The 57,671-nt window shown below is 41.7% G+C and carries 51 protein-coding genes (1 of these 51 running past the window's edge); 27 read left to right on the top strand and 24 right to left on the bottom strand.

Features of this window, described 5'->3' with window-relative positions:
* A protein-coding gene (bchD, locus tag ACM5QX_RS20250; RefSeq protein WP_414755150.1) for a magnesium chelatase ATPase subunit D crosses the window boundary here: on the top strand, positions 1 to 1,419 show its 3' portion. 615 nt of this gene lie to the left of the window's left edge; only the last 1,419 of its 2,034 coding nucleotides appear in the window; its start codon lies off the left edge, out of view; it ends in the stop codon at positions 1,417 to 1,419.
* Positions 1,420 to 1,490: 71 nt separating this feature from the next.
* Here bchD and ACM5QX_RS20245 read toward each other — a convergent pair whose 3' ends face one another.
* The gene (locus ACM5QX_RS20245; protein ID WP_011319824.1) at positions 1,491 to 2,276 is read right to left on the bottom strand and encodes an RNA polymerase sigma factor SigF; all 786 of its coding nucleotides are present in this window, start codon (positions 2,274 to 2,276) and stop codon (positions 1,491 to 1,493) included.
* A 1,096-nt stretch (positions 2,277 to 3,372) separates the two neighbouring features.
* Between ACM5QX_RS20245 and ACM5QX_RS20240 the strand changes: the two genes are divergently transcribed.
* Complete coding sequence (locus ACM5QX_RS20240; RefSeq protein ID WP_414755149.1) at positions 3,373 to 5,694, top strand: cation:proton antiporter; 2,322 nt, start codon at positions 3,373 to 3,375, stop codon at positions 5,692 to 5,694.
* Between the two features lie 84 nt (positions 5,695 to 5,778).
* On the opposite strand, the gene ACM5QX_RS20235 is transcribed toward ACM5QX_RS20240, so the two are convergent.
* Positions 5,779 to 5,997 (bottom strand): Hfq-related RNA-binding protein, encoded by a 219-nt coding sequence (locus tag ACM5QX_RS20235; protein ID WP_414755148.1) that lies wholly within the window; start codon positions 5,995 to 5,997, stop codon positions 5,779 to 5,781.
* Between the two features lie 103 nt (positions 5,998 to 6,100).
* On the opposite strand from ACM5QX_RS20235, the gene dapF reads away from it, so the two are divergent.
* Together dapF and ACM5QX_RS20225 are read left to right on the top strand one after the other, a co-directional pair.
* On the top strand, positions 6,101 to 6,940 hold the full coding sequence (gene dapF, locus ACM5QX_RS20230; RefSeq protein WP_414755147.1) for a diaminopimelate epimerase: 840 nt from the start codon (positions 6,101 to 6,103) through the stop codon (positions 6,938 to 6,940).
* 202 nt (positions 6,941 to 7,142) lie between these two features.
* A complete protein-coding gene (locus ACM5QX_RS20225) occupies positions 7,143 to 7,607 on the top strand; it encodes a response regulator (RefSeq protein ID WP_414755146.1) in 465 nt (154 codons plus the stop codon).
* Between the two features lie 63 nt (positions 7,608 to 7,670).
* Here ACM5QX_RS20225 and ACM5QX_RS20220 read toward each other — a convergent pair whose 3' ends face one another.
* A complete protein-coding gene (locus ACM5QX_RS20220) occupies positions 7,671 to 9,308 on the bottom strand; it encodes an alpha/beta hydrolase (protein WP_414755145.1) in 1,638 nt (545 codons plus the stop codon).
* Between the two features lie 612 nt (positions 9,309 to 9,920).
* Here ACM5QX_RS20220 and ACM5QX_RS20215 point away from each other — a divergent pair.
* The 5 genes from ACM5QX_RS20215 to ggt all read left to right on the top strand — a co-directional run bounded on the left by ACM5QX_RS20215 (position 9,921) and on the right by ggt (position 16,684).
* On the top strand, positions 9,921 to 10,433 hold the full coding sequence (locus ACM5QX_RS20215) for a hypothetical protein (RefSeq protein WP_414755144.1): 513 nt from the start codon (positions 9,921 to 9,923) through the stop codon (positions 10,431 to 10,433).
* Between the two features lie 40 nt (positions 10,434 to 10,473).
* Positions 10,474 to 11,013, top strand: coding sequence for a hypothetical protein (locus tag ACM5QX_RS20210; protein ID WP_414755143.1), 540 nt, complete (start codon positions 10,474 to 10,476; stop codon positions 11,011 to 11,013).
* A gap of 179 nt (positions 11,014 to 11,192) precedes the next feature.
* A complete protein-coding gene (locus ACM5QX_RS20205; protein ID WP_414755142.1) occupies positions 11,193 to 12,068 on the top strand; it encodes a P pilus assembly protein, chaperone PapD in 876 nt (291 codons plus the stop codon).
* Positions 12,069 to 12,190: 122 nt separating this feature from the next.
* A complete protein-coding gene (locus ACM5QX_RS20200; protein WP_414755141.1) occupies positions 12,191 to 14,824 on the top strand; it encodes an MSCRAMM family protein in 2,634 nt (877 codons plus the stop codon).
* A 63-nt stretch (positions 14,825 to 14,887) separates the two neighbouring features.
* The gene (ggt, locus tag ACM5QX_RS20195; RefSeq protein WP_414755139.1) at positions 14,888 to 16,684 is read left to right on the top strand and encodes a gamma-glutamyltransferase; all 1,797 of its coding nucleotides are present in this window, start codon (positions 14,888 to 14,890) and stop codon (positions 16,682 to 16,684) included.
* Positions 16,685 to 16,691: 7 nt separating this feature from the next.
* On the opposite strand, the gene ACM5QX_RS20190 is transcribed toward ggt, so the two are convergent.
* Complete coding sequence (locus ACM5QX_RS20190; RefSeq protein WP_011319837.1) at positions 16,692 to 16,955, bottom strand: hypothetical protein; 264 nt, start codon at positions 16,953 to 16,955, stop codon at positions 16,692 to 16,694.
* Between the two features lie 342 nt (positions 16,956 to 17,297).
* Entirely contained in the window at positions 17,298 to 17,873 is a 576-nt protein-coding gene (locus ACM5QX_RS20185) for a DUF1802 family protein (RefSeq protein ID WP_414755178.1), read from the bottom strand.
* An 85-nt stretch (positions 17,874 to 17,958) separates the two neighbouring features.
* Between ACM5QX_RS20185 and ACM5QX_RS20180 the strand changes: the two genes are divergently transcribed.
* On the top strand, positions 17,959 to 18,918 hold the full coding sequence (locus tag ACM5QX_RS20180; RefSeq protein WP_414755137.1) for an aldo/keto reductase: 960 nt from the start codon (positions 17,959 to 17,961) through the stop codon (positions 18,916 to 18,918).
* 897 nt (positions 18,919 to 19,815) lie between these two features.
* Positions 19,816 to 20,535, top strand: a complete 720-nt coding sequence (locus ACM5QX_RS20175) for a hypothetical protein (RefSeq protein ID WP_414755136.1) — start codon at positions 19,816 to 19,818, stop codon at positions 20,533 to 20,535.
* 162 nt (positions 20,536 to 20,697) lie between these two features.
* Here ACM5QX_RS20175 and ACM5QX_RS20170 read toward each other — a convergent pair whose 3' ends face one another.
* The gene (locus ACM5QX_RS20170) at positions 20,698 to 21,636 is read right to left on the bottom strand and encodes an alpha/beta fold hydrolase (RefSeq protein WP_414755135.1); all 939 of its coding nucleotides are present in this window, start codon (positions 21,634 to 21,636) and stop codon (positions 20,698 to 20,700) included.
* A gap of 208 nt (positions 21,637 to 21,844) precedes the next feature.
* Here ACM5QX_RS20170 and ACM5QX_RS20165 point away from each other — a divergent pair, with 208 nt between their 5' ends.
* The 3 genes from ACM5QX_RS20165 to ACM5QX_RS20155 all read left to right on the top strand — a co-directional run bounded on the left by ACM5QX_RS20165 (position 21,845) and on the right by ACM5QX_RS20155 (position 27,198).
* The gene (locus ACM5QX_RS20165; protein WP_414755134.1) at positions 21,845 to 23,431 is read left to right on the top strand and encodes an ankyrin repeat domain-containing protein; all 1,587 of its coding nucleotides are present in this window, start codon (positions 21,845 to 21,847) and stop codon (positions 23,429 to 23,431) included.
* Positions 23,432 to 23,697: 266 nt separating this feature from the next.
* The gene (locus ACM5QX_RS20160; RefSeq protein ID WP_414755132.1) at positions 23,698 to 25,749 is read left to right on the top strand and encodes a potassium channel family protein; all 2,052 of its coding nucleotides are present in this window, start codon (positions 23,698 to 23,700) and stop codon (positions 25,747 to 25,749) included.
* A 555-nt stretch (positions 25,750 to 26,304) separates the two neighbouring features.
* Complete coding sequence (locus ACM5QX_RS20155; protein WP_414755131.1) at positions 26,305 to 27,198, top strand: shikimate dehydrogenase; 894 nt, start codon at positions 26,305 to 26,307, stop codon at positions 27,196 to 27,198.
* Between the two features lie 54 nt (positions 27,199 to 27,252).
* On the opposite strand, the gene ACM5QX_RS20150 is transcribed toward ACM5QX_RS20155, so the two are convergent.
* Complete coding sequence (locus tag ACM5QX_RS20150) at positions 27,253 to 27,855, bottom strand: hypothetical protein (protein WP_414755130.1); 603 nt, start codon at positions 27,853 to 27,855, stop codon at positions 27,253 to 27,255.
* A gap of 167 nt (positions 27,856 to 28,022) precedes the next feature.
* Here ACM5QX_RS20150 and ACM5QX_RS20145 point away from each other — a divergent pair, with 167 nt between their 5' ends.
* Entirely contained in the window at positions 28,023 to 28,496 is a 474-nt protein-coding gene (locus ACM5QX_RS20145; RefSeq protein ID WP_104010038.1) for a biotin carboxylase, read from the top strand.
* A gap of 68 nt (positions 28,497 to 28,564) precedes the next feature.
* Here the strand turns inward: ACM5QX_RS20145 and ACM5QX_RS20140 are convergent, their stop codons facing one another.
* From ACM5QX_RS20140 to upp, 3 genes are all read right to left on the bottom strand, one after another.
* Entirely contained in the window at positions 28,565 to 28,843 is a 279-nt protein-coding gene (locus ACM5QX_RS20140) for a YggT family protein (protein WP_010996222.1), read from the bottom strand.
* Between the two features lie 190 nt (positions 28,844 to 29,033).
* Positions 29,034 to 29,384 (bottom strand): hypothetical protein, encoded by a 351-nt coding sequence (locus ACM5QX_RS20135; RefSeq protein WP_414755128.1) that lies wholly within the window; start codon positions 29,382 to 29,384, stop codon positions 29,034 to 29,036.
* 64 nt (positions 29,385 to 29,448) lie between these two features.
* A complete protein-coding gene (gene upp / locus ACM5QX_RS20130) occupies positions 29,449 to 30,099 on the bottom strand; it encodes a uracil phosphoribosyltransferase (RefSeq protein ID WP_011319848.1) in 651 nt (216 codons plus the stop codon).
* 489 nt (positions 30,100 to 30,588) lie between these two features.
* On the opposite strand from upp, the gene crtH reads away from it, so the two are divergent.
* Positions 30,589 to 32,109, top strand: a complete 1,521-nt coding sequence (gene crtH / locus ACM5QX_RS20125) for a carotenoid isomerase (protein WP_414755126.1) — start codon at positions 30,589 to 30,591, stop codon at positions 32,107 to 32,109.
* Between the two features lie 281 nt (positions 32,110 to 32,390).
* Here crtH and ACM5QX_RS20120 read toward each other — a convergent pair whose 3' ends face one another.
* The 4 genes from ACM5QX_RS20120 to ACM5QX_RS20105 all read right to left on the bottom strand — a co-directional run bounded on the left by ACM5QX_RS20120 (position 32,391) and on the right by ACM5QX_RS20105 (position 34,952).
* A complete protein-coding gene (locus ACM5QX_RS20120; protein ID WP_414755177.1) occupies positions 32,391 to 33,326 on the bottom strand; it encodes an alpha/beta fold hydrolase in 936 nt (311 codons plus the stop codon).
* A gap of 103 nt (positions 33,327 to 33,429) precedes the next feature.
* Positions 33,430 to 33,807, bottom strand: a complete 378-nt coding sequence (locus ACM5QX_RS20115) for a DUF4112 domain-containing protein (protein WP_414755124.1) — start codon at positions 33,805 to 33,807, stop codon at positions 33,430 to 33,432.
* Between the two features lie 85 nt (positions 33,808 to 33,892).
* On the bottom strand, positions 33,893 to 34,795 hold the full coding sequence (locus ACM5QX_RS20110; RefSeq protein ID WP_414755123.1) for a YihY/virulence factor BrkB family protein: 903 nt from the start codon (positions 34,793 to 34,795) through the stop codon (positions 33,893 to 33,895).
* A gap of 28 nt (positions 34,796 to 34,823) precedes the next feature.
* A complete protein-coding gene (locus ACM5QX_RS20105; protein WP_414755122.1) occupies positions 34,824 to 34,952 on the bottom strand; it encodes a hypothetical protein in 129 nt (42 codons plus the stop codon).
* A 131-nt stretch (positions 34,953 to 35,083) separates the two neighbouring features.
* On the opposite strand from ACM5QX_RS20105, the gene ACM5QX_RS20100 reads away from it, so the two are divergent.
* Complete coding sequence (locus ACM5QX_RS20100) at positions 35,084 to 35,557, top strand: hypothetical protein (RefSeq protein WP_414755121.1); 474 nt, start codon at positions 35,084 to 35,086, stop codon at positions 35,555 to 35,557.
* Positions 35,558 to 35,664: 107 nt separating this feature from the next.
* On the opposite strand, the gene thrC is transcribed toward ACM5QX_RS20100, so the two are convergent.
* Positions 35,665 to 36,756, bottom strand: coding sequence for a threonine synthase (gene thrC / locus ACM5QX_RS20095; RefSeq protein WP_414755120.1), 1,092 nt, complete (start codon positions 36,754 to 36,756; stop codon positions 35,665 to 35,667).
* A gap of 694 nt (positions 36,757 to 37,450) precedes the next feature.
* On the opposite strand from thrC, the gene argJ reads away from it, so the two are divergent.
* The 4 genes from argJ to ACM5QX_RS20075 all read left to right on the top strand — a co-directional run bounded on the left by argJ (position 37,451) and on the right by ACM5QX_RS20075 (position 42,463).
* Positions 37,451 to 38,692, top strand: a complete 1,242-nt coding sequence (argJ, locus tag ACM5QX_RS20090; RefSeq protein WP_414755119.1) for a bifunctional ornithine acetyltransferase/N-acetylglutamate synthase — start codon at positions 37,451 to 37,453, stop codon at positions 38,690 to 38,692.
* 173 nt (positions 38,693 to 38,865) lie between these two features.
* Positions 38,866 to 39,225 carry a VOC family protein gene (locus ACM5QX_RS20085; protein ID WP_414755176.1) on the top strand — a complete coding sequence of 120 codons (360 nt, stop codon included), beginning with the start codon at positions 38,866 to 38,868 and terminating at the stop codon, positions 39,223 to 39,225.
* A gap of 42 nt (positions 39,226 to 39,267) precedes the next feature.
* Positions 39,268 to 40,560 (top strand): recombinase family protein, encoded by a 1,293-nt coding sequence (locus ACM5QX_RS20080; RefSeq protein ID WP_414755118.1) that lies wholly within the window; start codon positions 39,268 to 39,270, stop codon positions 40,558 to 40,560.
* Positions 40,561 to 40,843: 283 nt separating this feature from the next.
* Entirely contained in the window at positions 40,844 to 42,463 is a 1,620-nt protein-coding gene (locus ACM5QX_RS20075) for an ArnT family glycosyltransferase (RefSeq protein ID WP_414755117.1), read from the top strand.
* Positions 42,464 to 42,639: 176 nt separating this feature from the next.
* Here the strand turns inward: ACM5QX_RS20075 and ACM5QX_RS20070 are convergent, their stop codons facing one another.
* Complete coding sequence (locus ACM5QX_RS20070; RefSeq protein ID WP_414755116.1) at positions 42,640 to 43,005, bottom strand: hypothetical protein; 366 nt, start codon at positions 43,003 to 43,005, stop codon at positions 42,640 to 42,642.
* A gap of 373 nt (positions 43,006 to 43,378) precedes the next feature.
* Positions 43,379 to 43,627: a hypothetical protein gene (locus ACM5QX_RS20065; protein WP_414755115.1), complete on the bottom strand. Its 249-nt coding sequence runs from the start codon at positions 43,625 to 43,627 to the stop codon at positions 43,379 to 43,381.
* Here ACM5QX_RS20065 and ACM5QX_RS20060 point away from each other — a divergent pair.
* On the top strand, positions 43,542 to 45,449 hold the full coding sequence (locus tag ACM5QX_RS20060) for a chloride channel protein (RefSeq protein ID WP_414755114.1): 1,908 nt from the start codon (positions 43,542 to 43,544) through the stop codon (positions 45,447 to 45,449). The genes ACM5QX_RS20065 and ACM5QX_RS20060 overlap by 86 nt on opposite strands.
* Positions 45,450 to 45,470: 21 nt before the next feature.
* Here ACM5QX_RS20060 and ACM5QX_RS20055 read toward each other — a convergent pair whose 3' ends face one another.
* Positions 45,471 to 45,884, bottom strand: coding sequence for an AbrB family transcriptional regulator (locus ACM5QX_RS20055; protein ID WP_010996238.1), 414 nt, complete (start codon positions 45,882 to 45,884; stop codon positions 45,471 to 45,473).
* Between the two features lie 375 nt (positions 45,885 to 46,259).
* Between ACM5QX_RS20055 and ACM5QX_RS20050 the strand changes: the two genes are divergently transcribed.
* From ACM5QX_RS20050 to pyrR, 3 genes are all read left to right on the top strand, one after another.
* On the top strand, positions 46,260 to 46,703 hold the full coding sequence (locus tag ACM5QX_RS20050) for an Rrf2 family transcriptional regulator (protein ID WP_011319862.1): 444 nt from the start codon (positions 46,260 to 46,262) through the stop codon (positions 46,701 to 46,703).
* 36 nt (positions 46,704 to 46,739) lie between these two features.
* Positions 46,740 to 47,702 carry an adenosylcobinamide-phosphate synthase CbiB gene (cbiB, locus tag ACM5QX_RS20045; RefSeq protein WP_414755113.1) on the top strand — a complete coding sequence of 321 codons (963 nt, stop codon included), beginning with the start codon at positions 46,740 to 46,742 and terminating at the stop codon, positions 47,700 to 47,702.
* A 127-nt stretch (positions 47,703 to 47,829) separates the two neighbouring features.
* Positions 47,830 to 48,372, top strand: a complete 543-nt coding sequence (pyrR, locus tag ACM5QX_RS20040) for a bifunctional pyr operon transcriptional regulator/uracil phosphoribosyltransferase PyrR (protein WP_011319864.1) — start codon at positions 47,830 to 47,832, stop codon at positions 48,370 to 48,372.
* Between the two features lie 144 nt (positions 48,373 to 48,516).
* Here the strand turns inward: pyrR and ACM5QX_RS20035 are convergent, their stop codons facing one another.
* The 3 genes from ACM5QX_RS20035 to ACM5QX_RS20025 all read right to left on the bottom strand — a co-directional run bounded on the left by ACM5QX_RS20035 (position 48,517) and on the right by ACM5QX_RS20025 (position 52,207).
* Positions 48,517 to 49,464: a PrsW family intramembrane metalloprotease gene (locus ACM5QX_RS20035; protein WP_414755112.1), complete on the bottom strand. Its 948-nt coding sequence runs from the start codon at positions 49,462 to 49,464 to the stop codon at positions 48,517 to 48,519.
* The gene (locus ACM5QX_RS20030; protein WP_414755111.1) at positions 49,457 to 50,374 is read right to left on the bottom strand and encodes a class I SAM-dependent methyltransferase; all 918 of its coding nucleotides are present in this window, start codon (positions 50,372 to 50,374) and stop codon (positions 49,457 to 49,459) included. The genes ACM5QX_RS20035 and ACM5QX_RS20030 overlap by 8 nt, the downstream gene beginning before the upstream one ends.
* 138 nt (positions 50,375 to 50,512) lie before the next feature.
* Entirely contained in the window at positions 50,513 to 52,207 is a 1,695-nt protein-coding gene (locus ACM5QX_RS20025) for a DUF3352 domain-containing protein (protein ID WP_414755109.1), read from the bottom strand.
* A 514-nt stretch (positions 52,208 to 52,721) separates the two neighbouring features.
* On the opposite strand from ACM5QX_RS20025, the gene ACM5QX_RS20020 reads away from it, so the two are divergent.
* Positions 52,722 to 53,030 (top strand): RNA recognition motif domain-containing protein, encoded by a 309-nt coding sequence (locus tag ACM5QX_RS20020; protein WP_414755108.1) that lies wholly within the window; start codon positions 52,722 to 52,724, stop codon positions 53,028 to 53,030.
* Positions 53,031 to 53,143: 113 nt separating this feature from the next.
* Here ACM5QX_RS20020 and ACM5QX_RS20015 read toward each other — a convergent pair whose 3' ends face one another.
* Both ACM5QX_RS20015 and ACM5QX_RS20010 read right to left on the bottom strand, forming a co-directional pair.
* On the bottom strand, positions 53,144 to 54,013 hold the full coding sequence (locus ACM5QX_RS20015; RefSeq protein WP_414755175.1) for a polyphosphate kinase 2 family protein: 870 nt from the start codon (positions 54,011 to 54,013) through the stop codon (positions 53,144 to 53,146).
* 72 nt (positions 54,014 to 54,085) lie between these two features.
* On the bottom strand, positions 54,086 to 54,568 hold the full coding sequence (locus tag ACM5QX_RS20010; protein ID WP_414755107.1) for a hypothetical protein: 483 nt from the start codon (positions 54,566 to 54,568) through the stop codon (positions 54,086 to 54,088).
* Between the two features lie 236 nt (positions 54,569 to 54,804).
* On the opposite strand from ACM5QX_RS20010, the gene ACM5QX_RS20005 reads away from it, so the two are divergent.
* Positions 54,805 to 56,523: a DUF1565 domain-containing protein gene (locus ACM5QX_RS20005; protein WP_414755106.1), complete on the top strand. Its 1,719-nt coding sequence runs from the start codon at positions 54,805 to 54,807 to the stop codon at positions 56,521 to 56,523.
* Positions 56,524 to 56,626: 103 nt separating this feature from the next.
* On the opposite strand, the gene nadC is transcribed toward ACM5QX_RS20005, so the two are convergent.
* Positions 56,627 to 57,490: a carboxylating nicotinate-nucleotide diphosphorylase gene (gene nadC / locus ACM5QX_RS20000; protein ID WP_414755104.1), complete on the bottom strand. Its 864-nt coding sequence runs from the start codon at positions 57,488 to 57,490 to the stop codon at positions 56,627 to 56,629.
* Positions 57,491 to 57,671: the final 181 nt, after the last annotated feature.

Below are 57,671 nucleotides of genomic sequence, written 5' to 3'. Positions count from 1 at the left end.
TTATTAGATAGAATTGCGATCGCTCTTTCGGCTGACGGTGTTCTCGGTCTAGATCAAAGAGTAACAGCCGTAGAGCAGGCGATCGCCTATTCCAAATCCCCCCAAGATTTTCTCCAGCAATACAACGAAGATTTAGACTCACTCAAAACCCAAATTATCTTGGCGCGGGAATGGTTGAAGGAAGTCACCATCACTCAAGAACAAATAACCTACTTAGTAGACGAAGCCATTCGCGGTGCTGTCCAAGGTCATCGCGCTGAGTTATTTGCTGTGCGAGTTGCCAAAGCGGCGGCGGCTTTAGATGGGCGGACAACCGTCAATGCTGAAGATTTGCGGCGAGCTGTGGAGCTGGTAATTGTACCACGGGCAACGGTAATCCAGACACCACCACCAGACCAGCCACCGCCACCACCCCCACCACCACCACAAAGCCAGGACGAGTCAGAGGAAGAACAAGACCAAGAACAGGAAAACAACGAAGATAAACCCGAAGAACAAGAACAGCCAGAACCTCCTGATATTCCCGAAGAATTTATCTTTGACCCAGAAGGGGTAATTTTAGATAACAGTGTCCTGTATTTTGCTCAGATGGCACAACGCCAAGGTAAATCCGGTAGTCGGAGTATCATCTTTTCCGACGACCGGGGGCGCTACATTAAGCCTATGTTGCCTAAGGGGAAAGTGCGACGCATTGCGGTAGATGCCACCCTTAGGGCAGCTGCACCCTATCAAAAAGCACGACGAGAAAGACAGCCTGATAAAAAAGTTATTGTTGAGCAAGGTGACATTCGCTCAAAACGCTTGGTACGCAAAGCTGGGGCGTTGGTTGTTTTTGTGGTAGATGCTTCTGGCTCAATGGCCTTAAATCGGATGCAGTCAGCTAAAGGTGCGGTGATGCAACTACTCACCGAAGCTTATCAAAACCGTGACCAAGTAGCTTTGATTCCCTTCCGGGGAGAACAAGCAGAGGTATTACTACCACCAACTCGTTCTATTGCCCTAGCACGGAACCGACTGGAAAGATTACCCTGTGGTGGTGGTTCGCCCCTAGCTCATGGTTTAACCCAAGCTGTACGCGTCGGTGTTAATGCCCAAATGGGTGGAGATGTTGGGCAAGTTGTCATTGTAGCTATCACCGATGGCCGGGGTAATATTCCCCTATCACGTTCTTTGGGTGAACCACAAGAATCAGCAGAAAAACCAGATATCAAGGCTGAACTATTAGACATCGCCGCGAGAATTCGGGCTTTGGGGATGCAGTTACTGGTTATCGATACCGAAAGTAAATTTGTCTCTACCGGCTTTGCTAAGGAATTAGCGAAAACTTCAGGAGGTAAATATTATCATTTACCTAAAGCCACCGATAAAGCCATTGCTGCTATGACTAAAGGAGCGATCGCTGATTTAAAATCTCGGTAGATAGTCACTGGTCAATGGTGGTCATTAGTCATTGGTAAATACACTATGGACTATGGACTTTTGACTATTGACTACGAACCAGTAGGCATTACTTGTGGTTGTAAATAACAAATTAAATCTTGAATACCTTTTTGCAAATATCGCGTTACTGTCATGGGACTAGTACCGATGTTTTTAGCAGCATCTTTGCGAGAAAGTTCTTTCAAGAAGACCATTTCCACTGCTTGGCGGGGCTTTTCTTCTAGCATACTAATTGCCCCTTGGAGTTGTTGCCGTTCTTCATCTTGTTGTTGTTGGGCAATTGTTCGGGGACAGGGTAGGGCTTCACCTAAAGTGATTTGGCAATCTACATAGTGTACTGCCGTAGCATCTAAACTTAAAGGCATCCGATTTTGGGCAGCCAACTTAGTTTCTTGCCATTCTTGCACAGATACCTTGAGGTGCTTGGCAATTTCCGCATCCTTTGGTGGACGACCTAGAGATATTGATAATTCTTTACGGATTTTTTGTCCTTCGTTATATAATTCTTGCCAACGACGAGGAATTTTTAATAGCGTACTGCGATCGCGGAGAAAATGCAGCATTTCACCTCTGATATATGGCACAGCAAAGGAACTAAAAGCATATCCTTGGCTAGGATCAAAGCGTTCTATAGCTCTAATTAAACCAAAATAACCAATTTGTTCCAAATCTTCGTAAGGTTCATTACATTGATGGCTAAATTTATGCGCCATTTTTCTTACTAAGCCAGTGTGTAATTGAACCAGTTTGTTACGAAGTTTAATAGAAGGATTATGGTGGTATGAGCGCAATAACTCCATACCGTCAGTTTGCATAGAGGACTCACTTGCTGCCATATAAAAATTCCCTTGTGGTAACTCCTTTTTTCACCAAATTGGAGTTGCGTAATATGTTCTTCAAAGCTGTCATTATTTTCCTTAGTAGAGCCTGAATAAACCATCGTCGTTTCACTGAACTTACTGGGGCGCTGACTCTGCCGTTCAGTGTTTGTACGCATGATTTATAAGTTATCTCTGTTATAAGTATTTTTATTTATTCAATGAAAAATATTCTCTGTATAATGTTTATTTCATACAACAAACTCAGTTATTTCTGCTGGGAAATACATACACAAGGGACTTCCAAGTAGGAAAATATTCAAAATGTAGAGTGCGCTACTTGCGATAGAACCTAACTATAGGACTCATACTTGATTTTTGAAATATACGTAGGGGATCCACTGCGTTGGTGAGGCAGTCCTATTTTGGGGAAACCCCCAGAAGGAAGTGCCGAAAGGGTTTCCCGACTTGGAGCAAGTGGCGTTGGGCATTGCCCACCGGCTTATGGTTTTGATGGGCAATGCCCACCCTACAGATACTGAGAATTTTATGCACAAGTGCAGGCTACGCGAACAGAAATCAAATCGGATTCCTATATACTCAATAATTATTCATACTGACGCACCCTACTAACCGTCAATTTGGAATAAATTAACGTGAGTTAGACGGATAGGAAGGGGCAAAAAGCTTGCTGTGTAAGAATTTTCTCAAGTGGCATTCATGGCAGCGAGACCTGCGGCACACCTGACGGCGATCGCACACAGTGGCGGAGACATCACTACGATTAATTGAGAAGGGCTGAAGGGGTGACAAAAAAATGCCGAAACTAACAAAAACTATTTGAGGAGTTATATCAACGAGAGTTGCAGTTAGTCACTAAATCTAAAAAGAAAATGAAAAATCGTTTGGTCAAAATGATTGTTGAAGAAGAATCCAGAAGTCAGAATTCAGGAATCAGAATCAATTCGCGGGGGATGGGTGCAACTTCATAGAGAATGGGTATAACTTAAGAAAAATACATAAATTTTGTTGTTTTGGTACAGTTCCCTTCCCCCAGATAGTTAAAAATTTGTATTCTAAAGTTAATAGGTCTTAATGGTTCTTAGAAAAACTGGTGCAAGAAGATTTTAGATTAATTGTTGATTTAGTGTCAGTTCTCGCCGTTGCTGCCTGTGGTGGATTGTTTGCGGCGCTGCTCAAACAACCTGTGCTGCTGGGCTATCTCATCGGCGGGATGGTGGTGGGGCCGGCTGGGCTGGGGCTGATTAAAGAAGTTATTCAAGTAGAGACTCTGGCACAGTTTGGCGTTGCTTTCTTGTTGTTTGCCTTGGGTGTGGAATTTTCCTTTGCTGAATTGAAAAAAGTAAAGGCGATCGCCCTTGGTGGTGGTGGGCTGCAAATTGCCCTGACAATCTTAACTACAGTGCTGGTTTGTGGGTTAACGGGAGCCTGGGGAGCCTTACCTGCTAAGGGCGTGTTTCTAGGGTCGATTCTCTCCCTATCATCTACAGCCGTTGTCCTCAAATGCTTGATGGAGCGTAACGAAACGGAAACGCCCCACGGTCAAGTGATGCTGGGGATTTTAGTTGTTCAGGACTTGGCGTTGGGATTAATGCTGGCGGTGTTACCTGCTTTGCATGAACCAGGGGAAGTCATTGGTATGGCCGTCCTCACAGCTTTGGTCAGGATTGGTTTATTTGCGGCTGGGGCGGTGGCGGCTGGAATTTGGGTCATACCGCCTTTATTGCGACTGTTAGCCCGCACAGAAAGCCGAGAACTATTTTTATTAGGTGTGGTGGCGCTGTGTTTGGGTATTGCCCTACTGACAGAATCTTTAGGCCTGTCAATTGAAATGGGGGCTTTCGTCGCTGGGTTAATGATATCTGAGGTGGAGTACGCCGACCAAACCCTGACCTATGTAGAACCTCTACGAGATATATTTGCTAGTTTATTCTTTGCAGCGATTGGGATGCTCATTGACCCAGTGTTTTTGTTGCAAAATATAGAACTAATTCTGGGGTTGGTAGCTTTAGTTTTCCTCGGCAAGTTCTTGATTATCACTCCCTTAGTCAAACTATTCCGCTACCCATTAAAAACAGCCTTAATTGCTGGCTTGGGATTGGCGCAGATTGGGGAGTTCTCCTTTGTGTTAGCCAGTGAAGGACAGGCGCTGGGTTTGGTGTCCCGACGTATATATTTACTGATTCTGGGAACTACAGCCGTTACACTTATGCTCACCCCATTTGTGTTACGTTTACTACCATCTTTATTTAACTTTGCCGAATCTATACCCTGGCTCAAACCCTACATAACTGGAGAAGGTCAAGCATTAGATATTTCAGAAGACCTACCATTTCAAGATCATATAGTGGTGTGCGGTTATGGGCGAGTAGGTAAGAATTTGGTGAAGTTGTTGCAGCAACACAATGTGCCTGTAGTCGTTATCGACCAATCAGAAAGCCGGATTCAACAGCTACGAGATGGGGAAATACCTTATGTATACGGTAATTGCGTCAGCCTCCATGTTCTAGAAACAGCAGGAGTTAGTCATGCCAAAGGTATGGCGATCGCTCTACCTGACCCCATGAGTACCCGTTTGTGTGTGAAACGCGCCCTGGAACTCTGTCCTGAATTAGATTTGGTGGTTCGCGCTACCCAGGACAAAAACATTGAGTTGCTGTATCAATTGGGGGCGCGGGAAGTAGTGCAACCAGAGTTTGAAGCCAGTATCGAAATGGCGACTCACTTATTAACCGATGTAGGCTGGACATCAGGTTTATTACAACAAGAAATGCAGCAAATCCGCAGCGATCATTACTTAGATTTTCGCCCAGAACGGAACGCTGATGAAGTTTCCCGCCACTTACAGCAAGCTACTCAAGATTTAAATCGCCGTTGGTATGACCTACCAGTCGATTCTCCCCTAATTGGGATGAATTTAGAAGAAGCGGATATGCGCTACTTAACGGGGGTAAGCTTAATGGCAATCCGCCGCGCCAACGGTGAAGAAATCGATTATCCCAACAATCAAACCAAATTAGCAGCAGGCGATCGCTTATTGATTGTCGGCGCTAATGAAGAACTAGCAGCATTAGAGGAATTTGCCCAAGGTAAAGTAGCTGTTCCCGGACAAAACAGCGCTTGTCAGTGGGTCGCCGTCGATGCTAACTCCGCCGTTTTGGGTAAAACCCTCAAGGATTTGCCACTGGATTTACAAAGCGGTATCAAAGTACAAGCGATGCGACGAGACGGTAAATTTATTCGCTCTCCCCATGACAACATTGACCTACGGACTGGCGACCAAGTTCTACTATGCGGTAGCCTCTCAAGTCTGAATCAAATACAGCCTCTATTTGCCGTAGTTAGCGAAATACCTCTAGCGATTCCCCTAGTAAAAGCCAAGGAAACAGAAGTAGTGAAAGAAATGCGGGGATGAAGAGGTACGAGGAAAAACTTAGAGAAAGATTTCTTTTGTTTCCTAATCCCCAATCCCCAGTCCCCAGTCCCCAATCCCCAATCCCTAGCCTTTGGGTTGTAAATAAGCGATCGCTTGTTTCCAAATCGTCGTTTGGCGGCTGTTTTCGTCGGCGATACACACACAGGTAGGATCTTGCCATAAAACTCTACCTATAATTGCGTCTCCTGTCACCAGTTTGATTTCTACTGGTGCTGCTTGTTTAATCAGGTTTTGTAGTTGACGAATACTAGGTAGTGAAGTGTCAAATTCAGTTATAGCCATTTTTGATAATGATGGAATAATTGAGGGATTAGGTAATAGGTAATGAGTAATGGGTAATTACCAATCCTCAATACCTAATCATTGATAATTCATCATGGGAAAAATGGCAATCGAATTTACTAAGTATCACGGTCTAGGCAACGATTTTATTCTCATCGATAATCGCGCTTCTAAAACGCCGGCAATCACTCCAGAGAAAGCGGTGGAGATGTGCGATCGCCACTTTGGCATCGGTGCTGATGGTGTAATTTTTGCCTTACCTGGAGAAAACGGTACTGATTACACCATGCGGATTTATAATTCCGATGGTTCAGAACCGGAAATGTGTGGTAATGGTATTCGCTGTCTCGCCGCATTTCTGGCTGATTTGGAAGGGCTTTCTCGTAATAAAGATACCTATCGTATTCATACTTTAGCTGGTGTGATCACCCCCCAACTCACCCCTGATGGACAAATCAAGGTGGATATGGGTTTACCTCGGTTACTAGCTGGGGAAATTCCGACAAATATTGCTGCTGCTGATCAGAAAGTAATTAACCAACCCCTAGAAGTAGAAGGGCAAACTTGGGAAGTTACTTGTGTCAGCATGGGGAATCCCCACTGTATTACTTTCGTGGAAGACGTGGCAGCGATTCCTTTAGAAATTATCGGCCCTAAATTTGAACATCACCCAGCATTTCCTCAACGGACAAACACCGAATTTATTCAAGTTGTCAGTCGGGACTATTTGAAGATGCGTGTCTGGGAACGCGGTGCAGGAATTACTTTAGCTTGCGGTACAGGTGCTTGTGCTTCCTTGGTAGCGGCGGTATTGACAGGCAGAAGCGATCGCCTCGCTACTGTAGAATTGCCTGGTGGCCCTTTGGAAATTGAATGGTCAGAAGTAGACCAAAGAATTTATATGACCGGCCCAGCTGATAGGGTATTCACCGGTAAACTGTGAGCTAAAGTTCCGGTACTGAGTTGAAAGACCACCCATAAAAGGCGGAGTGTTTCCATCTCCCTGCATTACTCATAACTAAATCAACAAACCTCAGGTTGTGGTAGTTTGATTTACAGATGTATACCAAAGAGCTAGTCACCACTAGCTCTTTGGTATAACTTCCTCCGTAATTGGTTTGGGCAACTAGGGAGGCTATATTAGCATGGCAAATAACTCGGAAGAACTGCATCCACAAAACGTTACAAATTACTTTCAGTCTTTAGATGGGTTGCAAATTTTAGCAGTAGATGATAATGCTGACAGTCTGTTTTTAACTACCTGCGTTTTAGAAAGCTATGGTGTTCAAGTAACAACAGCTACATCAGCATTGGAAGCACTAGAAACAATCAAACAATTAAAGTTTGATATTTTAATTTTTGACATCGCCATGCCCAATATGGATGGATATACATTAGTACAAGAAATTAGAAACAATGCCCTATTAGAGAACAGGAATATTCCGGCGATCGCTCTCACGGCTTTAGGCTCAGAAGACGCTTTGAACATGGCTTTCATGTCTGGATTCCAAGGCTATGTTAATAAACCTTTAGACCCTAATATTCTCGTAGCAGAAATTCTCAAGCTCATAGGGAGTTCCGTATTAGAAAATGGGACGAATAGTCATTAGTCAGAGACGTGATTAATCGCGTCTGTACAGTTGTTAGAGATGCGATTAATCACGTCTGTACTGCTATTGTTTACCTACGGGAATAGCTTGTGGAGGGATTTCTGTAACTATGCGAAAAGGAAATGACTCGGTTGAAGCTAACTGAGCGTAATCTGGGGTGAGGAAGACCGCATATTTTTCGGCTTCTGGCGTGAGTTGTGCCGCCATTGCTAGAGCGATCGCCTTGACAAATTGGCGAACATCGGCAGCTTGCTCTCCGACTATTTCACCACCAGTCAGGGGTGTGTTGGGTTTGTCCACCTGATCTAATGTGGTGCTGGGGTCTTTCACACTCAAATGTGTACCGCCAATGATACCCACCAACCATTTCGGCGATGGAATTTTGCTAAATCCCAAAATTTGTTCGGTTAAAGCAGGGGTGGTTTTATCTGCGGAAGCCGCGACAATTAAAGTCGGGATTTGCACCTTTGTTAAACCAGTTTCGCCAAACATTAATGAAGTTGTGGGAGTTAAAGCTATTGCTTGTTTAATTCTGTTATCCCGCAGTTGATAAGTTTTTTCTGGCAATTCTTGAGCAACACATTGGATAGTTTCTCCCAGGCTTAAAATAGTTAATTTATTCTGACAGCGTTCTCTAATTCCTGCTATTTGTAACTCGGCTCCAGCCAAGGATAAAGCTGTACCACCGCCAAAAGAATAGCCAATCACCATCGTGTTATTAGTTGCCAATTTCCCTTGTAAGGGATTACCTGTTGTTTGGTTGAGTTTTTCTAATACATCCAAAACAAAACTGACATCTTGAGGACGATTTAAAAACTCTTGGGGTTCTAAAAGTCGCACTTTACCTTTGGTTGCTAAATCTGTATTGGCCTGATTACTTCCCGGATGTTCTAAAGCGACAAATATATAACCGTGGGAGGCTAGATGTTCGGCTAGATAGTGTAAATCTGTGCGGACTGATCCCATCCCGTGGGAGTAGATAATTACGGGTTTTTCCTGAGTTGCAGAAGTTGACCAGTATATATCCGCCGGAATTTGGCGGTTGCGTTTTTGATCATTCAAGTTCAATTTCAGTACTTGCACTTGAGCGTTTCCTGGTTGGCTGGGGTCAAAAGGTATGGAAATCTGAGGTTTGGCGGGATCAAGTTGAGGACTAATCGCCAGCATAAATTGTTGTGTACGCCAGAAAGCATTGTTTAAACTCCCCGCCACTTGGAAGGCTTGGGGTAGGTTAATTTCTAGGCTGCGACTGGGGTAAGCAGTAATAAAACTGAGAATTGAAAGCCCCTGTGGTGCTGTAGAACCCAATACCAAACTAGCTCTTAAGGCTTTTGCACCAGATTGATCTTTGCGAACCACAGCCCTGGATAAGTCATTGAGAATAGTTGTCCCAATTTGAGTATTTAGTAATCTGCTGATAGTAACAACATTCAACGGTACTCTCATCCTCAGCGCTCCGATGAGGGTGCGCCGTTGTTGTTCTGATAATCGTCTTGTGAATAAATTTAAACTGCTGGGAAATTCGCCAGTCTCCGCCGCTTTTTGTAAGTCAGCCACAGGTATAGATTCGGCAAATAACCCAAATCGCACTACGACTGTTTCAGCTGCTTGTACAGGAGTATTTGTAGCCAAAAACTGTGTGAGGGTGAGCGTACAGAAAAAACCTATAGAAACTTTGATACTTTTCCAACTGATTCCCATATAAGTATGTATTCTTTGAAGTAATACTTAGGGGAATATAGCTAATCCTAGTGTATTTGGCTACTGTAAGCTAAAAAAAGTAAGAAATAGATGTTAGAAGAGGCTATATCAAAAACATTTTTTCATATAGCTGGGGACTGGGGATTGGGTGAAAAGTCTTTTTGTGTCTACGTTTATCAGCTAAGGATGTGCCTAACACGCCCAGAACTTACACACCAAAGTTATCTATTGAGATGGGGTGCAGGGGTGTAAAACATTTATTTTGAATTTTGTTGGTGTAGCGTACTCTTTTCCTTCAAAGACGCTAACAGTGGTACGAGAACGCTACCGTGTTTGCCAAAGGCGTTCTCGCAGAGTACCCGTAGGGTATTTTGAATTAATTCATCCCCCTATACCCCTATAGCATTGCGAAAACCCTTGATTTTTCGTTTTCATGCGTAAGTACTATTTTAGTTATAAATACTTATTTTTTGGTCTAAAATACATTCAGTGTAATTACTAATGAAGATTAGCAACAAACCGTATTATTTTATAATGAATTGTTACGTAATGCCATCCAGTGTACTTTATGGCGGTATCTCTGATAACTCTATCAAAAACAAGAATAAACCAATGCAAAAATTACTTCGTCAGGGTTTAGTTATTTCTGGTTTAGCTGCATTAGGAATGGCTGCTTGTGCTGGAGTATCCTATGCTGGAACAGCCAATTTGAACTTGACTAGAACTATTGCTGCTGACTGCACTTTCACCAGTCCAAACTACTCTAATAGCTCAGGTATAGTTGATGTAGCTGGTGCTTTTGCAGAAAGCATCACCTGGGAAGGTGTGGTAGGTATTAGCTGTAATCATGGTGGTTCTGTTCAAGTCACTTCCTCTTCACCCAGCGTCAGTCCCGCAGTAACTAGCGCTCGTTCCCTTCCCACCTACAACGGAGAATACTTAAATATTGGTGGTACTAATATTTGGAAAAATGGTAACTATACGGCTGATGCTTCCGTTACTCTCGCCCCAAGTCTCACCATACCCTACGTAGCGGTATTAAGCACTACTCCTGGTGCAAGTGGTCCAGGTCTGGCAAATGGTGATTATGCCTATACCTTTACCCTAACTGCAACACCAAACTAATCACACTTTGATTCTTTTAAATTTAGCAAAGAATAAACCCATGCAAAAATTACTTCGTCAAGCCTTAGTAGTTTCTGGTTTAGCCGCATTAGGAATAGGTTCTTGTGCTAGAGCATCCTATGCTGGAACAGCTACTTTACAAACAAGTCAGACTATCAATATTGACTGTCTTTTCAACAACTCCACATACACTAACACTTCTGGTGCAGTAGGATATAACTCGACTGGTGCGATCGCTCAAAGTATAACTTGGACAGGAACGGTCGGAGTAACTTGTAACCATAGCGGTAACGTCCAGATTTCTACTACTCCCGCTAGTACTGGTGGTTTTACTAATGGTGCAGCCGGCGCAGCTTTAACAGCAAGGAATCTTGCTACCTATACTGGTGAATACTTAAGTGTTAACGGTACTAACATTTGGAAAAATGGTAGTTTTACTGCCAATTCCTCAGTTACCCTAGCACCCAGTGCTAACATACCTTATAGCCTCGCCCTAGTGACTAACCCTGGTACAACTGGGCCTGGCTTGGGCAATGGTACATATAACTATAGCTTTACCTTAACAGCTACCCCCAACTAACTGTTTTTTCCAAAAATGTTGGTGGGCATTGCCCACCACAAGCATAATAATACTTGCATTTCTAACTGCTTTTTCACCGATATAGTTGTTTATTGATTCCTCTTCAATACCTTAACTGAGATGGGACAGAATCAATAAATCACTAAGTTTATTCAACCATAGACAAGATTAGTTTGTCTATGGAAATTATCACTAATATTTGCTTATCTCTTCAATATTCTATGCAGAAAACTGTCCAAAAACTATTACCTTTATTGACCACTCTCGCCTTATCTAGTATTCCTTTTTTACCAGAAATAGCCCAAGCACAAATTCGCTATTCTCCTTTAATTATCGAAGCCAACGCTCAACAAGGTCAAGCCAGGGGAATTATTGAAGTTACCAACGGTGGAAAGCAACCATTTCGTGGTCGTATCTACGCTGAAGCCTTTACCTACAATCGGAATGGTTTTGTACCTGAAAAATCAAATCCCCAAGATTTAACGCCTTTTCTCACCTTTTCGCCCCGTGAATTAGTAATTGAGCCTGGACAAACTCGGCGTATTCGTCTAGTTTCTCAATTTCTTCCTAGCACACCAACAGGAGAATATCGCGCTGTAATTTTCACTGAAGGTTTGGAAGAAGTACAAACTCAAGGACAATATACAGTAGGAATTAAACCCCGTTTTGGGATTACTATGTATGTGCGTCAAGGTAATGTCAGCCCAAATTTAACTATTCAAAGTGCCAGTTTTAATCCTCAAACTAAAAAAATTACTTTATTGTTAAATAATAAAGGGACTGCATCTATATTTCCTAACACCATCTGGACTTTAAAGCAAGGGACAAATACAGTTGCTACTGGGGAATCTAAGGATTATACAGTAATTGCTGGTGGAGAACGGGATGTTGCTCTTGACTTTGCAGAAAATGGTAAAAAAGTTGTTGCAGGTGAATACGAATTAACTGGGAATTTAGTTTGGGGAGACAGAGAAAAACCGCAAAAGTTACCCTTTAATTTCCGTATCAAGATTTCTCCTGAAGCGGCAAATACAGCTAACGCTAAGACACCATAGAAATCTCTTGTTCTGAAATATTATTTTTAGCTCTAAATGTAGAGATATCTATAATAGTATCTCTATATTTTTTTTAGTTTTACAGAGTATTTTTATTATCAGCTAAATCAGCAACATAGTTTATGTTTTTAGCTAGTATTAGTATAGCATCACCGCCTCAATTATGTGAAATTTGTTCTCAAAGGCATACACAAATATTACAAACAAATCCAGATTATCCAACATCAACAGTAGCAAATATGGTGGTGGAATCGTCAAAATTAACTCGTTTGCCGGTGGGGATAAATGTTGGCAAAAATAATGCGATCGCTTCAACTTTTATACGTGGTGCAGAAGATGGTAAGCAAGCTATTGATTTAGAAAATTGGCTTATTGCTTTTAAAGATGTTACCCAAGCTTTACAACTGACTGTTAAAACCTTAGAAGATGGTCAGTTAGAATTACGTTCTCCAGGCTTAATAGTGCGAATTAACCCGAAAGAATTAAAAATAGACCCTGAATTAGGGTTAGTTTTATCTGTTGCAAACATTCAATCTAAATTAGGTGTTAAATGTGAATTTAATATTGTTGATTACGCCCTGGTTTTTTATCCTCCTTGGTTGGGTTTAACTGACTCTGAATCCCCACCACCACAATTACCAGTAATTACCGACGGGTTACCAAAAATTTATCCCGATAAATTTAGATTTAGTGCTATTGGTCAAAAAATCAATATTAGCGGAAATTCTAATTATTCCACTATTAATTCTCAAGGTAATTTGCAAGCAGTTGGTAGCTTATTAGGTGGGAGTTGGATTTTAGGAATTGATCAATTAGATTTATCTAATAGTAGCACTTGGAGACTAGCAGAATTACAATATTTGAGACAAACACCTACTGCTGACTATGTAATTGGTTCTCAACCAACTTTCTGGCAAAATCAAGGTAGTGGTTCATATTGGGGCTTTACCACTGTTCAGCGTTTTGGCTTCACCAATAAAAGTAGCTTGGGTGGTGAATTCAGTCCCAGTCAAAGATTACAAACTCAAGAGTTTAATCGCACTATTGTCGGTAAAGCAAAACCAGGAACTTTAGTACAATTAAAACCGTTAATTGGTAATTTAGTCATCAGAGAAACTTTAGTTGATAGTTCTGGAGTATATAGATTTGACGATATTCCATTTACGACATTTGGTGTTTCCAGCTATCGAGTTTTTCTTTATCCCCAGGGACAACTAACAGCCAAGCCAGAAATTCAGGAAGCTAAGTCCACAATTTTAGCCGGACAACTTTCTTCAGGAGATTCCGCTTTAATTATTTCTGGCGGCTTCAGCCAAAAACCATTAAAAAATCATATTTTAGGTAGTTTTTCTGCTGCGCGTGGGGGTGTAGTTTATCGTCGGGGAATGTCTGAAGAATTAACGCTAGGTGCAGGAATAATTTATGATCAATCTCTTTTAGGATTAGGTGAAATTTTCTATCAGCCTCGTGGGTTTCCTATAACAGTTAATGCTAATTTGTTAATGGGAACAAAAAAGAATGGTGTGGATTATAACGCCAATATTAGTTTTAATCCATCACCACGATTGAATATGAATTTTTTTAGTGACACCATTGCTCGACGCTTTGATTTAAATTGGCAAACCGGGACTGGTTTAAATTTCAGGCTTAATAGTAATAGTCAAGAAAATACATGGTCTGCTGGAGTTAATTTTGCCAGAGTGATGGGGGATTTTTCCTTATCTACCAATTTAGATATTGATACTAAAAATCATCTGCGGTGGTCTCTGAGTTCAAGTTTGGGTAAGTTACAGTTTAACCATCGAGGAAATGAAATTGGTACAGTGACAGAGATGAATTATTATCTTTCTCATTCTGGTGTCCTTGGTAATTCCTTGAGTATCAGTCATGAAACTTTAAATTCTCTCAATTCTGACTATTTAACATCTTTTAAATGGCGATATCGTTCCGAAAGTGTATCTAATGGATATCTACCCCTATGGGAATTTGATATAGGTTATGGTCTTGGTTCTCAAGGTCAGGGAATTATTGCTTCCGCATCTACATCAATTATTCCTGGTTTAAGTCTAAAATTGAATTATGAAGCAATTTCTGCTACCAAAGATGAAAGCAGTTTTAGAATTGAATTATCACCGATTCTTAATTTACAGCCCCAGTTGAGTTTAGGAAATACTCGGTTTGAAAATTTGCGTAATGAAGGAGGGATTTTTATCCAGCCTTTCTTAGATAATAACGGTAATGGCAGGCTTGATAATAATGAGAAAGTGTATTTGCAAGATATAGATTTATTAGTAGTTATAAATAATCAGAATTTAAAATCCTACCAAACAGAGTCCCATCCTCATGGTATTTTTATCAAACTTCCTGCTGGTACTTATCGCTTAGATTTAGACCCGGCAGGTTATCATGTTAACAGAAAACCTTTAGAATCTGCCTATGCAGTAGAAGTAATTGCTGGCAGTTTTAATTATATTCGTGTGCCGATGGCTCAGGCTTATACGGTCGCTGGCAAAGTCACTGATAATGCAGGAAATCCATTAAATGGTGTCAAGGTTGAGGCAATCTTATCTGCCTCAATTCCAGTGAAAAATGCTACTGTTTCTATTACTAATAGTGCGGGGATTTTCTTTTTAGAAGAATTGCAGTTAGGAACTTATAATTTATTTGTAGATGGCAAGGCTGCTCAACCTAGCAGTATAGAAATCAAGCCTGATTCAAAATTGTTGCAAGAGATAAATTTAGTCATCAAACAATAAATTGTGAATTGGTATCATCTCCATTAGGTGTAGGCTAAATATATCGCACGCCAAAGTATCAAAATGCCTATCCTTGCGAAATCCAAGCTGGTTGTATTTAGTGTCTTTTCTCTGGGGGTTCTCTGTTACACTCAGATAGTCTCGGCTACTATTACTTTACCTCTGCGTAGTAAAAAGGGAATGGTAGTATCCGCCCATCCTTTGGCAAGTGCGGCGGGGGTAGCAATGTTACGCAAAGGTGGTAATGCAGTCGATGCAGCAGTAGCCACAACCTTTGCCATTTCCGTAGTTGAGCCATTTTCTGCCGGAATTGGTGGCGGGGGATTTTTGCTGATGCGTTCCCAGAAAACGGGAGAAATCAAAGCGTTAGATTTTCGGGAACGCGCACCCCTCAAAGCTACGAGAAAGATGTATTTGGATGATGCAGGGAAGGTACGCCCAAATGCAAGTATCAACGGTTATTTGGCGGTAGCTACACCAGGAACGATCGCCGGGATGTATGAAGTGCATCGTCGTTATGGTAAATTACCCTGGTATGAGGTGGTAAAACCTGCGATCGCTCTAGCTAAGGATGGTTTCGTTCTTGCTCAAAAACCAACTTGGCGATCAATCCAAGTTTATGAAACCCGCAAACAAGCAATTCTCAGCAACCAAGCAGCACGGGAAATTTTTACTCGCAACGGCGAATTTTATCAGCCTGGAGAAAAGTTGGTACAGCGCGATTTGGCACGCACTTTAGCAGATATCGCCCAAAATCCTCAAAGCTTTTACACTGGTGATATTGCCCGTGCGATCGCGGCTGATATGGCGAAAAATGGCGGTTTAATTACCTTAGCAGACCTGAAAGCCTACAGACCGATCTGGCGTAATCCTGTCTGTGGCAATTTCCGTCAAGCTAAAATCTGCTCAATGCCACCACCTTCATCGGGCGGTGTGTTGCTATTGCAGATGTTAAATATTATTGGTGACACAGATTTAAAATCTTGGGGTTGGCATCATCCCAACGCTTTGCATTTATTCACAGAAGCAATGAAAATTGCCTACAGCGATCGCTCACAATATTTAGGCGACCCCGATTTTGTCAACATCCCTCTACAAGCGCTGATTAGTCCAGCCTACGGCAAAAAGCGCCGTGCAGAAATTGATTTACACAGAGCCACACCCTCAACCCAAGTCAAACCCATCGCCCCACAAATTTTACAAAGGTTCGGAAAAGCTGAGATTCCCCAAAGAATATATGCAAATCGCTATGAATCTCCCGAAACCAGCCATATAAATGTCATCGATAAAGAACGTAATGCAGTCAGCCTCACTTTTACCGTTAATTATGGTTTTGGTTCTGGAGTGGTGGCATCGGGGACTGGTATTTTGCTCAACGATGAAATGGACGATTTTGCTGCTGCGCCAGGAGTTCCGAATGTATTCGGGTTAGTAGGAAGCGAAGCCAATGCGATCGCACCCCGCAAAACTCCCTTATCGAGTATGACACCAACTATCATCACCGAGAACGAACGCCTCCGCATGGTAGTAGGTGCGCCTGGTGGTAGCACCATCATCACTCAAGTTTTGCAAATTATTCTCAATGTTTTAGAATACGATATGGATGTTGGTGCAGCCGTATCTGTCCCACGCATACATCACCAGTGGCTACCCGATGAGTTACGAGTAGAAACTTGGGGATTAGATGCGCTTACCCTACAAGACTTACGCCGACGCGGACATAACATCAAAGAAACTAATCCTTGGGGCAATATTAATGCGATCGTTGTCACCAAAGAAGGCGACTTAGAAGGCGCAGCCGACCCACGCGGCGAAGGTTCTCCCAGAGGAGATATGAAACTAATGACGAATGATGAATGACTAATGACTACTGTCCATTAACAATAGACTCTGCATGAACACTGCTACCGAATTCGTTGGCACGGGCGCTGGGAACTAATGTCCAGCCTGCTTTTAGTAACTTCTGATAAGTTGCCCAACCTTTGGAGCCACCTGGTATCTGATAATCTGGTACTGAATATTGGGGAAAAGCTGTGTATGGTCGCCAGGGTTGGCTGGGCGCAGTTTGCAGATATAAAATTTTGTCACCATCTCCGCTAGTCTTAGATATCCAGCACATTTGTCGAGACATGGCAGACTCCTTTGCATTAAGCATATGTTGCATATTGACAGAATTTTGTCAACGGTCACATCACCCTTGTGGGATAATTTGAGTGTTCTTAGGGTATGTCAACTTATGTACAATCTAAAATCGTACAATCACGTAAATAAATATGAGATATTTAGATTGCTTATCATCAGCTAATTAGAGAAATAAGCCGAATAAGCTTCATACCTGCCTTTAATCTAGGATTAAGATTTTTTCAATAGTATACGCGGCTTTCATAATCGTATGTATCAACAGTTACTTTTTTAGAAAATATTTAAAGTTTTATTTCAAAAAAAGAGTTTTGACGGCATGAGCAATTACCAATTACTGAACGATCGCCCGAATTGCTTGTGCAATCTGCCCATAATCACAATCGGATAAAACTGGCTGAGAATCTTGTAGTTGTATGGGTGAGGTAATATCAATCCATGACTTGCAGCCGCCATATTCTGCACGATAAGAAATTTCCTGCTCTTGGGGTAGTTTGTAAGTCCGCAGGAGGAGAATAAATATTGGCTGTTGCGGCTTCCATTTTAGGCGATCGCTAATAAAATTCTCGTTCCAAATGTGGAAAGGTAATAAGGCGTTGACAGTGGCCTCATCACTGATTGGCAGAATATCGGTGATCTGCGCCCAACTTCTTATTCTCACTGTTTCTGGATGCCAACCAGATGTTACTGGGCGAACAAGACCTGCATATTCAGTCTTGAGTAAGGAAGGCTGTTGATGTTCATAGGTAGGATAGAGCAGAACTTGTTCATAAGCTACTTGGAAGCGTCCTTTGTTTTCATGAATACCGCCTTTCCGCAACAACATAATTGTTTTGCCAGCTTCCAAGGCATTTATCGCTACTGCCCATTCTTTGAGGGTATGCACCGTTGTAATCAATTCCGTTAGCATCGCCATCTACTGTAACTCTGATTTAATTTACAGCGAAGACCGTTAGAGTATAAAACTATCCAGGGAAGTGAATTAGGGAACATTTATGGAAAAGCGCACACTAGGCACATCAGATGTCAAAATTTCACCCATTCTGATGGGGACTTGGCAAGCCGGGAAGAAAATGTGGGTGGGAATTGAAGATGCTGACTCGATTAAAACCATTCGTGCAGCGTTTGAGGCAGGAATTACCACCATTGATACAGCCGAAGTTTATGGCGAAGGACATTCCGAACAGATTGTGGCTCAAGCTTTGTCTGATGTGCGTAACCAAGTTGAGTATGCAACAAAAGTTTTCGCCAACCATCTCAAGTATGATCAAGTAATTCAAGCTTGCGATCGCTCCCTGAAAAATCTCCAGACTGATTACATAGACTTATACCAAATTCATTGGCCTGCTGGTGCTTTCAATAGTGAGATAGTACCAATTGAGGAAACTATGAACGCCCTGAACCATCTGAAAGAACAGGGTAAAATCCGCGCCATCGGTGTTTCTAATTTTTCCCGCGCCCAATTGGCAGAGGCCTCACAATATGGCAGAATTGACAGCTTACAGCCTCCCTATTCTTTGTTCTGGCGACAAGTAGAAAAAGATGCAGCACCTTACTGTGTGGAAAATCATATTTCTATCTTGGCTTATTCGCCCTTAGCTCAGGGATTGCTGACAGGGAAATTTACTCGCGGACAGCAATTTGATCCAGCCGATAACCGAGCTAAAAATAAACTGTTTCAAGGCGAAAACTTTGAACGCGCCCAACAAGCTTTAGATAAACTGCGCCCCATCGCCGAACGCCATAACGCTACTTTGGCGCAGTTAGCACTAGCTTGGTTAATTGCTCAACCCCAAACGAATGCGATCGCTGGTGCGCGTTATCCTGAACAAGCAAAAGATAATGCCCAAGCTGCCAATATTCAACTCTCTCCTGAGGAAATTAGCGAAATTGATGCGATCGGTCGTATTGTTACCGAGCATCATGATGATAGTGCTGTGATGTGGAACTGGTAAAAGATTTCTTGAATATCACCCCAATTATTCACAAAAGATAGTTGGGGATCAAAGCTTTAAGTATTTATTGCAAAAATCTACAAAATATCAACTTTAGTAAACTAACAATTGATCATCATGAACTAGGTGCTAACTTAAATATCAAGACACCAAAAACCAAACTTAATGGGTAATGACTCGGTGTCTCCCGTCATCAGCCCAAGCAAATCCCAGCATATTTTATGTGATGTGGTAACAAGCCCGAAGCAGGCAAAACCAAATCCCAAAGCGGAAAAACAAAGAATGCTGAATTTGCTAGTTGTTATGTCCACCCTAGTTGTAAACTTTCTCAACTGTTTTCTTATTAAATTTAACAATTTTGAAACCTGTGAATTTTGAAAAACCTGGTCAACCTGCACCAGGTTTTTCAATATTTTAATGCTTTTCAACATAAAGAGATGATAAGGTATTATACATAATGCAAGGAGTGTCATAATTTACGCTTGAAAACCTAGTAAAAAGACTAGGGTAAGACTACCAGTTTCAGACAGGTACTCAAGCAACCGAAATACTTTATTTGGGGTATTTTATGCACTTTAAATAGTACAGACAAGCCCACATTTGTGGGCTATTTTTTTTATTCACTTGGGAAAGTCTAATTTTTGATACTAGTGCTTAGGGACTTCCAGATGAAAAATATCCAAAATGTAGAGTGCGTCAGTGCGAGAGAACCTAGCGGTAGCAAGAAATTATTCATACTGACGCACCCTACTAACGGTCAATTTGGGATAATTTATTTTTCGGTGTTACCTCTCGAAAGACTATAAGAACTAACTCGACAGAGTACGACTGATAAATATGGTTAATCTTTTAGCAGCCAATATAATAAGACAGAATATTTTCTTATAGGAACAGATAATGAAAAAGAATTATTTCGTCAAGAATGTTGTAGTCATAATATTCGCAGCAAGTCTTTCTTTATCTTGTAACACCAATATTTCCCAAAAAACAGAATCCGCACAGGCTGTTGGACAGCAGCAAACACAACCTCAAATTAACTATGGCGACTTAGTTATTAAAGAGCCGACAGATTATTTAATGATTCCAGTTAATTCCACAGATAGGGAGGTGGGAAAAGAAGCTAGTTTCGATTATTCTCGTTCTTCTAAAGGATATAATGTGTTACTCCATAACTTCATATTTTATCGTAAACAAGATGGTGCAAGTCACCTTTTATTAAATAAGAAAGCAATTATCCAGGCTTTTGATTTAGTAGAAATAAAAACTACTGGTCAGCCATCTACAAGAGTTTGGCTTTATCAAATTATTGATCAAGACACTAATAAAGATAAAAAGTTTAATCAAGAAGATGCTGTAATTGGTTATATGTCGGATTTATCGGGAAAAAATCTCCAACAAGTAACACCTAATAATTCTAAAATTATTAATTGGGTGGTCGTGCCAGGACAGAAAGAAATCTTTATCAAAATTATCAAAGATTCTAATAAAGATAATAAATTCTCTATAGGAGATCAGATAAATTTTGTAAAGGTTAATATTGCCCAACCTAGCATAGGTCAAGAAATTATTAGTGGACAAATAGAGCAAGAAGTTAAATCAATCATTATAAAACAATAAATCTTAAGTAGTAGACTGGCACGACTAAAATGATGCAATAGACTTGGATGTAATTAAACGCAGATGCACGCAGATATTGAAAAATTCTTCCCGCAGAGTATGCGGATATAACTTCTATTATTGCACTATTTTAGCCTTGCCATGCCACTGCATAAATGTTATTTATCGAGCAATCGACAGAACCCATTCTTGTAAAAGTGGGTTTACTTGATTGGGTACTTCATCATGAGGACAATGACCAGCCTGGAGAAAATATTCTGTGAGTTCTGGATAATATAGACGAAACTTTTGAGAACGTTCTCTAGCATTCATCCAAGGATCAGCTTCACCCCATAACATTAATAAAGGACAAGTTAATTGCTTTAATAGCACATCAACTTTTTCACCTTGAGGACTGCTAAAAACTGAGACAAATACATCCAGCGCACCAACATCGTAAGCAGGACGAGCAATTTCTTCAACTAATTGGTTTGTAATTGCACTTTTATCAAGATAAACCTTTTCTAAGGTTTGCCGAATTACCCAACCTTGGCGCACGTATTGAAATAATAAAAATTGGGCTAAAGGTTGTTGAAAAATCCACTTAACACTGTCACCAAATATTTTCTGTAAAGGTGAGGATTGTTTAGGCGGCTGAATTTGTGATTGTAAAGCCTCTGGCTCTGGTGTGGTTTGAGTTTCGCTAAATGGCCCAGCGCTATTGAGTAAAACTACACCAGCTGCACTCTCCGGACGTTGAGCAGCAACACACAAGCAAGCATAGCCCCCAAGGGAATTACCTGCTAATACTGTTTTTTGACCAATGACTTCACCGATGAAATCATGGAGTTGGTCACGCCACAAGTCGCCGCCATATTGTAATTTAGGTTTAGCGGAACGCCCAAACCCCAAAAGGTCGATGGCAAATACTTCAAAATCATCACACAGTCCTGTAATATTCTTACGCCAGTGGTCTGTAGAAGCACCAAAGCCATGTACCAATAACAATGGTGGACGCTGTGGGCGCTTTTCTCCTGCACGAACATAGTAAATCTTATGCCCTCGCCACTGCCAATATTGTCCAGGAATTGGAGTTGTAGAAGGGACTGTAGTTGCCTGCATATTACAAAGAAATGTTAAGTAGCTTTTAATAATTGTAGAGCTATGAGCGGGGAGTGGGGAGTAGCTCACAGGTATAGGTTTTTAATAAAGTGATGAGTGATAACTCTCGCATTAACACAAAAATAATAGTTTCATCAATCCCTACACCCTAAACCCGTGTTTTGGGGGTGTAGTGTAAAAAACCTGCACCTGTCAGGTGGAGAGTAGAATGGTATGTCGTGATTTTGATTGTGGTGGAAATTCTGCTGTCACTGTACGATATTGTTTGCAAACGAATAAATATTTACTAATAAATATGGAAATTCACGATTTTGCAAGCCAAGGAAATATTGCAGGTGTAAGACAACAATTAGCTAAGGGAGTTGATATCAATTGCCTCGATAAATCATCACAAACACCATTAATGTGCGCCGTAAGTAGTTCTAATGCGAGTTTGGAGATGGTGCAATTTTTAGTAGAAATAGGTGCAGATTTAGGAAAGAATCAATATGGAGAATCTGCGTTGACTGCTGCTGCTTCGGAATGCCGCTTTGATGTGGTGGAGTTTTTATTAGCAGTAGGTGCAGACAGAGAACAATTGCAATGGACGGAATTAATGTATGCAATTGTATTCGGCAGCGTTGAAAAAGTAAAGCAATTAATTGATGCGGGTGCAGATTTAGAAGTGTGGGATTTCTGTAATCGCACACCGTGGATTTTGAGTTTGCAAATAGGTGAAATAGAAAAAGCTCAATTACTTTTACCATCAGAAGCTGATCGAAATAAATATATCACTTCTGAAGAACCTGAATTAATGTATGCCATCAAGAATAATCATACTGAACTTCTCAAATGGTTGATTACACATGGTTTTGATGTCGAAGCTACTGACCATTATGGTACAACTCCCTTAATTGTCGCAGTTGAACGAGGTGCGACTGACTGTGTGAGAATATTATTGGAAGCTGGAGCAGATCCTAGTAAAAGTGGAAATTACGGTCAAAAGCCGATTAATTGTGTAAGTAATTTGGAAATTCTCAAAATGCTCATCGATGCGGGTGAAGATTTAAGCGATATCCATGATGATATGCGGCAGTTATTAACGGGATTGAGCAATGATAAAGATATTTCAAATATTGACCAAGAACAATATTTAAGTGGAAAATATCGGCGATTTGGAAAAGCGAATCCAGAAATAATGACAGTCGAATTTTGGCACGCAATGGTCAGAAGCAGTGCAACAGCGTGGACTGCACGAAATACTTTTAACGATGTTGATAATGCTTTTGGAGATAAAGCGGTATGGTGTTTTCAAAGACTTGGTCGGACAATTACTCAGTTATCTGATGGGAGAATTATGCAAATAGCAGGGGAACATGAAGATTACTATGACCCTGATTTTTGTATATATAATGATGTTGTAGTTTTCCAAAATGATGGTACATTTACAATTTTTGGTTATCCCCAAGAAATTTTTCCTCCTACTGATTTTCACTCAGCAACTTTAGTTGGAGAATATATTTATATAATTGGTAATTTGGGGTATGACAATCAAGTGATTTATGATGAAACACCTGTTTATCGGCTAAATTGTCACACATTTAAAATAGAAAAAATTGAAACAGATGGAGAAAAACCCGGATGGATTAGCCGACATCAGGCTTGTTATACGCAGCCATTCTATATATCTATTACTGGTGGAAAGCGCTGTTCTAAAGTAGGAGATGAAACAGATTATATAGACAATAAAAACTCCTATATACTCGATTTAAAAAATATGTATTGGAGTCAGAAATCAAAGCAGTCTTCAAACTAATAATTTGCCAACAACAGACACAATGACCAGGGGGTAAGATGTCATAACGAACGATATACTCTGCCGAATCTTTTACGACGGGTTTTGCCCTGATTTCCTGGCTACCTGCCTGGTTTGATTTTACATTTTTGCCTACAGATCATCATAAATGTAGGCGATCGCTAAAAGATATGGATTTGGCTGCATACATAACATTTAAATACAGTCTTGGTGAATACTGGTAAAACGAGCAATACACTGAGAATGTATAGTATCAAAGTAATGAAATGCTACGCTCTTCAGATAATATCTATCAAGCTAGTAGTAGTTGTCAATCAAAGCTAGATCGATTTTTGGTTTGTGGGTTGGGAAGTTTAGGTCAACATTGTGTAGCCGCTCTCAAAGAATATGGTGCAAGTGTTAGCGCCATTGATCAAGTAGAACCTAAAAACTGGGAAGTTACTAATTTACAAAATTTATTAGAAAATTTCTTGATAGGAGATTGCCGCCAAACCAGCGTGCTAGAACAAGCACACATTGATCAATGCCGGACTGTACTGTTAGTTACTAATGATGAACGTGCAAATATAGAAGCGGCATTTGCAGCGCGGCTGTTGAATCCTCTAGTTCGCCTTGTTGTCCGTTCTGACAAAGAAAATCTTAATAAACTTTTAAGTCAAAATCTTGGGAATTTTATTGCGTTTGAACCAGATCAACTAACTGCTTCTGCTTTTGCCTTTGCTGCATTGGGTAATGAAAATTTAGGTTATTTTAACTTAGAAGGACAAAAGTTAAGGGTGGGCAAATATGAAATAAAAGCAGATGATTTATGGTGTCATAAACGACAGTTACATCAATTAAATACATCTTTTCGCCGTATCTTATATTATGCTAATAACTCATCTCAAATACCTCCTAATTACGGTGATTGGGAGTTAGAAACAAAATTACAACCTGGGGATACAATTGTTTATATAGAGATTGCAAATATGCTTCCCCTGGCTCAAAAGCCTGCTGTTAAATTTCAAACAAAGAAACGACTCTTTTGGCAAGAGATTATCCGCACAATTTCATGGTCTGACATTAAACAGAAAATTATCCAATTGTGGCACACTGGCGAGCGGGGTCAAATTACGCGAGTTGCATTCATTTGCGGCATTACAGTATTTATTTTGTGGGGAATTGGTATTATTTTTTATAATCAGTACTACCCTAATATCCGTTTTGTCGAAGCATTCTACACTACTGCTGTTTTACTTTTAGGTGGATATGGTGACGTATATGGAGGTGTAGAATTTGAAAAACCTATTCCTGCATTACTACGTTTATTTAGCTTGGGATTAACATTAGCTGGTACAGCTTTTGTAGGAGTATTATACGCACTATTAACAGAAAAACTTCTCTCTTCTCGGTTTGGATTTTTCTTTACGAGCTATTATTCAGCAATACCTCAACAAGACCATGTAGTCTTGATAGGTTTAAATAAAGTTGGTTTACAAATTATTACTTTATTACAACAACTACAGGAACCTTTAGTAGGAATTAACAGTACACCTATTGAGTATAATAGTATTCCTAAACTCCCTTTAATTATTGGTAATTTAGTTAATAATATCACTAATGCTAATATTAGCTATGCTAAAAGCGTTGTTGTAGTAACCGATGATGAAATGGAAAACTTAGAAATCGGTTTGATGGCTCATAGCCTCAGCCCTAATAGTAATTTAATCATCCGTACTTATAACCGAAATTTTAGTGATAGGGTAGCACAGTTATTTCCTTATGCTCAGGTTTTATGTACATCGGCTTTATCGGCAGAAGTATTTGCTGCTGCGGCTTTCGGAGAAAATATTCTTGGATTATTTCACTTAAATAATCAAACTATCCAAGTTGTGGAATATATGATTGAGTCTGGTGATACACTTAATGGATTGATGCTCACGGATATTGCTTATGGTTATGGTGTTGTACCAATTCTTCATCAAAAGTCATCACCATCTTCTGCCAAATTTATGCCTGTTGATGAAACTAAATTAGCGGTAGGCGATCGCATAGTTGTTTTAGCGACAAGCACTAGTCTACAAAGAATTGAACGTGGTGAATTAACTCCTCGAAATTGGCAGGTACAAATCGAAAGAGCTTTAAGTCAAGATGCTATCTTTGATGGTGCAAATGAAATTAGTATTATTGCTGGATGCAGTATTAGCACAGCTAGAGAATTAATGAAAACTTTACCAGGAAGGTTACCACAAGCTTTATATAAACAACAAGCTCAACGTTTAGTATTGAGACTGAATAAATTAAGAGTATTAGCTCATTGGCTACCAATAGATAATTGAATAATTTACTTTGAAGGACGACGAATGGTAGTTCATTATGTACAACACATATGCCAGTAGGAAAAGAATGTAGAGATAAAGCCCTACATCCTTTTATCGAAAAGAATACATGCGTCAGTCGCCAGAATTCAGTATGAATTCTGTGCGACTGGTGAGGCAGCGACGGGTACGTAGGGGGTTTCCCCCATGTTGGCGTAAGCCTTCCCGTAAGGGTGCGACTGCCGAACCCGTAGGGTGGATGAATAAATGGGTTTAAGCACGAATGAGAAGAATTGAGGCGTGAAGCTGTGTGCTTTAAATTGGGGAATTTCCAGTTTTCTCAACTACCACACTTCAAGGACTGGCGTTGGTGGTTTAATTTGTCCAAGGCTAATCCTGGCATTGACAAAACTTGTGCAAAAGTCCCTAAAAGCGCATACTTAAAAAATATCTAGCTTTAACCCTGCTATCAGTAGCCCTGCTATGTCCCAAGATTTCTCCCACCAGAATCTCAGAGGTGGTTATTTCAAGAGTCAAGACTTGGCTGGGACAAGGTGTTGACAACTGACAAAAACAATGATCACAGGCAAAACTAAACTATTAGGGGTAATTGGACATCCGGTAGAACATTCACTGTCACCGGTGATGCACAATGCAGCGATCGCCCAATTGGGATTAGATTATGTATATCTACCTTTTCCTATAGCACCAGATAATTTAGAAGCAGCGATCGCACTTTTGGCTACCATTGGTGTAGTCGGGTTTAGTGTGACGATTCCCCATAAACAAGCAATCATCCCCCTGCTTTCCGAAATTAGCCCCGTTGCTCAAGCTATAGGCGCAGTAAATACTGTCACCCGTCAAAATAATCAATGGGTGGGGACAAACACAGATATAGAAGGGTTTATCGCCCCTTTGCAGACAACATATAAACGAGATTGGAGTCAGCAAATCGCCGTAATCTTGGGTAATGGTGGCGCAGCGAGAGCTGTTGTCGCAGGTTGTTATCAACTGGGTTTTGCGGAAATTCATGTAGTGGGGCGCAATGTGCAACGCCTAGAGGAATTTCGCCACAGTTGGGACAATTCCCCCATCGCTGAGAATTTACAAGTACACACCTGGGATTATTTAGCAAAGCTCCTCCCTCAAGCTAACCTACTCGTAAACACAACCCCGATAGGAATGTATCCGCAGGTTGATGAGTCGCCTTTGAGTACCGAAGAACTGGCGAATTTACAAACTGGTGCGTTGACCTCTGGTCGGTCGGAGACCATCGCTTATGATTTGATATATATTCCTAAACCAACGCAATTTCTCCAAAAAGCACAACAACAAGGCGCAATTATCATCGATGGTTTAGAAATGTTAGTTCAGCAAGGAGTCGCCGCCTTAAAAATTTGGTTGCAGCAAGACGATATCCCTGTAGATGTGATGCGTCAAGCATTACAAAAGCATCTCGGTTTGGTTTAATAGTTCAGTAGAAGTAATGAGTAGGGAGTATTGACTCACTACTCTTCTGCTTTTTCACTTCTTCGGCCAGCGCCAATTATAGCGATTCCATTCATAGATACCCGCAATTTCGTACTCAGCCCCGTTGTAGAAGCGCACAACGCAATTAGTAGAAACATTGCTAGTTTCGTCAATCTGAATCACGATCGCACCAAACCATTCTCGTTTGCAAGGCCCATCGTCTTGCACCCATTCCCAGAGGGCATTGGAAACTTCGATGCGATCGCCTATTCTGAGTTTTAGTGCATCCTCAAAATAAGCATACTTGTCAAAATGATATGACTCAACACGGTTTAACCACTGCAACCCATACCGTTCTCTCACAAACTGCACATTTCCTGAGTCTTGGTTATGCAGCCAGTCGTTGAGTAACTGCACCTTCCAAGTGCGGTCTTGTTCTTCTTCAGTCTTCACAAACGCTAAAAACGTTTCTAATTCTTCTGGGGTGAGTTCATCTAAAGGATTAGGAGTATCTGACCCACCAGATAAAGATTGCCTTTGAATTTCCTCCAAAACTTGCAATAAAATCTCCTTCTGCCTAGCACTGAGAGGACAGCTAGCTGCATCACAACGATGAAAAGCTGTTTGCAAGACTGTGGCAATCTCATCTGGAGTCATAACTGAATTGCGATCAAGGGCCTAATCTAATAATTATTACAAAAGTAAATAAAATTCATTAGTCGGTTGTCAGTAGTCGGTTGTCAGTTGTTAATTGTGTTATTCTCCCCCAGTCCCCAGTCCCCGTTATAAAGTTTATGTATGTTTCCTTGCTACCTTATACAGATATGAAAAAGAAAAACAGTACGGCACTAATATTCAATTTTCAGCCTTTAGCTAAACTCATCACGACCATCGTTATTTCCTGTCTGGTGGTGTTGATTTCCTGGGTATGGACTCCATCTGCTATGGCCTTGACTCAAATTAAACTATCTGATTTGTCTTATCAGGAGTGTCCAGCAGAACTAGCACAGGGGACTGTAGCCAGTAACAGCAGTACATCCGCTAATTGCTTTATTGTCACTGGTAAAGCGGAAAATGGCACTTATAAGACAGTCTACGATGCAGATATCTACGGGCGCATTTATGATGCTAACAATGACCCGATATTACAAAACCGCACCCGTCTAGGTTCTATTACTGAAGTTCCACCAGGAATTAGTGATTTTGAATTGAGAATTACTGTACCTGCAAATCAGCCTTTACCTCTCAAGCTGAAGCAGTTTAAAGCTTCTGGTTTTAGCGCCCAAGTCCGTAAGTAAACGAGAAACGAAGATACTTGTAGAGACTTGTTTACCTTGTGTCTCTACAAGTTTATGGCTCAGGTTGATTAAAATCCCTGTACGAATGGCAATCTAGTTAAAGTTCTCAGTAAGTCGCCAGTTAAATTCAACACTAAAAAGGCGAGGATAGGGGAAAAATCCATACCACCCAAGGGGGGAATAATGGAACGGAACAGATTGAGATAGGGGTCGGTTATTTGACTTAAAGCTGCAAATGGTTGGTTATACCAGTCAATCTGAGGGAACCAGGTTAAAAGAACCCGGATAATCAGTAAATAGCTGTAAATAGTAACGAATGTAACTAATGTAGTAATCAGTAAATTCATGGATGGTTCAGTTTCCTACTAAGTGTTAAAGCGGTCTTATTATTGATTTTAATTTACTCTAAGTTATGACGTATGTGGATGGTTGCCGCATTAACCGCCATTATCTTAGAAATGGGTAATGGGGATTGGGGATTGGGAAGAGGAAGGGGAACAAGGAGTACTGCCCCTGCCTGCTCCCAACAATAATAATTTAAGAATCTTTGTGAAGGGAGCGATCGCCTGTAGATTGTTCCGGACTACCATTAACGTTTCCCAGATGCTTCCTCACTTCGTCAATTGTGGCATTGAGCTGGGCAATTTTATCTTCTAGCGATCGCCGTGCTGATTCCATTTCTAGGTTATCGCCGTCTGGGGATATCATTTGACGGCGTTTGCTTGGTACTTTCCTGCTTTCTCCTGAGCCATTAATTAACTCTTTCCCTTCTTCGATTAATTCTTCACTTTGTCGAGAAGCAATCACAGCACCCAGAATACCGCCGACTACGCCGCCGAATACTGCCCCTGCGAAAAAACCGCTAGCAAAACCATCACGCTGACTCATAATACCGCCTTGAAGCAACTTTTACATTAGTTAAGCTATTTTCCTTCCCTAGCTGCATACTAGCTCATGTCCCAAAAATGCGATCGCCTGCATCACCTAATCCTGGGACAATAAACCCTTGATCATTAACCGTTTCATCAATTGTTGCAGTGTAAACTATCAAACCAGAATAAGCCGCATTCAATTTTTGTAAAGCTGGTGGTGCTGCCACTACAGAGACAATTCTCACTAAAGACGGGTCAACGCCACGTTCTGTTAGTTCTGACATTGCCTTCATGATAGACCCGCCTGTAGCTAACATCGGATCGGTAATTAACACTCTCGTTTGGGGGTCAAATTTTTCTGGCAATTTGTTGAGGTAACATGAAGCTTCCAATGTCTCCTCATTACGCACCAAGCCCAGGTGGTAAATTGAAGCCAAAGGTAAGACAGTTTGCGCCCCTTCTAACAAGCCTAATCCTGCTCGCAAAATCGGCACAACTGCCACGGGTACTTGGGGATTAATTACGGTCGCGGGGCATATCTCTAAGGGAGTTTGTACCGTCGTCTCGTCTGTAGGCAACCATTCCCGCGCCGCTTCATAAGTTAGCCATCTACCCAACTCGGTGATGGCACTACGAAATAAGACTGAAGGTGTGGCAGCATCACGGGCAACTGCCAGCCAGTGCTTAATTAGAGGATGGGGAGGAACGTAAACACGCAGTTGTACCGTCATAGCCGGAAATTGCCAATTTTAATTCTATGAGAACTGAAACATCATCATACTCTGTCTCGTAATTTGTAATTCGTAATTCGTAATTCGTAATTAATTTGGCTTTGGAGATGGGGATTCGTGAGCTAAATCAGAAACATCAAAATTTAATGCAAAAGATTTTCATTAATAGTTGACAGCTATTCTCAATCCGAGTTATATTATTTGTCAGTGTTCTCCTCTCTTTAAGGATCGGCAGACGGGATTAGTCGGCGGTAGCAGGCTCATCCCTCTTTTTTGTATGGGCAAACACTTAACAATTCAAAATTCAAAATTAAGTTTTTACATATCTTTGCCACTGACAACTGACAACTGACCACTGACACAACTCTATCCCCTTGTGGGTCGAGTTTTTATTTACGATAAATTTGAGGCAATTGCGTAAGCTTTATTGAATATGGATGTATTATGAAATACGGTTTGGCTGGTTGATTCCATGTAAGTGCAGCTTTTATGTCCGTAACCTCAACTACTTCCCAAGATTCTTTGTTTGATGTCATCGTGATTGGGTCTGGCATTGGCGGACTAGTGACAGCAACCCAACTCGCTGCCAAGGGAGCGAAAGTTCTGGTACTAGAAAGCTATATTATTCCTGGTGGGAGTGCTGGCTACTTTGAGCGTCAAGGCTATCGATTTGACGTAGGGGCTTCCATGATTTTCGGCTTAGGGAACAGAGGGACTACGAACTTACTCACCCGTGCTTTACAAGCTGTAAATAGTAGTGTAGAGGCGATCGCTGATCCCGTACAAATCCATTACCACTTACCCAGCAACTTAAACCTGAAAGTTGACCGGGTTTATGATAAGTTTTTGCAAAATCTTGCTGCTTACTTTCCTCATGAAACAAAAGGGATTCGTCGCTTTTATGACGAATGTTGGCAAGTGTTTAAGTGTCTCAACCGCATGGATTTGTTGTCATTAGAAGAACCTGGGTATTTGCTGCGAACGTTTTTACAGCATCCTTTAGCGTGTCTAGGTTTACTTAAGTATCTACCGCAAAATGTCGGGGATATTGCCCGTCGCCACATCAAAGACCCAGAATTATTGAAATTTATCGATATAGAATGTTACTGCTGGTCTGTAGTACCAGCAGCAATGACACCGATGATTAATGCAGGTATGGTCTTTTCTGACAGGCATTATGGCGGTGTTAACTACCCCAAAGGCGGAGTAGGTCAAATTGCCCAAAAACTTGCAGAGGGCTTAGAAAAAGTCGGTGGTGAGATTCGATATCAAGCCAAAGTAGCAAAAATCATTACTGAAAAATACCGTGCTGTCGGTGTACAACTAACTAATGGTGAAATTTATCGAGGCAAACGAATAGTTTCTAATGCTACACGGTGGGACACATTTGAAAAATTGCTACCTGTAGATAAAATACCATCTAATGAGAAAAATTGGCAACAAAACTATAAAAAATCGCCCAGTTTTCTGAGTTTACACATGGGGGTGAAAGAGTCAGTCTTACCTAAAGGGACAGAATGCCATCATATTATCTTGGAAGATTGGCAAAACATGACCCAAGCAGAAGGTACACTGTTTGTCTCCATACCCACATTACTTGATCCAGAATTAGCCCCGGAAGGATGTCATATAATTCATGCCTTTACGCCTCATTGGATAAATGATTGGCAGGGGTTGTCTGTAAGTGACTACGAAGCGAATAAAGAAGAGACAGCCTGGCGAATTATCGACCGATTAGAGAAGATTTTTCCTGGGTTAGATGCGGGTTTAGATTATTTAGAAGTAGGTACACCCCGCACCCATCGCCGTTTTCTAGGAAGAGAAGACGGCACCTATGGCCCCATACCCAGACGTAAATTGCGGGGGTTATTGTCCATGCCCTTTAATCGCACCGCTATCAAGGGACTGTATTGTGTGGGAGACAGCACATTTCCCGGACAGGGTTTAAATGCGGTTGCCTTTTCCGGGTTCGCCTGCGCCCATCGCATCGCCGTCGATTTAGGGTTGTGAAAGGGATGAGAAAGGCGGGAAGAAATACCGCACTGGTTCAGGCTAGGGACTTCCAGATAAAAAAATATTCAAAATGTAGGATGTGTCAGTGCGAGAAAACCTAGCCGTACCAAGAAATCATTCACACTGACGCACCCTACTATTGGGACAGTAGAGTGCGTCAGATGTGGAAAATCCTTTAATGTGTACGAAATTATTGGGGCTGACGCACCCTACAGTTAGTTTGATTATGACACTTGCGTAAGTCCTATAATTTATGTTTTTTAATTAAATAAACATGGTTACAAAAAATCTGTCTCCTTGAGAAATTGCAAAATTTCTTTGTTGACGACTTTTGCGGAACCAGTGGAAGCGTCATGATAGCAGTTATCCAAAATTTGCAACTTGGAATTAGGCAAGTGTTGATGCAATTTTTCTCCGTGGCTGGCAGGAAACCAACTATCTTGATCACCCCATAAAATTAATGTGGGAGCCTCAATTAAATTCAACTTATTTTGAATCTCACTGAGCATATTTGGTTTATTTGCTTGCCAATTCTCGATTTCTCTTGCCGCTATTTGTAACTCTTCGGCAACCTTCACTAAAGTACCGGGAATTTCAATAAATGGGTAAGTAATCCAATAAACATCTTCTTGAGTCAAAATTGACGGATCAAACAGCACTTTCCGCCTTTCTATCGCCATAACTTCTCGAACTATTGGCGCAAATAAATAAGCTAAACGCAAATCATCGATTGTTTGTAATATTTCTATTGGTGTTTGGGCGAGTATGGACATTGCCCAATGGGGCAGACTTTCTGTGAAAATTGGTGCATTAATTACTACTAACCGCCCGATTAATTCGGCATTTCTTTGTGCCAAGGCCAGGGCAACTAATGCACCTAAGGATTCAGCCACAACAATAGCTGGTTCATCACATAAACATTGAATAATACGCTCTAATTCAATGACTTGATGCCCATTTTTTTCCTGACGCAAACAAGGTTTATCCGAAAAACCGAAGCCTTTAGCATCTACACAAATGACTCGAAAATACTTAGATAATGGAGCTACACTATAACGCCAATTATAGCTCCAACTGCCCATACCGTGTATTAGAAATAATGGTCTACCTGTACCTTTTTCACCGTATGCAATTTGTACAGGATACCCATGAACATCACTAATTATCAGACTTTGCCGCCCCTTGGGGAAAGTCTCTTGCCACCAATCTTTCATGTCTTTGCTCAATGAGTGATCTCAACACTCGTTAAGGCATTCTACAGCAGAAATTGGAGAATGGGGAGATGGGGGAGAGTAACTGTTGACTGTTGACTGTTGACTAATGACTATTTAAGTGTTTTTCTATTAGCTTGATATTATATTCGTTTGCTGTCCATGCAAAGTCAAATAGGTCACCGATGATGGGAAAACTACCTAATAAACTATCAATGATGATATTAAATATCATTCTACTCAATATCTTTTTAGGCACACCTAGCCGCCTTGCTTCAAAGACGATGTAACTAGAAAGTATTAAGCCTAAAACATCACCGCCAATAGGTATAAATCCGATCAGTGGATCTATACCAATAGCTATTGGTGTACCAGGAATAGTGATTACTGTATCTAACAAGCGGCTTAATTTACGTAGGCGCTTGATGGTAACTGCTTGAGCATTATAGTCAATATAAGGAAATTTGGGAGAAGAATTAGGCATTCAGGCGATCGCTCATTGTTCGCAATAAAATTGTTCAACATTTTACTGCTATTTGTAAAATTTACAATAGTTGTCACGATACTTATTAACGAACCTCTTGTGCTAGATCCTGGGATGCTTTTGAGCGCATATCTTCACCGACAGTTACGTTTAATTGATCGCCGATTAGCAAAACAGCAGCACTCATCCACAGCCACAGCATTAAAACTATCACTGTCCCCACAGCACCATAAACTTTGTTATAGTTACCAAAATTTGCTACATACAGCCGAAATAAAGCAGATAGAATTGCCCAGAAAATTGCGGCGATAATTGCTCCTGGCATTATGGGTGTACCTGGTTTCCAAACACTAGTCCCATAACGATAAATAAAACTAAAGGCCGTAGCCACAATTCCTAATGCTAAAGGCCAGCGTAGTAATTGCCACAAATGCAATAGAAAAATTAAAGCACCATTTTCATTTACCACCATTCCCAACAATAAATCACTGATAAACACTAAGAAAGAAGCCAGTACCAACAGCAAGATAGTACCGACTGTTAAGCCTAAGGACACAAGTTTAGACTTCCAAAAGGGGCGCATCTTTTCTTGAGGGATTTGATGGATTTGATCAAAGGCAGTCATAGCAGTACTTACAGCACCGGAAGCTGTCCAAATAGCAATGACAAAACTCAGAGAAAACAAGCCACTGTTTCGAGAGTTGGCAATTTCTCTACCAGCAAACTCTCGAATTAATACCATTGCTTCTTCTGGTGCGACTTGGCTTAATTGCGCCGCTAGTTGTCTAAAGGTGTCTTGCAAAGAGTCTGCAAAGAAACCAATGGCAGTGAGTACGGCGAGAATTGCCGGAAATAAAGATAACATCGCATTGAAGGCAATTTCGGAACCCAGTCCCAACAGCCGCCTTTCCGTTGTCCTAGTAAACGTTTTCTTGAGGGTGCGCCAATTCAGGTGACGAAAGAAGCGAACAAAACGAGACTGAACCATGATTTTTAGTGATGGCAGATAAGTTTCCTTAAATAATGTGCCAGATTTGACTGGCGATCGCATCTACCGGAAAACTGGTTATGCTAAGTTGCTTATCTGCCTTTACGTTGTATTGACACAGTACTGAGCCAAAATGTGCAACGCAGAAGTTGTGCATTTCGGCTCACACTTGTTTTATACAGAGAAGCAGTTATACTTTGTTTGTTTTATGAGTGTACTAACTAAAACTGCTTATTTAAAGAATAATTGCCTTTATACAGTCCAAAAATAGGAGAAGCAGGTAAATAAATGGCTGAAAGTAGTGAAATTGGCCCACACCTAACACAACAGTGGCTAACAGAAATCCAAACACTGAAGCAGCAGTTAATAGAACAGCAACAAGAACGCGATGCTGCTTGGGAAAGTGCTGAAAAGTGGCGTAAACTCTACAACACAGAAGCAGAACAACGCCGCACAGATACGGATTTCTTTCGCCAAACGATCGCCTCCCTCAAAGCCGAGATTCAACAACTCAAGGGAATTGACGGGCAAACATTACCCGATGCGACAACTAGCGTCGGCGTGCAGCAGGAGTTGGCACAAATTCGCACTGTGGAGGATTTGAAAGCCAAACTAGTTGAAGTGATCAAAGAACGCGATCGCCTACGCCAAGCTTTGAAAACCGAGCAAGAAAACCACGCCCAAACCCGCAAAAGTTTAACTACTGCTTTGGGTGATGCAATTGATAGTCTGGCAAAGGAACGAGGGCGGGGTGGAGAGTAGGGATGTAGGGGTGTAGGGGAGCAGAGGGAGCAGAGGGAGCAGAGGGAGCAGGGACAGTAATGAGTAATGACAATTGTACAGACGCGATTAATCGCGTCTCAAAACTCTTAAAATCCCATTGCCTTGGCTACAGAGCTTAAATCTGCTTCAATGCCTTGTTTAAATTGGCTGTGACTGTGTTTGATTGCTGTGTCTGGGTCTTTAAGACCATTACCTGTGAGGACACATACTACCGTTGCGCCTGTGGGTACTTGGTCTTTGACTTTTAATAAGCCGGCGACGGAAGCAGCGCTGGCGGGTTCGCAGAAAATACCTTCTGATGATGCCAATAGTCGGTATGCGTCAAGAATTTCTTCATCAGTAACGGCGTTAAAGCTTCCTTGACTGGCTGATTGGGCGGCGATCGCTTTATCCCAACTTGCTGGGTTACCGATGCGAATGGCGGTAGCGATGGTTTCGGGATGGGATACAGGCTGACCATTTACCAAGGGGGCTGCACCGGCTGCTTGAAAGCCCATCATCTGGGGTAGGCGATCGCATTTCCCTGCTTGATGATATTGACAAAAACCCATCCAATATGCTGTGATATTTCCCGCGTTACCAACTGGGATGCACAACCAGTCTGGGGCATTACCCAAAGCATCAACAACCTCAAAGGCTCCTGTTTTTTGACCTTCCAAGCGATAAGGATTAACTGAATTCACCAGCGTGATGGGATAGGTTTCCGCCATCTCGCGGACAATTTCTAAGGCTCTATCAAAGTTGCCTTTAATTGCCAATACTTCTGCGCCATAAAGAAGTGCTTGCGCCAGCTTACCCAAAGCCACATAACCATCGGGAATTAGTACAAAAGCCTTCATTCCGCCACGACGGGCATAGGCTGCGGCTGCGGCTGAGGTATTGCCTGTACTCGCACAAATAACCGCTTTGGCTCCAGCTTCCTTCGCTTTGGAAATCGCCATAGTCATCCCCCTGTCCTTGAAGCTGCCAGTGGGGTTGAGACCATCGTATTTCACGAACACACTTACTTGTCTACCGATACGTTCTGCGATCGCTGGCACCGGAATTAAAGGGGTGTTACCTTCCAACAAAGTTACAACTGGCGTTTGTTCACTGACAGGTAAGTACTCACGATAGGCTTCTATCAGTCCGGGCCAGGGTTGGCGATGAGATTTAGCAACAGACAAGCTCAAAGTCACAGGATTTAAAAGTTTTTCGCTAAGGATTGGATATTGAAGATTTTCATAAGTGGGAAAGTTAAAGAAGGAATGTGTTTAAACTTTAGTCCCTCTTTTTGCGACTTTTCCTTCCAGAAGATTAATATTATCTCTTTTTGTAAAAGTCTTCTACTGCCCATTGTATAAATGTCAGTTTATCTCAAAGTGGGGATTGGGGATTGGGCGAAAATCTTAAAGTAAGTTCTCCCCCTGCCTCCCCTGCCTTTTCGGGAACTTTGTATGATTTTTTAAGTTCAATACTGTCCGTGAAATTTCTTAATAATCTTTATACAAAAAATAAATAATGGGTATTACTCCTCAGGGCAAAAGTGATATACTGTGCTAAGTAGATGCACCCTGATGATCTGGAGAGCTGCCCAAGTAGCTCTCCTTTTTTACTTGATTGGGAAGCAGGGAAAAGAAGTAATAAGCTGTTACGCATTTAAATTGTATATTTCGCACTCAGGTTGTCAAAAGTCCAAAGTCCAAGCTAGCCTTTGACTCTGGACTCTTGACTATGGACAGCCCTGACGCAAGAATATTTGATCTAGGTGCGTATCAGCTTACCTCATGTCAAGAATTACAAATTAGGAATTACGAATTACAAATTACAAATTGCGAATTGATATAATCGCCAGTCAAGCCACTAAGTTTAGTTGTAAGGGTAAAAATAAAGATGGCAGACTGGCAGGAAATTACTGGTGGAATTACAGCACCAAAAGGTTATCGGGCGGCGGGAATTACAGCAGGACTCAAACCTTCGGGGTTGCCAGATTTAGCTTTGATAGTATCAGACGTAGAAGCGATCGCAGCTGGTGTATTCACAACCAGTCAAGTAAAAGCTGCTTGTGTAGACTACTGTCGCCAACGTTTACAAGCCAAGCAAAGCGCCCGCGCCATCCTCTGTAATGCTGGACAAGCCAACGCCGCTACAGGTAGTCAAGGTATTAAGGATGCAGAAGAAAGCGCCGATTTGTTAGCAAAAGAGTTAAATATTTCCCCCGAATCAATTTTGTTGGCTTCCACTGGGGTAATTGGTCGACGAATTAAAATGGATGCCTTACGCAACGGTATTCCTAAACTCGTAGCATCCCTTACTGATGCAGGCTCAGATGCAGCCGCCGGGGCAATTATCACTACAGATTTGGTCACAAAATCTATTGCCTTAGAAACCACTATAGGCGATCGCCCAGTCCGCATTGGTGGTATCGCCAAAGGTTCAGGGATGATTCATCCCAACATGGCGACAATGCTGGCTTTTGTTACCTGTGATGCCGCAGTTTCCCCTCATCTTTGGCAACAGATGTTAACTAGGGCAGCCGATAGAAGCTTCAATTCCATTACAGTAGATGGAGATACCAGCACCAATGATAGTTTACTTGCCCTAGCCAATGGACAATCTCGCACCCCAGCAATTACTGAAGTAGGTGCAGAATCAGAAAAATTAGAGGCCATGCTAACAGCAGTATGCCAGCATTTAGCCAAGGCGATCGCTCGTGATGGAGAAGGTGCAACCTGTCTTATAGAAGTGCAAGTTACAGGCGCACATGATGAACAAGCAGCTAGACAAATCGCCAAAACTATTGCCGGTTCATCATTAGTGAAGTCTGCAATCTTCGGTCGTGACCCCAACTGGGGGCGCATCGCCGCCGCCGCCGGACGCGCAGGTGTTCCCTTCGAGCAGGAAAACCTGCAAATTCAGCTAGGAAATTTTTTACTTTTAGATAATGGTCAACCTCTCCCCTTTGACCGCGCCGCCGCCAGTGCGTATTTAAAACAAGCCGCTACAGGTGCTTATCTTCAACAAGATACCGTCTTAATTTCCGTCAACGTTGGTAATGGTCACGGCACCGGCAAAGCTTGGGGATGCGATTTAAGTTACGACTACGTGAAGATTAATGCTGAGTATACAACTTAGGATTGGGGAGAAAAAAGTAATACCAATTTGAAAAAAGAATGCGACAAATAAACCATCCGTAGAGACGCGATTCATCGCGTCTTCTTTTGCCGTGGATTGGGTAATTGTCTGTAGGATAGAAGATGAAAAGCCATCACTTACGATGGACGGAACGCCATCGCTCATTACCAACAATGCAGATTACCCAAGGTCTTCATACAGCTATTCTTGTGACTGACTTAGAACGCTCGGAACAGTTCTATGGTCAAGTGTTGGGATTGTCCAAAATTGACCGTTCGTTAAAATATCCGGGTACATGGTATCAAGTCGGTAAATATCAAATTCATCTCATCGTTGCGTCAGATGTACCCACAGACAACCCCAACGAAAAATGGGGACGTAATCCCCATATTGCTTTTTCTGTCACCGACTTAGAAGCAGCCAAGCAAGAGTTAATTAACAAAAACTACCCCATTCAACCAAGCGCCTCCGGTCGTCCCGCACTCTTCACCCAAGACCCAGATGGGAATATTATCGAATTAAGTCAGCAGTAATAGTTAACGGTCAACTGACAACTGACAACTGACAACTAACTAATGAAAATTATCGCCTACACTTACACCGACCCTCTCTTAGAAACTTCTCCTGTACAGGTTAATTGGGAGTGGGAGGTGGAACGGGTGTATGCGGATTTGGGACAGCGTTCAGAATTGCAGCAATTATTTACTGATTGTCAAGCTGAATCTTGTGATTATTTAATTGTGAGGCGTTTGGAGGAATTAGGGGATAATTTAGAGGAGGTAAGCGATCGCCTCAATCAGTTAGAAGCAATGAGTATAGGCATCATCGCTATAGAACAAGCCTACAATTCAGAAACTTCTCATCTGCGGGCTGATTTGCTGAGATTGTTACAGGAAATTCAACGTCAACATCGTAGTCGTCGCATTCGTCAAGGACACGCTCGTAATCGTCTGGATGCTGCACCACCTCCTGGTAAAGCACCCTATGGTTATCGCAGAGGTAAAGATAAATATATTCTCGACCGTAGCACCGCCCCAGTTGTGAAGGATTTTTTTGATAACTTTTTACTCTATAGTTCTCTGCGTGGTGCAGTTCGTTACTTAGCCAAAAAATACGGTAAGAAGATTTCTGTCACCACTGGTAAGCGTTGGTTAACTAATCCTGTTTATCGCGGGGACACCGCTTATCAAAATCGGGAAATTATCTCTGATACCCATATTCCCATTATTTCTAGAGACGAAGCTGCCCAAGTTGACCGACTTCTACGCCGCAATAGCCGCTTACCTTCCCGCAGTGCTAGCGCGCCTCGTTCTCTAGCTGGGTTGGTTGTTTGTCAGCAGTGTCAGTCGCACATGACAGTTACCCGCGTCACCCAACGCCATCAAGATAAAGAGTATCTTTATTTACGTCCCATCAAGTGTCCTCAAAGCCCCAAGTGTCGAGCTATTGCTTATCAAGATATATTGGAACAGACAATTGCCAAGGTTTGCAGTGAATTACCTTTGGCGGTAGCAGGGATGAATTTTCCCCAATTGGATAATGTTAAGAATAGTTTAAAAGCAGCGATCGCTCATCAACAAAATATACTGCAACAATTACCTAATCTAGTAGAAACTGGTATTTTAGACACAGAAACAGCCAAGTTAAGAACTTACAAACTCCGGACAGAAATTTCTACACTACAAGCAAAATTAGCAACCCTTCCTCCGGTAAATTTGCTATCTGTTGCTCAGGCAGTTTCTATACCCCAATTTTGGTTAGATTTATCAGAATCCGAGCGCAGATTTTACCTGCGAGAATTTATCCGGCAAATTGAAATTATTCGTCAAAATCAACACTGGGATTTACAAGTAATTTTTATTTTTTAGTCAGTCAACACTCACCACTCAAGAGTTTTTCTTTCCTATACCCTGACTCTAGTCACCATTTTTACCAAAAGTTTGTATCATTTTAAAATGACAAAAATTATTAAATAAATTGAAGCAAAATTTAGGGAAATTTCCCAAAAAAATTATCGCTGCTCAGAGAAAATTGAGCTAACCTGGGAATTTAGTATTTATTCAGTAAACAAGTTGTTACTGGGTGGCACATTAGAGATTCACTTTGATCTCTATGTAATCAAACCAACAAGTAAAATGATTATCATAGAATATGCAGGAAGGAAGCTTTATTTGGGGTCATCTGGAAAGACAGCACCGTGCAGTTGATAAATGGATTGATCGCTTATGGCTGGTAGTGTTGTTAATTGCAGCATTACTATTATTCAGCGTTAACTTAGGAGGATTACCCCTGCAAGATTGGGACGAGGGAACTATAGCCCAAATCGCTAGGGAAATAACACAAGAATCGGCCAATTCCATACGTTGGCTATATCCCACCCTCAGAGGGCAACCTTATCACGATACACCGCCTCTCATGCACATAGTGATTGCAGGGGCTTACCATTTAGGAGGCGTGAATGAATGGACGACACGCTTACCTGGGGCAATTTTAACTGCCTTATCAGTACCATTACTATATTGTCTTGGTAGAGAAATATTTCGTCAACGCTGGGCAGCGATTTATAGTGCCTTAATCTACTTAACAATGTTGCCAGTAGTCCGTTATGGGCGCTTGGCAATGTTAGAAGGGGCGGTGGTGAGTTTCTTGTTGGTGATGATGCTGTGTGTGTTGCGATCGCGTCGAGATTTACGTTACTGTCTGGGCATAGGTTTAAGTTTAGGATTAATTTGTCTCACCCAAGGACTATCCGGCTTTTTATTAGGTGCAGTCGTCCTTGTGTTTTTGTTTTGGGATACACCAAGACTACTTACCAGTTATTATCTATGGATAGCGATCGCCATTGGAATTTTGCCTGTAGCTGGTTGGTATGGCGCTCAACTACTACACTATGGCAATGATTTTGTCCAGAATGGCCTACTTCTTCAATCCCTACAACAAGCGGGTATAGTTAACCACAAGAATGCTCAACCATCTTGGTTTTACATCGTTGAACTCCTCAAGTGGACTTGGCCTTGGTTAATCTTCTTACCACAAACAACCAAGTTACTTTGGGAAAATCGCAATCTTAGCTGGGCAAGACTCATACTTGTATGGAGCATAGTTTATTTGCTACTCATTTCTCTCATGAGCGTGAAACTTGCTTGGTACATATTCCCCATTTACCCAAGCCTAGCCTTAGCTTTTGGCGCACAGTTAGCAGAAATAGAAAACTTACCTTTACTGTCATCCTATCCCCGTGCTTGGGTAGCTGGTTTGTCAATCTTAGCCGTGGTAGCTTCAGCTGCTAGCATTCACTTTAGTTGGGGAATAGCTGCCAAAACTGACTTACAGCTAATTTTTGCCGCAGTCGCTTTGACGATGATTATGGGAGCGATTTTAGCAGAACGAGGCGACGGACAATTTCTCAAAATATTGTTTTGGGGTAGTTATATTTCCCTGCTGCTGTTGATGAAATCTAACTACTGGGTTTGGGAATTATGGCAAGCTTACCCAGTAAAACCTGTAGCGGCAATGATAGAGAAAGTAAATCCAGCTGCAAAGAAGATTTATACATCTTTTCCCTATCATCGCCCATCATTAGACTTTTATAGCGATCGCCATATTATTCCCGCCTCTGCCGAAGAACTAAAACATCATTGGCACTACGACAGACAACCATATCTACTCATCAGCTCATCAGATTTCCAGCACCTGCAATTAGACTCCGTTCAGCTATTAGACAAAACTGGAGGTTGGCAATTAGTAACCAAAGAAACCAATCGATTGTAAAAAAAGTGCTAAGTGATGTTAGAGTTAAGGACTTCCAGGTAAAAAAATATGCAAAATGTAGTGTGCGTCAGTGCGATAGAACCTAAATATAATCATAAATTATTCATACTGACGCACCCTACCAAACTTATTTCTCCCTGCCCTTTGCCCCCTTCTCCCCTGCCTCTTAAGAGTCCCTACTTAACCTCCTCAGTCCCCGGCTGTAATTGCTGATTATAATTTGTCTCTTGTTGAGTAATAGTCATCATCCCCAAGAAAATAGCACTTCCCACAGCTAAAGCTACCAAAGGACGCTTAAAAAGGATAAAATCTCTTATAATTCTAGCTATAGGACTACTTTGACGACGTAGAGCGGAACAGATCATGATCTGATTTAGCGTGAAGGGGTCACGAACATAATGGCCGCTTTGACAGACCACGACTCGTTCCTGACAATGCGGACAAGTAAATAAACCTATATAACTTTTGATTGGTTTTGCCTTAGCGTATCTTTGGCAAATTGGGCAAGTAACGTAATGATTATCAAAGGTGTGTGTATTCATCTACCTCGTCCGCTAGTCCATTTACTCGCTATATTAAGAATACCCATATTAAGTTCCCCAGCAATACTTAGTAGACACGCCAGTGTAGTATAAAAGTATCCTTTAACCACCCACACGGTTGTATTTCTACTAAGGACGACTTAATGGTTGCAACACGAGTATAGCTAGATTTAAGGAAATATGTCTCTTGTTTTTCGCTGATTTTTCACCTGTTCACTCAGTGCGTACATACCATACTCTTACGTTTAAGAAAGAGAATTACTATTTAGAAAATATGGGTTAGGGTAACATCCTTGCTTTGTGTACGCACTACATAACAGCTACTTACACTTTGTGATTTGCCATTGTTACTTTCTGATCCATCTTTTCTCATTTAACCATTATCTCTAGAAAAATATGGTTTAGCAAAATTTTTTTTAGCTACAGATTGTAAATTTGGTTTACCAAATTTACTTGTCTGGTTGATAAATAATGACTGACAATGAGAAATAGCAAATAAAAATTTACATTTTTTCTTACATTTACCTCGCCTTTCAATGACTCTACTGCCTCCCGCTGAGCTGAGGAAGGTAACAGAACCATCTGCTTTTCCTACACCTTCCGCCCAAGTCACACATCTCATTAACCGATTTCAACTTTCCCCAGAAACTATCGTGTTGTTTTTAGCCGTACTCATTGGCGGTGGCACCGGTATGGGGGTGGTGACTTTTCACTATTTGATTGAGCTGATTCACCACCTGATGCTAGAAAATTTGATGGGTGCAATTGGTGTTTGGGGTGCTTGGACATTAGCCCTTGTCCCGATTTTAGGAGGGCTAATAGTTGGATTAATGCGCTGGCGCACACAAGACTTTGGCCCTGGACTATCCTCACTCATTGCCGCTTCTGAGGGTGGCGAAATCAAAGGACAATTGCGTCCTGTCACAAAAATGTTAGCGGCTGCGGTTTCTTTGGGGAGTGGTGCTTCCTTAGGCCCAGAGGGCCCAAGTGTGGAAATTGGCGCTAATTTCGGAATGCTGTTGTCCTTAATATTACAAGTCTCACAAGAACGTCAGCGTTTACTTTTAGGTGCTGGTGCGGCAGCTGGCTTGGCAGCTGGATTTAATGCGCCAATTGCTGGGGTATTTTTTGCCTTAGAAGTAGTCATGGGGGCTACATCTTTTGCCACTTCCGCCGTGAGTGTAGTGCTGTTGGCGGCGGTAGTAGCGGCTTTAATTGCACAAATTGGTTTAGGGGCGCAACCCGCCTTTGCTTTACCAGTTTATCAAGTCCGTAGCCCTTTGGAACTGCCTCTTTATCTGGGGTTGGGGTTGGGTGCTAGTTTAGTCTCTGTAGCTTATAAACAATCTATTAATTGGGGAAAAGCTTGTTTTGCCGGTGCGATTCCTGGGTTTCAATTTTTAGGTAAAATTCCTCAGCCGATTCACCCCATCATCGGGGGTTTTATTATCGGCATAGTAGCTTTAAAGTTCCCACAAATTTTAGGCATCGGTTATGGCACAGTACAAGCGATGCTGCAAGATGTCAAATTTTCTCTGGATTTGTTATTGATATTATTGGTTTTAAAGTTGCTGATGACAGCCATTAGTGCGGGTAGTGGTTTTGTTGGCGGTTTGTTTGCACCGGCAATGTTTTTAGGCGCTTCCTTGGGTTCAGCTTATGCAAAGATTCTCACCCTCATAGCGCCAGGAATTGGCGAATATATGGCAGCACCTCCAGCTTACTCAATGGTAGGTATGGCTGCTGTTTTAGCTGGAAGTGTGAGAGCGCCGTTAACCTCAATTTTAATGTTATTTGAACTTACCCGCGATTACCGAATTGTTTTACCTTTAATGGCGGCTGTGGGCTTAAGTGTATGGCTAGTAGAAAGGATTAAACCCAATACTAATTCTCATACTAATTTACAGCAAATTGGTCTTTCAATTCCGAAAGACCAAAAAGTAGAAATTTTGCAGCAAATTTTAGTAGAGGATGCTATGCTTGCTTGCCCAAAAAAGCTACCTGCAACTTTGGGCATTTTAGAAGCTGCTAGGGAAATGATCAGCGATCGCACACGCAGCGCTCTAGTTATTGATGACGCAGAACAACTAGTTGGGATTATCTCCCTAGAAGACCTCAACCGTACCCTTTCTCTATGGCAAAATTACCCGAATTCTGCAAGTGAAATCCAAAGTAATTTAACCAATCAAAGCATCATCGATATCTGTACAAAAGAGATCCTCTATGCTTGGCGTGATGAACCTTTGTCTGAGGCTTTAGACCGCATGGAGGTTAGAGGTTTACATCAGTTACCTGTGGTAGCACGAGATAACCATGACCATATTCTAGGGTTGCTAGATAAGGAGCAAATCGCATTAACGTGTAACTTGGCAGTCACACGCCAGACACTTTACCGTTTGGTTAGTAGTCACCAGTCATTGGTCAGTGAAAAAATCAACAACTGACAACTGACAACTAACTATTAATTATGCTGTAGCTTCTGCGATTTCCAGGATTTCTCTTTCTTCGCCATCTACTTGTCTAAGACGGATGTGCTTTTTCCCTAAAGTGATGACAAACTCATCTCCTGGCTTGAGGTTCATCTGTTTTGTATAAGCTGAACCAATCAACAAGTTGCCATTCGATTGCACACTAATTCTATAACTAGCGCTCCGTCCACCACGTCCGTTGGCATTAGGAGCGCTATCTAACTGAATGCCTTCCGCATCAATTAGGGCGTTCAAGAATTTCATCATATTGACACGCTCTATACCATTTTTGGTAACGGTATAGTAGCCACACTGTTTAGCTTTTTCTTCTTTGCTAAGGTTCTCTAGCTCTTTGACTTTTTTGAGCAGTTCTTCACCGACTAGGGGTTCTATTTTTTTCTGTTTAGGCATCAACTTAGGTCAAAAATCAGGGGTTTAAGTAGTTGAATCGATTTTATTTTAGCTGACGTTGAGCTAATAGGAACAATATCCTTTAGTTTTTATCTCAGCCTAGCCAAGTATATTACACTCATAAGCAAAATTGTTGCACAATTACCAATATTTGCAAGACAATTTAATTTTGATAATCGGGATAACTATATATAGTTAATCAATCACTGCTAAACTATATTTATTTAAGTTTTCTAAAGTCGAGTAAAAAGTTGTCTCCTTAGTCGGCTTGATTGTTAAGGAGAAAAATGATAAGTAAAACTGATCCTTAGTCATTGGTCATTAGTCATTAGTGATGAAAAAACAACTGACAACTGACAATTGACAACTAACAAAATGAAACTAACAACCAGAGGACACTATAGTGTAAAGGCTTTGCTGGACTTGAGTTTGCAACCTAGCTATGGCCCTGCATCTGTGAAAGCGATCGCTAAACGTCAAGATATCCCAGCTCCATACCTAGAAAAATTACTAATAGAAATGCGTCGTGCTGGCTTAGTCAAATCAATTCGAGGTAGCATTGGTGGCTATCAACTAGCACGAGAACCAGCAAAAATATCCATAGGACAAATTTTAGAGGCAGTCGATGAAACTATCACTAATTTACCCCGTCATACTCCGACCCCAGCACAAACAGAAGATTGGGTAACATTTAGCCTTTGGCAAAGACTCAACCAAAAACTAAAAGAGGCTTTGTATAGTATTACTTTGGCAGATTTGTATTACGATGCTCGTAGCTGGCAAGCTTCTCTCGGAGAAGAAGCAAATTTTGTGGTTTAACAATCGTCAGTTTTCGGTTGACATTTGCTTTCATTCATGACCAACAACATCTATGTCTTAATCGTTGCTGTAATTTTAGATTATTTAATAGGTGATCCTTGGGGTTGGCCTCATCCGGTACAAGTTATGGGATGGGTAATTTCGTGGTTGAGCAAAGTTTTTCTGCAACTGTGTCAAAAATCTCTAACACAACGCCTAGCTGGGATTGTTCTGGCAATAGTTTTGATTTTTGGTAGCGGTGGGGTTGGTTGGTTAACAATTCAAATAACGAGATGGCTAAATCCTGTTTTGGCGATCGCGCTAGAAAGTATTATGTTAGCTAGTTGTTTTGCTTTGAAAAGTCTAGCCAAAGCAGCTATTGATGTTTTACAACCTTTAAAAGCAGGAGATTTAAAACTAGCTCGGCGAACTTTGAGTAATTATGTTGGTCGAGATACAGACGGCTTACCAGAATCAGAAATCCTCCGAGCAGTTTTAGAAACAGTTACAGAGAATGCGACAGATGGGGTAATGGCTCCATTGTTTTACGCTATTGTTGGTATCTGCATTCCCCATGTGGGGCCAGTTCCTCTGGCTTTGGCATATAAAGCCAGCAGCACCCTCGATTCGATGGTGGGTTACAAAGAAGCACCATATACATATTTAGGATGGTTCAGTGCGCGGCTAGAAGATTACTTAACTTGGTTACCTTGCCGCTTGACAGTGATAACTTTAGGATTATTATCAGGTAAGCCTGGGGATGTGTGGCGAATTTGTCGCCGTGATGCAGTTAATGATCCTAGTCCCAACTCAGGTTGGAGTGAATGCGCCTATGCAGCCATTTTGGGTGTACAGATGGGGGGAACAAATTGGTATCGTGGAATAGCCAAGCAAAAACCGCTCTTAGGAGATCCCACTTCTCCCATCAACCCGCAACACATTCAAACAGCTTTGCAACTGACTAGATATAGCTTTTTGCTCTGGCTAGGTGTGGCGATCGCTATACTCCTGATACGCTAAAGGTATGAGGGAGAAGAAGCAGGGGGAGCCAAGAGGAAAACTTGCTCAAATATTTTCCCTCTTTCCCCCTACCTCAACTCCTAACTTCCCCCACTCCCTATTAACTCATTCCCAGGGGTATCGTTCTATGGCTACGCCTGTCAAAGTGGTTGAAATTCTTTCCGCCGAAGACCTCCGCCGTACTTTAACGCGATTGGCATCTCAAATCGTTGAAAGAACACGGGACTTATCTCAATTAGTCCTGTTAGGTATTTACACTAGGGGAGTTCCACTAGCCGAATTACTAGCACGTCAAATTGAAACTCTGGAAGGTATTAATGTCGGTGTAGGAGCCTTAGACATCACCTTCTATCGGGATGACCTTGACCAAATTGGTTTACGAACGCCAGCTAAAACCAGCATTACTCTTGACTTGACCGGGAAAACAGTCGTTTTGGTAGATGATGTCATCTTTAAAGGAAGGACGATTCGTGCAGCTTTAAATGCCGTTAACGAGTACGGTAGACCGGAAGTAATTCGTCTAGCAGTGTTGGTTGACAGGGGTCATAGGGAAGTCCCCATCCATCCAGATTTTGTTGGTAAGCAGTTACCCACAGCTAAAGAAGAAGTGGTCAAAGTTTATTTACAAGATTGGGACGGTAGAGATGCGGTGGAGTTAGTTGGTTATTAAATGTAAAAAATCATCTACGAACTGCCCGGTAGTTTGATTTATAGCTGTCGCCAGTACAACCTAGACACAACAAGATTTTTCACCCAATCCCCAATCCCCAGTCCCCAATTACCGCAGATATTATTAAAAATGGCGATCGCTAGATCAATGTCGTAAATATAAATAAATTAACCAAGCCAGGATTCCGAAAGCTAAATTAGTTAAAAACCGACTCATAATCAGCCAAAAAAAATCAGGCGAAAAAATCTGTGCTGGACTCAAGGGACTAATAACTCTCGCTAAAAGGAACAGCCCGAAAATGGCATTACCGCCCAGCATAAGGGCAAATAATACTAAACCCCTTTGCCAGTAACGATGGAGGGAAGTATGACCAGATATTAAATGAACGGGACGCTGGGATGTAACTTGACGCAGTAATTGTTCCATACGCCAAAACATCCACACCAATAACGGAAAGAAACCATAGCTGAGGAAACGTAGAGGTGGTGAATAACGCCAAGCACTAGAAAGTACATTGACGAGAGCGTGAAAAATCACCGAGTTAATCCCCGCTCGTACCAACAAATTTTTGTAGTGATTTAATCGCTCATTTGTATGAAGATATTTCCCCAAGGCGTATCCCCAAGGAGCAGAAAACATGGCGTGTACTGGTGTGCCAATACTCCGCTCAAGAATTGTTGCTGTGCCATGATAAAGATAAATCCAGTTTTCTTCTGCGGTGAATCCTAACGCCGCCGCAATGGTAAAGAGAAAAATGCTACTAGATGTGAGATGATAACGACGTTGAAAATAATAGTGGGCGACAACAACTGCTAATACCTTGCAACCTTCCTCAATCGGGCCGATCGCTAGCAGTTGACGTAAAGCGATACCAAAAAGCGATCGCTGTATTCTTTGCCAGTTTAATACCCAATTGGCTACAGAATCAAAAACATATTCTAAGCCCAAGGCCAGAAAACCAGATATTGCCCCCAACAGAAATAACCACAACAGCACAGATAAAGGCGGGGCATGGGGTACACGATAATAGTAGTACCCCAAAAATATTAATGGTGGAAGCACCGCCCACAGCAACAGGAATAAATCAGTCACGCACTTGAGCAATAACTGTGCGATGACGAGGGCTATTTTTAGTAATGGTGGGAGTTTGGAAACCAGCCTCTATTAAAGTCTGCTCAATATCCAAAGCGAAATATTGATCCATGTATGGTTCAGTGCTTTTGAGCAGTGTCAAAATGTAGGGCGGCATTTTCTTGTAAGCTTCCGATTGCGGATTCATGTCCATAATAGATATGTGACCACCAGGACGCAATATACGCCGTACCTCTGCGAAAATCTTTTGGGTTGCTAATTGGGGTAATTCATGGCAAATCAAGAAAAGCGAAACTAAATCAAAAGCTCTATCTGGTAATCCTGTAGACTCGGCTGTAGCATGAATCCAATTGATTTGAGCCTGACTTTGTTGGGCGCGATATTTAGCCACAGCCAAGAAATAAGGAGACAAATCCAAACCTGTAACTTGAGCATGGGGATAAGTTTCTTGTAGGGTAAATGTACTTAAACCCACGCTACAACCCAAGTCGAGGATGTCTCTCGGTTGAGGAACTCGGACTTTGAGAATGTCGTGATAACTTTGGCGCAGTTTTGCGTCACCGTCGGCTTTCCCATCCTGCCAAATTCCTGCATGGACAGTACGCGCCGCAACTTCCAGTTCAAAAGCTGCTTGCCAACTTAAATCCCCCTCATCGTAGCCGTGGAATGAAGTCAGGTAGTAATCTGGGTAGGTGATTTGCGGATTTTGTACTTGAGCAAAATCTTCTGTCCAGTCACGGGCTTGTAATGTCTTGACTTCATTGATCCAAGGTACGCCAATTCTCTGGGCCCGTTTAATCATCATTTGCCGAGCTTGGTGCTTGGCGAAGTTGGCTAGAGGCTTAATGGCCAGTATGCCATTCACCAAGCGAGAAGCTATACCAGGAGCTTTGTTTACAGCAACAGTCATAAGTCGGTTTGCATTGAACAGCCTTTTTTACTTATGACATATTTGCGGGATGCAAATCTACTAAACCAAGGTAAAACTTAAAAGTTGACAGCACCGCCAGATACCCGACTTCTCTAAGAAGTCGGGTATCTTAAATGGCTACTTTGCTGTACTAGGTTTGAGGGCTAACAACATCTCTACTTGACTCAAGGATTTATTGGGGCTATTAGCAGTGATACCCAAACCCCGAATAGAACTGAGAACCGCGTTAGCTTCTGGGGGGATAGGTTGCTGTGTTTGGGTGGCAAAACGATTGAATAAGGCCATCGTTCTGTCCATATCTAAATAGAAGTAGCCCCCGTTTGGTTTTTGTAAAGAACCTGCAATGGCTTTAAAATTGTCGCTGTTGTCTAGGGTTTGACTCTTGGCGTTCGCCAAAGCTTCCGCAACAGGGCCGCCAACTGCTAAAAATACGGTATCTTGGTCTAACCAACCGTGGGCGAATAAAGCTCCTTGTTGAGGAATTTGCCATTCGGTAACGTCTTTACCACCAATATTTCTGGTAGTGATGTTGATTTGTTGAGTTTTGGCGAGAGTATCCAGCTTTGTCAAAGTGGCTTCTGCGGTTTTGCGATCGCTCGTATCAAACACCCAAGCGCCACCAAAACCTATGCTAGCTAATACACCTTGGTTCGAGGGAATTGCACCAAAAGCAAATTCTTGATCCATCCAGCCAAAAATGTCTTTATCCAGGTCGAGATTAACTAGTTTGGTCTGTGCGCGTACTTGTTCAAGCGCTTGCTTAAATTCTGGATAATCTTTTGATTGTTCGACAACTGTTGACCACCCTTTACTAATCCCTTGTCCACTGATGAGGGCAAAAGTCTCAGCCGGAAATTGGCCTAATATTTTCGATTCGGTGTTCTGATATTGGAATTGATTCAGTTGGGGATCTAAATTAGCGATCGCTTTTAATCGTAACCCTGCATCATCCACCCCCACACCCGCAGCCATCGATTTTACTTGATCCAGTTGTTTCAAGGTTTGGGGATTTACCTGATTTCCTTGGGGACTTGCGGCTATCAGTTGTCTCACCATTCCCGGATAATCAGGAATGTAAACTTGAGCTAGGGAATTTTTTACATCCACACCCTTGCTGAGAATACTATTAGCTCCTTCTTTAGCCGCAAAGGATGGTTGACCTTTATAGGTATCTATAGCTTTTTCTACAATTGGTTTTTCTGGAGAAAACACCAAGTAGCTATTATTCAAGACAGCACTATATGTTGGCGCTCCAGTTTCAGCCTGAGTTTGTGTAATTTTTTCCCCTTTATAGTCAGTTTCCTGGGATTTGACCCCCTTTTGTGCTTTTAATTTATTGGCAAAATTTAACGCGCTCAGTTTATCTTTAATCCCAACTACCATTAAAATTTGTGGTTCCTGGCGTAGAGCGATCGGTGGATTTGCTCCAGGTACAGGTTCATTAAATTGAGCAGGTTTCGCTGCATTGGGAGGTAACACAGCCAGCATCACCCCACCAACCCAAGGTTTGATATCTTTTTCGTAGGAAATGTTGCCATCCTTCGACATTTCTTTATTAAAATCTTCCAACCCCTTAGCGACTAACTTTTGTGCTTCAGGTGTGCCGAATTGTTGTAACTTTTCCCATGCTTGTGGATCAGTGGTAATGTAGGTAGCCATTAATGCTGTTGAAGGCACTAGTTTAGCGCTACCTAAAGCACCAGAACTATCCCCAGAAGGCCCTTTAAGATACATATAGGCAGCTACACTTCCCGCTACGACTACAGCCGCGCCAACAACAGGAATTAAAAGTTTTGATTTAGTTTCTGGCATTGTTTAATCCTCTTTCGCTTAAATTGTCACTAAGGGTACTGTAGACCTTCCGGAATTGTTCCCAATTCCTCAGCATTTTTTAGAATTTATGTGTAAAAATTAGCAATTTGCTAACAATAAGTAATTAAAGTTTCCAAAAAGTACTTCAAAAGTATCAAGCTCGAATCCGTAAATGATACAAAAAGAACCTAAGGAGGAAAGAATAACATTTTGGGCGTTGCCAACTTACCTCGCAAATATACAACGGTAAAAAAGGAACTAAAGGCCGTTTATGAAGTTAAGATGAGATTAACCATAAATAATCATAGGTATTTAAGTATCGATCGCCTTTATAAACTTATGTAACGGTTTTTGTAACTCTCCCCCGATAGTTGGTTGCTGTGCCATACTAGAAAGTGAGAGTTAATTCGGCGACCGCGTTTGTTTTTAGTATTGACGGGCTTTTCCTTTTGGTATTTACAGACTTTTCTCCGAAACCTAAATCTCTACGTACCTATGATTTCGGAGACAATCTATGTCAGTTTATGTAGGCAATCTTTCTTACGACGTTACAGAAGATAGTTTGAATGCGGTTTTTGCAGAATATGGTTCTGTAAAACGTGTTCAGCTACCTACCGATCGTGAAACAGGCCGGATGCGCGGCTTTGGTTTTGTGGAAATGGGTTCAGATGCTGAAGAAACAGCAGCCATTGAAGCACTTGATGGTGCTGAGTGGATGGGGCGTGACCTCAAAGTAAACAAGGCTAAACCAAAAGAAGATAGAGGTTCTTTTGGTGGTGGTAATCGTGGTGGCTATGGTGGTGGCGGACGTAATCGTTACTAAGCTTGATTGATGTGATGCTTGAAGCTTAACACATTGATTTAGCACATTCATTGCAATTAATAATGGCTCAGGCAGAAATGCTTGAGCTTTTTTATTGCGAATTTTAAATTGATTCAAGCTTCCTGTTCTAAAATATACTTAGCTTTTAAAAGTTCTTGCCGATGTTCTTCACTAACTGTAGGATACTTAAGATTCAGCTGCTTTAACTTAGCACAGATAATATCAGCCACTACAAGACGTGTAAACCATTTGCGATCGGCTGGGACGATATACCAAGGGGCCCAGTCAGTACTCGTATGCTGAAAAACCTCTTCATAAGCCTGCATATAATCATCCCAGAAGGCCCTTTCCCGCACATCATTTACAGAAAACTTCCAATTCTTCTCTGGATATTTAATCCGTTCTAAAAACCGCCTTTTTTGCTCAGATTTGGAGACATTCAAAAAGAATTTAAGAATGATCACCCCATTGTTGACTAAATATTTTTCAAAATTATTAATTTCCTCAAAACGCTGTTTCCATATCTGATTCCCTTTATGATTATGAGGAAGTTGTTGCTTGTTCAGAATTTCTGGATGTACCCGAACTACTAGTAATTCCTCATAATAAGAACGGTTGAATATACCAATTCGTCCCCTTTCTGGTAGAGCTTTTGATGAACGCCACAGATAATCATGATCTAATTCTTCATCACTAGGAGCTTTAAAACTAAACACCTGAAACCCCTGGGGATTTACACCAGACATTACGTGTTTAATCGTACTATCTTTACCAGCTGCATCCATTGCTTGAAAGATAATCAACACAGCATAGGTATTTTGAGCATAGAGAATATCTTGATACTGAGCTAATTGTTGAATATTTGCCTGTAATTTTTGGGCTGCTTCAGCTTTTTCGTGATATCCGTCTTGATAAGCAGGATCATAATCCTTTCGCAGAGAAATTTTTGACCCTGGGGTGACAATAAAAGCATCCTGATTCATCAAAATCAAGTTACCAATCTAAATTATCTTTGTTATGTAATATCAAAGACAGCAATTACTCTGATACTTTTGTTATTTCTTAACTTTTTGTCTTTTATGGTGAGGACGCATTGCTTCTCGACCTAGAAGAAACATCCCCGCTATACCCAAGCTGACAAACCAAATGTATTGATACCAATATTGCCGAATCTGCTCAACAGTGTTTAGTTCTGGGTGCAAAGTGTTCAAATAAAGTACTAATACTAGTACTATCAACGCACCAAAACCTACGAAACTTAATCCAATAAAGATCCTGGCAGGTCGCAATTCAAAATCGCTAATTTCTTCTAAATCAATTTCTGCCAGTTCCTTTAAAGACTCGTCTGCAACTGTAGACGCTACTTGCAAACCATTACCCAGTTTTGGAGGTAATAGTGGAGCCAGGGTAGCAACAGTAGGGCGACGCAGTAAAGCCTCTGTACTGCACAAAATTTCTAATGGCTTACGAATTGTATCCGATCGCGCAAATTCTACATTATCAGGAGTTGGGGCGGTGGCTTTGTTTTCAAAATCCATATCACGCCTAAACAAGTAACAGGATTATCAATAGCCTAACTAATTAACTAGGTTGAATGCAAATGTTTATTCCGTCCATTATCCTATGCGAATATTCTCATACGGCGCTTAGTTTTATGAAGACTTTTCTGGAATATCTCAGGCTTATTTAGTAGTCATTGTTGCAAATTTTAGCGATCGCCACCTATTTCCAAGGTTAGCGCTAGGATGGCTATGTATTTTTAAATGGTATAAATATGGCGCAAACTTTTTACGTAAATCCAGCTACAGGCAATGATGCAAATCCTGGTAGCCAAACAGATCCACTCAAGACGATTACCCAAGCTCTCAAGGTTGCCTCTCCTGATACAACTATTCAACTGGCAAACGGTAGTTACAATGCTGCAAGTGGTGAAGTTTTTCCTCTCACAATCCCCTCTAGCGTCAAAGTGGTAGGTAACGAAACCAGCAAAGGCAGCAATATTTTAATAGAAGGTAGTGGAAACTACCTCAGCCGTACTTTTGCGGGACAAAATGTCACTTTTGTACTTCTGAACAACGCCGAACTGCGAGGCGTAACTGTCACAAATCCGGCTAGTCGTGGCAGTGGTGCTTGGATAGAATCAACTACACCTACCGTTGCTAATTCCACCTTCATCAACTGCAAACGTGAGGGAGTGTTTGCTACAGGTGATGCCAACCCAGTAATTATTGGTAATGTATTTACAGAGAATGCCGCTAATGGAATAGCGATCGCTAAAAACTCCAAAGGACAAATTCAAGGTAATATCTGCTTTAAAACTGGCTTTGGCATCGCAGTCAGCGATACCGCATCACCCACGCTGATAGATAACAAGATTTACGAAAATCGTTCAGGCATAGTTGTTTCTGGTACTGCTCGTCCCATATTGCGTAATAATCTCGTTGAAAATAATACTGATGATGGTTTGACGGTCATTGGTAATGCTCTACCGGATATAGGTAATACTAGTAATCCTGGAGGTAATACCCTACGCAATAACGCCAAATTTGATTTGCAAAATGCTAGTTCCAATAAGTTGATTTCTACAGGTAATCAAATAGACACAACTAAAGTCTCAGGCAATGTAGAGTTCATAGTCAGTCAGGTTCCAACACCAACACCAACCCCAACCCCGACACCAACACCAACACCAACCCCAACACCAACCCCAACACCAATCCCAACCCCAACACCAACCCCAACACCAACCCCAACACCAATCCCAACCCCAACACCAACCCCAACCCCAACCCCAACACCAACCCCGACACCAACCCCAACACCAACACCAACCCCAACACCAACACCAACCCCAACTCCAACCCCAACTCCAACACCAACTCCAATCCCAACTCCAACACCCAAACCTATAAATTTAAAAGATATTGGTAATCATTGGGCAGCACCATTTATTCGGGAGTTAGTACAACAAGGTATAGTGAGTGGTTTTCCTGATGGTACCTTTAAACCAGATGCGACAATGACAAGAGCGCAATATGCAGCCTTGTTAGTCAAAGCCTTCAACCCATCACCAAATCGGGCTGTAATTAGATTTAAAGATGTAGCAGAAAACTTCTGGGCATTTAAAGTAATCCAGCAGGCGTATCAAGGTCTATTTCTTGCTGGTTTTCCTGATAACACCTTCCGTCCCAACGACAACATTCAACGAGTACAAGTGGTAGTCTCATTAGTAAATGGACTAGGACTTGGCGTATCTAATAACGTTGCAAATACCATCAAAGCATTTGATGATCAAGCCAAAATTCCTGACTATGCCAAAGACGAAGTAGCAAAAGCTATAGAAAAAGGCATAATTGTTAACTACCCAAACATCAAACAACTCAACCCCACCCGCGACGCTACACGCGCAGAGGTAGTGGCAATAGTTTATCAAGCTTTAGTGGATGCTGATCGTGTAGCGGCGATTAACTCGCCTTATATCGTAAATGGTTAGTTTGTAAGTTGATTTCTAAGGTTGGGCTTCTCAGCTTGTTTTTATCTAGTCAGAATCCCAACCCTTCTTATCGAAATTGGAATTATGGCGATCGCCCCAGTAATTATTCAATCTTCATACTCAAGTCCAACCACTTTGATTGAGTAATCGGCGCACTACTAGAAATGTAATCAACACCAGTCTCAGCCACAGCGCGAATAGTTTCCAAGGTTACATTCCCAGAAGCCTCAATTTTCACACCATTATCCTGCTGACGAATCAACTGCACCGCCTGACGCATCAAATCCACAGGCATATTGTCCAGCATAATAATGTCAGCTTTATATTCCAAAGCCTCTTTTACCTGCTCAATAGTTTCCGTCTCTACTTCTATGGTTAACGTATAAGGAATCTGAGCGCGGATACGGGTAATAGCTTTACCAATTCCTCCAGCCGCCGCAATATGGTTGTCTTTAATCATCACCGCATCATCCAAACCCATCCGATGATTAGTCGCCCCACCCACAGCAGTCGCATACTTTTCTAAAAGTCTCAGTCCCGGTGTAGTTTTGCGCGTATCGACTAAGCGGGCAGGTAAATCTGCAATTTTTTCTACATATGTATTGGTTAGCGTTGCAATGCCACTCAATCCCATAGCCAAGTTAAGAGCCACCCGTTCCCCCATCAACAAAGCATCCAGCGAACCATGAATTTTAGCCACAACCTGTCCCGGTTCACAGAACGCACCTTCATCAACAGTAGTCACAAAGCTAACTTTTTCGTTTAAAAGCTGAAATACCCTTGCTGCAATTGGTAATCCAGCAATTACCCCTGGTGCTTTCGCTATCCACTTCGCTGATCCTAGAGTAACATCTGCGGCTAACAGACCATTCGTAGTGCGATCGCCCCTACCAACATCCTCCAACAACCACCCACGCAATAACGGATCTAACACCAGCCAAGGCGGCAAAACACCAGCTTTACTCACGACTCTATTACTTCCCTAACAACTTTCAGGAATACTATAGCCTAAAACCCTCACCCCATAAGCTTTGTAGCGACAGCAAATAAAAGGCGAAAAAATTTTTGAGAAAGTAGTTGACAAGGAAGAGTGGGTTAGATATATTGGATAAGTGCCTGAGAGAGGGGCGCGACGAAGCGCCGCTCGG

The organism is Anabaena sp. CCY 9910, assembly GCF_963920875.1.
GTDB lineage: Bacteria > Cyanobacteriota > Cyanobacteriia > Cyanobacteriales > Nostocaceae > Trichormus > Trichormus variabilis.
The sequence above is the reverse complement of the archived record's forward strand: the minus strand, read 5'-3'. Positions and strand labels throughout refer to the sequence as shown.

Bases quoted from the DNA above. Each gene is read 5' to 3' on its own strand.
- ACM5QX_RS20075 (WP_414755117.1), top strand. From the start codon at position 40,844: ATGCAGGAAGGAAGCTTTATTTGGGGTCATCTGGAAAGACAGCACCGT.
- ACM5QX_RS20155 (WP_414755131.1), top strand. From the start codon at position 26,305: ATGATCACAGGCAAAACTAAACTATTAGGGGTAATTGGACATCCGGTA.
- ACM5QX_RS20085 (WP_414755176.1), top strand. From the start codon at position 38,866: ATGCAGATTACCCAAGGTCTTCATACAGCTATTCTTGTGACTGACTTA.
- pyrR (WP_011319864.1), top strand. From the start codon at position 47,830: ATGGCTACGCCTGTCAAAGTGGTTGAAATTCTTTCCGCCGAAGACCTC.
- ACM5QX_RS20150 (WP_414755130.1), bottom strand. From the start codon at position 27,855: ATGACTCCAGATGAGATTGCCACAGTCTTGCAAACAGCTTTTCATCGT.
- ACM5QX_RS20100 (WP_414755121.1), top strand. From the start codon at position 35,084: ATGGCTGAAAGTAGTGAAATTGGCCCACACCTAACACAACAGTGGCTA.
- ACM5QX_RS20210 (WP_414755143.1), top strand. From the start codon at position 10,474: ATGCAAAAATTACTTCGTCAAGCCTTAGTAGTTTCTGGTTTAGCCGCA.
- ACM5QX_RS20110 (WP_414755123.1), bottom strand. From the start codon at position 34,795: ATGGTTCAGTCTCGTTTTGTTCGCTTCTTTCGTCACCTGAATTGGCGC.
- ACM5QX_RS20030 (WP_414755111.1), bottom strand. From the start codon at position 50,374: ATGACTGTTGCTGTAAACAAAGCTCCTGGTATAGCTTCTCGCTTGGTG.
- ACM5QX_RS20070 (WP_414755116.1), bottom strand. From the start codon at position 43,005: ATGAATACACACACCTTTGATAATCATTACGTTACTTGCCCAATTTGC.
- ACM5QX_RS20165 (WP_414755134.1), top strand. From the start codon at position 21,845: ATGGTATGTCGTGATTTTGATTGTGGTGGAAATTCTGCTGTCACTGTA.
- ACM5QX_RS20135 (WP_414755128.1), bottom strand. From the start codon at position 29,384: ATGAGTCAGCGTGATGGTTTTGCTAGCGGTTTTTTCGCAGGGGCAGTA.
- ACM5QX_RS20005 (WP_414755106.1), top strand. From the start codon at position 54,805: ATGGCGCAAACTTTTTACGTAAATCCAGCTACAGGCAATGATGCAAAT.
- ACM5QX_RS20215 (WP_414755144.1), top strand. From the start codon at position 9,921: ATGCAAAAATTACTTCGTCAGGGTTTAGTTATTTCTGGTTTAGCTGCA.
- ACM5QX_RS20235 (WP_414755148.1), bottom strand. From the start codon at position 5,997: ATGGCTATAACTGAATTTGACACTTCACTACCTAGTATTCGTCAACTA.
- ACM5QX_RS20145 (WP_104010038.1), top strand. From the start codon at position 28,023: ATGAAAAAGAAAAACAGTACGGCACTAATATTCAATTTTCAGCCTTTA.
- ggt (WP_414755139.1), top strand. From the start codon at position 14,888: ATGCCTATCCTTGCGAAATCCAAGCTGGTTGTATTTAGTGTCTTTTCT.
- argJ (WP_414755119.1), top strand. From the start codon at position 37,451: ATGGCAGACTGGCAGGAAATTACTGGTGGAATTACAGCACCAAAAGGT.
- crtH (WP_414755126.1), top strand. From the start codon at position 30,589: ATGTCCGTAACCTCAACTACTTCCCAAGATTCTTTGTTTGATGTCATC.
- cbiB (WP_414755113.1), top strand. From the start codon at position 46,740: ATGACCAACAACATCTATGTCTTAATCGTTGCTGTAATTTTAGATTAT.
- ACM5QX_RS20120 (WP_414755177.1), bottom strand. From the start codon at position 33,326: ATGAAAGATTGGTGGCAAGAGACTTTCCCCAAGGGGCGGCAAAGTCTG.
- ACM5QX_RS20160 (WP_414755132.1), top strand. From the start codon at position 23,698: ATGCTACGCTCTTCAGATAATATCTATCAAGCTAGTAGTAGTTGTCAA.
- ACM5QX_RS20245 (WP_011319824.1), bottom strand. From the start codon at position 2,276: ATGGCAGCAAGTGAGTCCTCTATGCAAACTGACGGTATGGAGTTATTG.
- ACM5QX_RS20115 (WP_414755124.1), bottom strand. From the start codon at position 33,807: ATGCCTAATTCTTCTCCCAAATTTCCTTATATTGACTATAATGCTCAA.
- dapF (WP_414755147.1), top strand. From the start codon at position 6,101: ATGGCAATCGAATTTACTAAGTATCACGGTCTAGGCAACGATTTTATT.
- upp (WP_011319848.1), bottom strand. From the start codon at position 30,099: ATGACGGTACAACTGCGTGTTTACGTTCCTCCCCATCCTCTAATTAAG.
- ACM5QX_RS20010 (WP_414755107.1), bottom strand. From the start codon at position 54,568: ATGGATTTTGAAAACAAAGCCACCGCCCCAACTCCTGATAATGTAGAA.
- ACM5QX_RS20080 (WP_414755118.1), top strand. From the start codon at position 39,268: ATGAAAATTATCGCCTACACTTACACCGACCCTCTCTTAGAAACTTCT.
- ACM5QX_RS20180 (WP_414755137.1), top strand. From the start codon at position 17,959: ATGGAAAAGCGCACACTAGGCACATCAGATGTCAAAATTTCACCCATT.
- ACM5QX_RS20175 (WP_414755136.1), top strand. From the start codon at position 19,816: ATGAAAAAGAATTATTTCGTCAAGAATGTTGTAGTCATAATATTCGCA.
- ACM5QX_RS20185 (WP_414755178.1), bottom strand. From the start codon at position 17,873: ATGCTAACGGAATTGATTACAACGGTGCATACCCTCAAAGAATGGGCA.
- ACM5QX_RS20190 (WP_011319837.1), bottom strand. From the start codon at position 16,955: ATGTCTCGACAAATGTGCTGGATATCTAAGACTAGCGGAGATGGTGAC.
- ACM5QX_RS20015 (WP_414755175.1), bottom strand. From the start codon at position 54,013: ATGAATCAGGATGCTTTTATTGTCACCCCAGGGTCAAAAATTTCTCTG.
- ACM5QX_RS20200 (WP_414755141.1), top strand. From the start codon at position 12,191: ATGTTTTTAGCTAGTATTAGTATAGCATCACCGCCTCAATTATGTGAA.
- ACM5QX_RS20020 (WP_414755108.1), top strand. From the start codon at position 52,722: ATGTCAGTTTATGTAGGCAATCTTTCTTACGACGTTACAGAAGATAGT.
- ACM5QX_RS20065 (WP_414755115.1), bottom strand. From the start codon at position 43,627: ATGAGATGTGTGACTTGGGCGGAAGGTGTAGGAAAAGCAGATGGTTCT.
- ACM5QX_RS20205 (WP_414755142.1), top strand. From the start codon at position 11,193: ATGGAAATTATCACTAATATTTGCTTATCTCTTCAATATTCTATGCAG.
- ACM5QX_RS20050 (WP_011319862.1), top strand. From the start codon at position 46,260: ATGAAACTAACAACCAGAGGACACTATAGTGTAAAGGCTTTGCTGGAC.
- ACM5QX_RS20170 (WP_414755135.1), bottom strand. From the start codon at position 21,636: ATGCAGGCAACTACAGTCCCTTCTACAACTCCAATTCCTGGACAATAT.
- ACM5QX_RS20140 (WP_010996222.1), bottom strand. From the start codon at position 28,843: ATGAATTTACTGATTACTACATTAGTTACATTCGTTACTATTTACAGC.
- ACM5QX_RS20055 (WP_010996238.1), bottom strand. From the start codon at position 45,884: ATGCCTAAACAGAAAAAAATAGAACCCCTAGTCGGTGAAGAACTGCTC.
- ACM5QX_RS20060 (WP_414755114.1), top strand. From the start codon at position 43,542: ATGACTCTACTGCCTCCCGCTGAGCTGAGGAAGGTAACAGAACCATCT.
- ACM5QX_RS20025 (WP_414755109.1), bottom strand. From the start codon at position 52,207: ATGCCAGAAACTAAATCAAAACTTTTAATTCCTGTTGTTGGCGCGGCT.
- ACM5QX_RS20225 (WP_414755146.1), top strand. From the start codon at position 7,143: ATGGCAAATAACTCGGAAGAACTGCATCCACAAAACGTTACAAATTAC.
- ACM5QX_RS20105 (WP_414755122.1), bottom strand. From the start codon at position 34,952: ATGCACAACTTCTGCGTTGCACATTTTGGCTCAGTACTGTGTCAATAC.
- ACM5QX_RS20220 (WP_414755145.1), bottom strand. From the start codon at position 9,308: ATGGGAATCAGTTGGAAAAGTATCAAAGTTTCTATAGGTTTTTTCTGT.